The 57,419-nt window shown below is 65.6% G+C and carries 50 protein-coding genes, 1 tRNA gene and 3 rRNA genes (1 of these 54 only partly in view); 38 read left to right on the top strand and 16 right to left on the bottom strand.

Features of this window, described 5'->3' with window-relative positions; all coding sequences use genetic code 11:
* The first annotated feature begins 197 nt into the window (after window positions 1–197).
* From AC5Y47_RS00775 to AC5Y47_RS00730, 10 genes are read left to right on the top strand one after another with little or no spacing between them, the layout of a single operon-like run.
* Window positions 198–692: an ATP synthase subunit I gene (locus AC5Y47_RS00775; RefSeq protein WP_499941073.1), complete on the top strand. Its 495-nt coding sequence runs from the start codon at window positions 198–200 to the stop codon at window positions 690–692.
* The gene (atpB, locus tag AC5Y47_RS00770) at window positions 685–1,437 is read left to right on the top strand and encodes a F0F1 ATP synthase subunit A (RefSeq protein ID WP_499941071.1); all 753 of its coding nucleotides are present in this window, start codon (window positions 685–687) and stop codon (window positions 1,435–1,437) included. Before AC5Y47_RS00775 ends, atpB begins: the two co-directional genes overlap by 8 nt.
* A gap of 44 nt (window positions 1,438–1,481) precedes the next feature.
* Window positions 1,482–1,736 (top strand): F0F1 ATP synthase subunit C, encoded by a 255-nt coding sequence (locus AC5Y47_RS00765; RefSeq protein ID WP_463826618.1) that lies wholly within the window; start codon window positions 1,482–1,484, stop codon window positions 1,734–1,736.
* 8 nt (window positions 1,737–1,744) lie between these two features.
* Window positions 1,745–2,272 carry a F0F1 ATP synthase subunit B gene (locus AC5Y47_RS00760; RefSeq protein WP_499941069.1) on the top strand — a complete coding sequence of 176 codons (528 nt, stop codon included), beginning with the start codon at window positions 1,745–1,747 and terminating at the stop codon, window positions 2,270–2,272.
* Between the two features lie 7 nt (window positions 2,273–2,279).
* A complete protein-coding gene (locus tag AC5Y47_RS00755) occupies window positions 2,280–3,620 on the top strand; it encodes a F0F1 ATP synthase subunit B/delta (RefSeq protein ID WP_499941067.1) in 1,341 nt (446 codons plus the stop codon).
* 59 nt (window positions 3,621–3,679) lie between these two features.
* Window positions 3,680–5,398, top strand: coding sequence for a F0F1 ATP synthase subunit alpha (atpA, locus tag AC5Y47_RS00750; protein WP_499941065.1), 1,719 nt, complete (start codon window positions 3,680–3,682; stop codon window positions 5,396–5,398).
* 6 nt (window positions 5,399–5,404) lie between these two features.
* Window positions 5,405–6,343, top strand: a complete 939-nt coding sequence (locus AC5Y47_RS00745) for a F0F1 ATP synthase subunit gamma (RefSeq protein ID WP_499941064.1) — start codon at window positions 5,405–5,407, stop codon at window positions 6,341–6,343.
* A 24-nt stretch (window positions 6,344–6,367) separates the two neighbouring features.
* Window positions 6,368–7,831 (top strand): F0F1 ATP synthase subunit beta, encoded by a 1,464-nt coding sequence (gene atpD / locus AC5Y47_RS00740; RefSeq protein WP_499941062.1) that lies wholly within the window; start codon window positions 6,368–6,370, stop codon window positions 7,829–7,831.
* 43 nt (window positions 7,832–7,874) lie between these two features.
* A complete protein-coding gene (locus tag AC5Y47_RS00735; protein WP_499941060.1) occupies window positions 7,875–8,240 on the top strand; it encodes a F0F1 ATP synthase subunit epsilon in 366 nt (121 codons plus the stop codon).
* Between the two features lie 8 nt (window positions 8,241–8,248).
* Window positions 8,249–8,692, top strand: a complete 444-nt coding sequence (locus AC5Y47_RS00730; RefSeq protein WP_499941058.1) for a DUF2550 domain-containing protein — start codon at window positions 8,249–8,251, stop codon at window positions 8,690–8,692.
* Window positions 8,693–8,784: 92 nt separating this feature from the next.
* On the opposite strand, the gene AC5Y47_RS00725 is transcribed toward AC5Y47_RS00730, so the two are convergent.
* A complete protein-coding gene (locus AC5Y47_RS00725) occupies window positions 8,785–9,375 on the bottom strand; it encodes a cob(I)yrinic acid a,c-diamide adenosyltransferase (RefSeq protein ID WP_499941056.1) in 591 nt (196 codons plus the stop codon).
* Between the two features lie 58 nt (window positions 9,376–9,433).
* Between AC5Y47_RS00725 and murA the strand changes: the two genes are divergently transcribed.
* The 4 genes from murA to rrf all read left to right on the top strand — a co-directional run bounded on the left by murA (window position 9,434) and on the right by rrf (window position 16,116).
* Window positions 9,434–10,687, top strand: coding sequence for a UDP-N-acetylglucosamine 1-carboxyvinyltransferase (gene murA, locus AC5Y47_RS00720; RefSeq protein WP_499941054.1), 1,254 nt, complete (start codon window positions 9,434–9,436; stop codon window positions 10,685–10,687).
* A gap of 303 nt (window positions 10,688–10,990) precedes the next feature.
* Window positions 10,991–12,520: ribosomal RNA gene (locus AC5Y47_RS00715) — 16S ribosomal RNA — on the top strand.
* 278 nt (window positions 12,521–12,798) lie between these two features.
* Window positions 12,799–15,907: ribosomal RNA gene (locus AC5Y47_RS00710) — 23S ribosomal RNA — on the top strand.
* A gap of 95 nt (window positions 15,908–16,002) precedes the next feature.
* A 5S ribosomal RNA gene (gene rrf, locus AC5Y47_RS00705) occupies window positions 16,003–16,116 on the top strand.
* The 16S, 23S and 5S rRNA genes sit together here, the layout of an rRNA operon.
* A 134-nt stretch (window positions 16,117–16,250) precedes the next feature.
* Here rrf and AC5Y47_RS00700 read toward each other — a convergent pair.
* The 4 genes from AC5Y47_RS00700 to AC5Y47_RS00685 form a co-directional block, all read right to left on the bottom strand.
* Entirely contained in the window at window positions 16,251–16,739 is a 489-nt protein-coding gene (locus AC5Y47_RS00700; RefSeq protein WP_499941053.1) for a methylated-DNA--[protein]-cysteine S-methyltransferase, read from the bottom strand.
* Entirely contained in the window at window positions 16,736–18,232 is a 1,497-nt protein-coding gene (locus AC5Y47_RS00695; RefSeq protein WP_499941051.1) for an AlkA N-terminal domain-containing protein, read from the bottom strand. Before AC5Y47_RS00695 ends, AC5Y47_RS00700 begins: the two co-directional genes overlap by 4 nt.
* A 76-nt stretch (window positions 18,233–18,308) precedes the next feature.
* Window positions 18,309–18,563, bottom strand: coding sequence for a hypothetical protein (locus tag AC5Y47_RS00690; RefSeq protein ID WP_499941049.1), 255 nt, complete (start codon window positions 18,561–18,563; stop codon window positions 18,309–18,311).
* A gap of 23 nt (window positions 18,564–18,586) precedes the next feature.
* Window positions 18,587–20,221 (bottom strand): adenylate/guanylate cyclase domain-containing protein, encoded by a 1,635-nt coding sequence (locus tag AC5Y47_RS00685; RefSeq protein WP_499941047.1) that lies wholly within the window; start codon window positions 20,219–20,221, stop codon window positions 18,587–18,589.
* 43 nt (window positions 20,222–20,264) lie between these two features.
* Between AC5Y47_RS00685 and nucS the strand changes: the two genes are divergently transcribed.
* Together nucS and AC5Y47_RS00675 are read left to right on the top strand one after the other, a co-directional pair.
* Window positions 20,265–20,927 carry an endonuclease NucS gene (gene nucS / locus AC5Y47_RS00680; protein ID WP_499941045.1) on the top strand — a complete coding sequence of 221 codons (663 nt, stop codon included), beginning with the start codon at window positions 20,265–20,267 and terminating at the stop codon, window positions 20,925–20,927.
* Window positions 20,927–21,208, top strand: coding sequence for an Rv1322 family protein (locus AC5Y47_RS00675; RefSeq protein ID WP_499941044.1), 282 nt, complete (start codon window positions 20,927–20,929; stop codon window positions 21,206–21,208). The genes nucS and AC5Y47_RS00675 overlap by 1 nt, the downstream gene beginning before the upstream one ends.
* Window positions 21,209–21,212: 4 nt before the next feature.
* On the opposite strand, the gene mce is transcribed toward AC5Y47_RS00675, so the two are convergent.
* Entirely contained in the window at window positions 21,213–21,671 is a 459-nt protein-coding gene (gene mce / locus AC5Y47_RS00670; RefSeq protein ID WP_499941042.1) for a methylmalonyl-CoA epimerase, read from the bottom strand.
* An 82-nt stretch (window positions 21,672–21,753) separates the two neighbouring features.
* On the opposite strand from mce, the gene AC5Y47_RS00665 reads away from it, so the two are divergent.
* Both AC5Y47_RS00665 and AC5Y47_RS00660 read left to right on the top strand, forming a co-directional pair.
* Window positions 21,754–22,935, top strand: coding sequence for an acetyl-CoA C-acetyltransferase (locus AC5Y47_RS00665; RefSeq protein WP_499941040.1), 1,182 nt, complete (start codon window positions 21,754–21,756; stop codon window positions 22,933–22,935).
* 144 nt (window positions 22,936–23,079) lie between these two features.
* Window positions 23,080–24,006 carry a co-chaperone YbbN gene (locus tag AC5Y47_RS00660; protein ID WP_499941038.1) on the top strand — a complete coding sequence of 309 codons (927 nt, stop codon included), beginning with the start codon at window positions 23,080–23,082 and terminating at the stop codon, window positions 24,004–24,006.
* Between the two features lie 78 nt (window positions 24,007–24,084).
* On the opposite strand, the gene glgB is transcribed toward AC5Y47_RS00660, so the two are convergent.
* Complete coding sequence (gene glgB / locus AC5Y47_RS00655) at window positions 24,085–26,283, bottom strand: 1,4-alpha-glucan branching protein GlgB (protein WP_499941036.1); 2,199 nt, start codon at window positions 26,281–26,283, stop codon at window positions 24,085–24,087.
* Between the two features lie 6 nt (window positions 26,284–26,289).
* A complete protein-coding gene (locus AC5Y47_RS00650; protein ID WP_499941034.1) occupies window positions 26,290–28,380 on the bottom strand; it encodes an alpha-1,4-glucan--maltose-1-phosphate maltosyltransferase in 2,091 nt (696 codons plus the stop codon).
* Window positions 28,381–28,697: 317 nt separating this feature from the next.
* Here AC5Y47_RS00650 and glgP point away from each other — a divergent pair, with 317 nt between their 5' ends.
* Window positions 28,698–31,286 carry an alpha-glucan family phosphorylase gene (gene glgP / locus AC5Y47_RS00645; RefSeq protein ID WP_499941033.1) on the top strand — a complete coding sequence of 863 codons (2,589 nt, stop codon included), beginning with the start codon at window positions 28,698–28,700 and terminating at the stop codon, window positions 31,284–31,286.
* A 49-nt stretch (window positions 31,287–31,335) separates the two neighbouring features.
* Here glgP and AC5Y47_RS00640 read toward each other — a convergent pair whose 3' ends face one another.
* Both AC5Y47_RS00640 and AC5Y47_RS00635 read right to left on the bottom strand, forming a co-directional pair.
* The gene (locus AC5Y47_RS00640) at window positions 31,336–33,339 is read right to left on the bottom strand and encodes an ATP-dependent DNA helicase (RefSeq protein WP_499941032.1); all 2,004 of its coding nucleotides are present in this window, start codon (window positions 33,337–33,339) and stop codon (window positions 31,336–31,338) included.
* Between the two features lie 3 nt (window positions 33,340–33,342).
* A complete protein-coding gene (locus tag AC5Y47_RS00635; RefSeq protein WP_499941030.1) occupies window positions 33,343–34,641 on the bottom strand; it encodes a nicotinate phosphoribosyltransferase in 1,299 nt (432 codons plus the stop codon).
* 63 nt (window positions 34,642–34,704) lie between these two features.
* Here AC5Y47_RS00635 and clpS point away from each other — a divergent pair, with 63 nt between their 5' ends.
* The 8 genes from clpS to rdgB all read left to right on the top strand — a co-directional run bounded on the left by clpS (window position 34,705) and on the right by rdgB (window position 40,468).
* Window positions 34,705–35,010: an ATP-dependent Clp protease adapter ClpS gene (clpS, locus tag AC5Y47_RS00630; RefSeq protein ID WP_055579620.1), complete on the top strand. Its 306-nt coding sequence runs from the start codon at window positions 34,705–34,707 to the stop codon at window positions 35,008–35,010.
* A gap of 24 nt (window positions 35,011–35,034) precedes the next feature.
* The gene (gene aosR / locus AC5Y47_RS00625; RefSeq protein ID WP_499941029.1) at window positions 35,035–35,616 is read left to right on the top strand and encodes an oxidative stress transcriptional regulator AosR; all 582 of its coding nucleotides are present in this window, start codon (window positions 35,035–35,037) and stop codon (window positions 35,614–35,616) included.
* Window positions 35,617–35,632: 16 nt separating this feature from the next.
* Entirely contained in the window at window positions 35,633–36,655 is a 1,023-nt protein-coding gene (locus tag AC5Y47_RS00620; RefSeq protein WP_499941027.1) for a P1 family peptidase, read from the top strand.
* Between the two features lie 76 nt (window positions 36,656–36,731).
* The gene (locus AC5Y47_RS00615) at window positions 36,732–37,394 is read left to right on the top strand and encodes a rhomboid family intramembrane serine protease (protein WP_499941025.1); all 663 of its coding nucleotides are present in this window, start codon (window positions 36,732–36,734) and stop codon (window positions 37,392–37,394) included.
* On the top strand, window positions 37,391–38,206 hold the full coding sequence (murI, locus tag AC5Y47_RS00610; RefSeq protein ID WP_499941023.1) for a glutamate racemase: 816 nt from the start codon (window positions 37,391–37,393) through the stop codon (window positions 38,204–38,206). Before AC5Y47_RS00615 ends, murI begins: the two co-directional genes overlap by 4 nt.
* 70 nt (window positions 38,207–38,276) lie before the next feature.
* The gene (locus tag AC5Y47_RS00605) at window positions 38,277–39,056 is read left to right on the top strand and encodes a cyclic nucleotide-degrading phosphodiesterase (protein ID WP_499941021.1); all 780 of its coding nucleotides are present in this window, start codon (window positions 38,277–38,279) and stop codon (window positions 39,054–39,056) included.
* Between the two features lie 30 nt (window positions 39,057–39,086).
* Window positions 39,087–39,866, top strand: coding sequence for a ribonuclease PH (gene rph, locus AC5Y47_RS00600; RefSeq protein WP_499941020.1), 780 nt, complete (start codon window positions 39,087–39,089; stop codon window positions 39,864–39,866).
* Entirely contained in the window at window positions 39,863–40,468 is a 606-nt protein-coding gene (gene rdgB / locus AC5Y47_RS00595; protein ID WP_499941393.1) for an RdgB/HAM1 family non-canonical purine NTP pyrophosphatase, read from the top strand. The genes rph and rdgB overlap by 4 nt, the downstream gene beginning before the upstream one ends.
* 6 nt (window positions 40,469–40,474) lie before the next feature.
* Here rdgB and AC5Y47_RS00590 read toward each other — a convergent pair whose 3' ends face one another.
* Both AC5Y47_RS00590 and AC5Y47_RS00585 read right to left on the bottom strand, forming a co-directional pair.
* Window positions 40,475–40,822: a DUF3817 domain-containing protein gene (locus tag AC5Y47_RS00590; protein WP_499941018.1), complete on the bottom strand. Its 348-nt coding sequence runs from the start codon at window positions 40,820–40,822 to the stop codon at window positions 40,475–40,477.
* Window positions 40,819–41,205, bottom strand: a complete 387-nt coding sequence (locus tag AC5Y47_RS00585) for a hypothetical protein (RefSeq protein ID WP_499941016.1) — start codon at window positions 41,203–41,205, stop codon at window positions 40,819–40,821. The genes AC5Y47_RS00590 and AC5Y47_RS00585 overlap by 4 nt, the downstream gene beginning before the upstream one ends.
* Window positions 41,206–41,278: 73 nt before the next feature.
* Between AC5Y47_RS00585 and AC5Y47_RS00580 the strand changes: the two genes are divergently transcribed.
* From AC5Y47_RS00580 to AC5Y47_RS00560, 5 genes are all read left to right on the top strand, one after another.
* A tRNA-Leu gene (locus AC5Y47_RS00580) sits at window positions 41,279–41,362 on the top strand.
* 39 nt (window positions 41,363–41,401) lie between these two features.
* Window positions 41,402–42,022, top strand: coding sequence for a TIGR03085 family metal-binding protein (locus AC5Y47_RS00575; protein ID WP_499941014.1), 621 nt, complete (start codon window positions 41,402–41,404; stop codon window positions 42,020–42,022).
* A gap of 129 nt (window positions 42,023–42,151) precedes the next feature.
* The gene (locus tag AC5Y47_RS00570; protein ID WP_499941013.1) at window positions 42,152–44,716 is read left to right on the top strand and encodes an ABC transporter ATP-binding protein/permease; all 2,565 of its coding nucleotides are present in this window, start codon (window positions 42,152–42,154) and stop codon (window positions 44,714–44,716) included.
* Complete coding sequence (locus AC5Y47_RS00565; protein WP_499941011.1) at window positions 44,713–46,452, top strand: ABC transporter ATP-binding protein; 1,740 nt, start codon at window positions 44,713–44,715, stop codon at window positions 46,450–46,452. The genes AC5Y47_RS00570 and AC5Y47_RS00565 overlap by 4 nt, the downstream gene beginning before the upstream one ends.
* Window positions 46,453–46,507: 55 nt before the next feature.
* A complete protein-coding gene (locus tag AC5Y47_RS00560) occupies window positions 46,508–47,578 on the top strand; it encodes a phosphotransferase family protein (protein WP_499941391.1) in 1,071 nt (356 codons plus the stop codon).
* A 116-nt stretch (window positions 47,579–47,694) separates the two neighbouring features.
* Here AC5Y47_RS00560 and AC5Y47_RS00555 read toward each other — a convergent pair whose 3' ends face one another.
* Together AC5Y47_RS00555 and AC5Y47_RS00550 are read right to left on the bottom strand one after the other, a co-directional pair.
* Window positions 47,695–48,510, bottom strand: a complete 816-nt coding sequence (locus tag AC5Y47_RS00555; protein WP_499941009.1) for a mycofactocin-coupled SDR family oxidoreductase — start codon at window positions 48,508–48,510, stop codon at window positions 47,695–47,697.
* Window positions 48,507–49,664 (bottom strand): acyl-CoA dehydrogenase family protein, encoded by a 1,158-nt coding sequence (locus AC5Y47_RS00550; protein ID WP_499941007.1) that lies wholly within the window; start codon window positions 49,662–49,664, stop codon window positions 48,507–48,509. Before AC5Y47_RS00550 ends, AC5Y47_RS00555 begins: the two co-directional genes overlap by 4 nt.
* Before the next feature lie 186 nt (window positions 49,665–49,850).
* On the opposite strand from AC5Y47_RS00550, the gene fabG reads away from it, so the two are divergent.
* The 6 genes from fabG (at window position 49,851) to AC5Y47_RS00520 (ending at window position 55,416) form a co-directional block, all read left to right on the top strand.
* Window positions 49,851–50,600, top strand: a complete 750-nt coding sequence (gene fabG, locus AC5Y47_RS00545; RefSeq protein WP_499941389.1) for a 3-oxoacyl-ACP reductase FabG — start codon at window positions 49,851–49,853, stop codon at window positions 50,598–50,600.
* A gap of 86 nt (window positions 50,601–50,686) precedes the next feature.
* Entirely contained in the window at window positions 50,687–51,883 is a 1,197-nt protein-coding gene (locus AC5Y47_RS00540; protein ID WP_499941387.1) for an acetyl-CoA C-acetyltransferase, read from the top strand.
* Window positions 51,880–53,085 (top strand): CoA transferase, encoded by a 1,206-nt coding sequence (locus AC5Y47_RS00535; protein WP_499941005.1) that lies wholly within the window; start codon window positions 51,880–51,882, stop codon window positions 53,083–53,085. The genes AC5Y47_RS00540 and AC5Y47_RS00535 overlap by 4 nt, the downstream gene beginning before the upstream one ends.
* Window positions 53,082–54,275: an acyl-CoA dehydrogenase family protein gene (locus AC5Y47_RS00530; protein WP_499941003.1), complete on the top strand. Its 1,194-nt coding sequence runs from the start codon at window positions 53,082–53,084 to the stop codon at window positions 54,273–54,275. The genes AC5Y47_RS00535 and AC5Y47_RS00530 overlap by 4 nt, the downstream gene beginning before the upstream one ends.
* Window positions 54,276–54,279: 4 nt before the next feature.
* The gene (locus AC5Y47_RS00525) at window positions 54,280–54,969 is read left to right on the top strand and encodes a GntR family transcriptional regulator (protein ID WP_499941001.1); all 690 of its coding nucleotides are present in this window, start codon (window positions 54,280–54,282) and stop codon (window positions 54,967–54,969) included.
* 78 nt (window positions 54,970–55,047) lie between these two features.
* Window positions 55,048–55,416, top strand: coding sequence for an Rv1352/Rv1906c domain-containing protein (locus AC5Y47_RS00520; RefSeq protein WP_499940999.1), 369 nt, complete (start codon window positions 55,048–55,050; stop codon window positions 55,414–55,416).
* Here AC5Y47_RS00520 and AC5Y47_RS00515 read toward each other — a convergent pair.
* Both AC5Y47_RS00515 and AC5Y47_RS00510 read right to left on the bottom strand, forming a co-directional pair.
* The gene (locus AC5Y47_RS00515) at window positions 55,413–56,927 is read right to left on the bottom strand and encodes a class I adenylate-forming enzyme family protein (protein ID WP_499940998.1); all 1,515 of its coding nucleotides are present in this window, start codon (window positions 56,925–56,927) and stop codon (window positions 55,413–55,415) included. The genes AC5Y47_RS00520 and AC5Y47_RS00515 overlap by 4 nt on opposite strands.
* On the bottom strand, window positions 56,920–57,419 hold the 3' end of the coding sequence (locus AC5Y47_RS00510) for a class I adenylate-forming enzyme family protein (RefSeq protein WP_499940996.1). Its footprint extends 1,003 nt past the window's final position; 500 of the gene's 1,503 nt are visible here — the last part of the coding sequence; the start codon falls outside the window, past its right edge; it ends in the stop codon at window positions 56,920–56,922. Before AC5Y47_RS00510 ends, AC5Y47_RS00515 begins: the two co-directional genes overlap by 8 nt.

The following is a 57,419-nucleotide window of genomic DNA, read 5'->3' as shown; positions in this document are numbered from 1 at the left end:
GTAGAACCCCGAAATAACCATCGCGGGTTGCCGGCCCCCCGGCCTGTCGGATGTGTATCCGGCCGCGCCGCTCGACGACCGACACAGGGAGCTACCCCTTGGGAAAGTCCAGCGCGAGCCTTGCGATACGCTCGGCGGGCCACGAATCAGCAAGTGATGTGGTTCACGCTCCATCAACCCGGGATTGAGGTGCTGCAGTGACGACACCAGCGCAGGACGCGCCGTTGGTGTTTCCCGCTGTTGCTTTCCGCCCCGTGCGCCTCTTCGTCATCAGCCTGGTCCTGACTGCGGTCGCGACGGCGATAGCCGGCTACGTGGGCAACCCGATGGTCGGGGTGTACTTGGGTGTCGGGTTGCTGCTGGGTTTGCTCAACGCTCTTCTGGTGCGTCGTTCGGTGGAGTCGATCACCGCACGCGACCATCCGCTGAAGAGGTCGATGGCGATCAACTCGGCGTCCCGAGTCACGGTCATCACCATCCTGGCGCTGATCATCGCCTTCATCTTCCGCCCCGAAGGATTGGGCGTGGTGTTCGGCCTGGCGATCTTCCAGCTGCTGCTGGTGGCATCGACCGCGCTGCCGGTGTGGAAGAAGCTGCGGACCGCAAACCTGAATGAGCAGCATGAAACGCCGCCGAGCGGGGTATTGACCGGATCGGAACGGACTGAGGAAAGAGGCACCGGTGATGACTGAGTCGATCTTGGCCGCCGCCCAGATCGAGGTCGGCGAGCACCACACGGCCAAATGGCTGGGCTTGACCGTCAATACCGACACCATTTACTCGACGGCTATCGCCGCGGTAATCGTGCTTGCGTTGGCGTTCTGGCTGAAATCGAAGGTCACCTCCAGCGATGTTCCGGGCGGCGTGCAGCTGTTCTTCGAGGCCGTCACCATCCAGATGCGCAACCAGGTCGAGTCCGCTATTGGGATGCGGGTCGCCCCCTTCGTGCTGCCGCTCGCGGTGACAATCTTCGTCTTTATCTTGATTTCGAACTGGCTCTCGGTCCTTCCGCTGCAGTACAAAGACGGTGAAAAGCCGACCGAGTGGCTCTCGGCAGCGGCATCGGACATCAATTACGTGCTGGCGCTAGCCCTCTTCGTCTTCGTTTGCTATCACGCCGCAGGGATCTGGCGGCGCGGCATCATCGGCCACCCGGTCAAGGTGCTCAAGGGGCACGTGGCAATCCTGGCGCCGATCAACGTCGTCGAAGAATTGGCCAAGCCGATCTCGTTGTCGCTCCGACTCTTTGGCAACATCTTCGCCGGCGGCATCCTGGTCGCACTGATTGCGATGTTCCCGCCCTACATCTTGTGGCTGCCCAACGCGATTTGGAAATCCTTCGACTTGTTCGTCGGCGCGATTCAGGCGTTCATCTTCGCGCTGTTGACAGTCCTGTACTTCAGTCAATCCATGGAACTGGACGAAGACCACCACTAGAAAAATCCTGGTAGACCGCTACCAGTTATCAAGGAGGAGAAACAATGCCAGCAGCTCCCGAAATTCTTCAGGGCGCCCTTATCGGCGGTGGGCTCATCATGGCCGGCGGCGCCATCGGCGCGGGTATCGGCGATGGTATTGCCGGTAACGCACTGATCGCCGGTGTTGCGCGCCAGCCCGAGGCGCAGGGACGGCTGTTCACGCCGTTCTTCATCACCGTCGGTCTGGTCGAGGCCGCCTACTTCATCAACCTGGCCTTCATGGCGTTGTTCGTCTTTGCCACTCCAGGTGCCCAGTAATCGTTGTGATGGGTCCTGAAGGCGAAGTGCGCCTTCTTGCTTCGGCTGTCGACCTCGTAGCAGAAGGCCAGAAGAACTTCCTCATCCCGAACGGCACCTTCTTCTTCGTGCTGGCCATCTTCCTGGTGGTGTTGGGCGTGATCAGCACCTTTGTCGTGCCGCCGATACTGAGAGTGCTTCGGGAACGCGACGCGATGGTCTCGAAGACGCAGGCCGACAACAAGAAGTCGTCCGAGCAATTCGCTGCCGCCGACGCCGACTACGAGGAAGCGCTGAAGGAGGCCCGGGTCCAGGCGGGATCCTATCGGGACGACGCCAGGACCGAAGGTCGCAAGGTCATCGACGAGGCGCGCTCGGAAGCCGAGCGGCATGTGGCAGACACGTTGGCGCAGGCCAACGAGCAACTGAAGCGGGAGCGCGACGCCGTGGAAATGGATCTGCGCGCCAACGTCGGTTCCATGTCGGCAACGCTGGCCAGCCGGATCGTCGGCGTCGAGATCACTCCTACAGCTACGACTTCAGAAGCGACTAGGTAGCCAATACATGTCGACATTTATCGGACAGCTGATCGGATTCGTTGCCATCGTGCTGCTCGTCTGGCGTTACGTCGTGCCGCCGGTGCGCCGGATGATGAAAGACCGGCAAGAGATGGTGCGTCAGCAGCTGAAAGACTCGAAAGAGGCGGCCGAGCGCCTCGAGCGGTCCGAACGCGCGCACACCAGGGCGGTGGAATCGGCCAAAGACGAGTCCGAGCGGCTCATCGAAGAAGCCAAAGCCGACTCCGAACGCATCGCCGAACAGCTGCAGGCGCAGGCCGAGTCCGACGCCGAACGCGTCAAAGCGCAGGGCAGCCGCCAGATCGGTGTGCTTCGGGCACAGATGATCCGGCAGCTCCGTCTGGAACTCGGACACGAATCGGTGCGTCAGGCAAGGGAATTGGTGCAGAACTTCGTCGCCGACGAGCAGCAGCAGGCTTCCACCGTCGACCGCTTCCTCGACGAACTCGACGACATGGCGCCCGAGCCGAGCGACGTGCAGTCCCCGGTGGCGGCCAAGATGCGCTCCGCCAGCCGGCTGGCCCTGAAGAACTCCGTGGACAAGTTCGAGTCGCTCGCCAAGGACCTCGACAAGAAAGGCCTGACGACGCTGGCCGACGAGCTCGTCTCGGTGGCCAAGTTGCTCGGCCGCGAAGCGGTCGTACTCCGGTATCTGAGTGTGCCGTCGGAGGATTCGGCGCCGCGCGTCCAGCTCGTCGAGCGGCTGTTCGACGGCAAGGTCGGTGACCCCACTCTGGAGCTGCTCCGTGCGGCGGTGTCCGAACGCTGGTCGGCCAACGACGATCTGGTCGACGCGATCGAGCAGGTGTCCCGGCAGGCGTTGCTCGCGGTCGCCGAAAACGACGACAAGATCGACGAGGTCGAAGACCAGCTGTTCCGGTTCTCCCGGATCCTCGACACTCAGCCGCGACTGGCCATCCTGCTCGGCGATCAGCGAACCCCGGTCGAAGGTCGGGCCGAGTTGCTGCGCAAGGTGCTCGACAGCGCCAGCGGCCGCGTCAACGCCGTCACCTCCGCGCTGTTGTCGCACACCATCGAGCTGTTGAGAGGCAAGCCGGCCGACGAGGCCGTGCTGTTCTTGGCCGAGGTGGCGGTGGCGCGCCGCGGCGAACTCGTCGCGCAGGTCAGCGCAGCGGCCGAACTCAGCGATGCGCAGAACCAGCGGCTCGTCGAAGTGCTGAGCCGCATCTACGGGCACCCGGTTGCCGTGCAACTGCAGATCGACAAGGAGCTACTGGGCGGACTGTTGATCACCGTCGGTGACGAGGTCATCGACGGCACGCTCAAGTCTCGTCTTGCCGCCGCCGAGGCGCAGCTACCGGACTAACCGCCCAGCCCGACCGAAGACACGAACTAGTCAGAACCCAAGTAGGAAGACGAAACGTTATGGCCGACTTGACAATCTCCGCCGACGACATCCAGAGCGCGATCGAGGAGTACGTAAGTTCGTTCACTTCCGACACCTCTCGCGAGGAGGTCGGCACTGTCGTCGATGCCGGTGACGGTATCGCCCACGTCGAGGGATTGCCGTCGGCGATGACCCAGGAACTGCTCGAATTCGAGGGCGGTGTGCTGGGGGTGGCGCTCAACCTGGACGAGCACGACATCGGCGCGGTCATCCTGGGTGACTTCGAGCAGATCGAAGAGGGCCAGCAGGTCAAGCGGACCGGCGACGTGCTGTCGGTGCCGGTCGGGGACGGCTTCCTGGGCCGCGTGGTGAACCCGCTCGGGCAGCCGATCGACGGCGGCGGCGACATCGACACCGACGACCGGCGGGCTCTGGAGTTGCAGGCGCCCTCGGTGGTGCAGCGGCAGGGCGTGAAGGAGCCGTTGCAGACCGGGATCAAGGCCATCGACGCGATGACTCCCATCGGCCGCGGACAGCGTCAGTTGATCATCGGCGACCGCAAGACGGGCAAGACCGCGGTGTGTGTCGACACGATCCTCAACCAGCGCAAGAACTGGGAGACCGACGACGAGAAGCTCCAGGTTCGCTGCGTCTACGTGGCGATCGGGCAGAAGGGCACCACGATCGCCGCGGTCCGCCAAGCGCTGGAAGAGGGCGGCGCGATGGACTACACCACCATCGTCGCGGCTCCTGCCTCGGAGTCGGCCGGCTTCAAATGGCTTGCGCCGTACACGGGTTCGGCGATCGCGCAGCACTGGATGTACCAGGGCAAGCACGTACTGATCGTGTTCGACGACCTGACCAAGCACGCCGACGCCTACCGGGCCATCTCGCTGCTGCTACGCCGCCCGCCCGGCCGTGAGGCGTTCCCGGGTGACGTGTTCTACCTGCATTCGCGGCTGCTGGAACGTTGCGCGAAGCTGTCCGACGATCTCGGTGGTGGGTCGCTGACCGCTCTGCCGGTGATCGAGACCAAGGCCAACGACATCTCGGCGTACATCCCGACCAACGTCATCTCGATCACCGACGGCCAGTGCTTCCTGGAGTCCGACCTGTTCAACCAGGGTGTCCGTCCGGCCATCAACGTGGGTAGCTCGGTGTCCCGAGTCGGTGGTGCGGCTCAGATCAAGGCGATGAAAGAGGTGGCCGGCTCGCTGCGGCTGGACCTTTCGCAGTACCGCGAACTGGAGTCCTTCGCCGCCTTCGCCTCCGACCTCGACGACACGTCGAAGAAGCAGCTGGCCCGGGGTGAGCGCCTGGTGGAGCTGCTCAAGCAACCGCAGTACGAGCCGATGCCCGTTGAGCAGCAAGTGGTTTCGATCTTCCTGGGCACTGGCGGTCAGATCGACTCGGTGCCGGTACAGGACGTGAAGCGGTTCGAAGCCGAGTTGCTGGACCACATGCGCGCGTCGGAAGAGTCGTTCCTGGAAGGCATCCGCTCGAGCGGCAAGTTCGGTGACGACGAGGAAGAAAAGCTCACCGCGATCATCAAGAAGTTCAAGAAGGGCTTCGCGGCCAGCGATGGCGAATCGGTGGTGCCTGACGAACATGTCGAGGCGATGGACGAGGACGACGTAGAGAAGGAGTCGGTCAAGGTCCGGAAGGAAAAGCCGAAGGAAGAGAAGAAGGATTCCAAGGACTCGTCCGGCAAGGCGACCAAGAAGGAATCGGTGGACTCCAAGAAAAACAAGAAGTAACGGACCATGGCTGCCACACTTCGCGAACTCCGCGGCCGGATCCGCTCGGCGGGTTCGATCAAGAAGATCACCAAGGCCCAGGAACTGATTGCCACGTCGCGCATCGGCAAGGCGCAGTCCCGGCTGCAGGCCGCCCGGCCATACGCCTTCCAGATCACCTCCACGCTTCTCACGTTGTCCGCCGAAGCCGCCCTCGACCACCCGCTACTGGTGGAGCGGGAGAACCCGAAAAAGGCTGGCGTGCTGGTGTTGTCGTCCGACCGTGGCCTGTGCGGCGCCTACAACTCCAGCATCTTCCGTCGCTCGGAAGAACTGTTCTCGCTCCTGCGCGAGGAAGGTAAGCAGCCGGTTCTCTTCACTGTCGGCCGCAAAGCGCAGAACTACTACTCGTTCCGGAACTGGGACATTCAACAGTCCTGGTCGGGTTTCTCCGAGCAGCCCCAGTACGAGAACGCCGCTGAGATCGGCGACACGCTGGTCGACGCCTTCATGAAGGGCACCGGCGAGGAATACGACGATTCCGGCATCGAGGTCGACAGTGATGTGCAGGGCGTCGACGAATTGCACATCGTCTATTCGGAATTCAAGTCGATGATGTCGCAATCGGCTGCCGCGCACCGGATCGCGCCGCTGGTCGTCGAATACGTCGGAGACGATGACGACGACGAACCGCACACCCTGTATTCCTTCGAGCCGGACGCCACCACGCTGTTCGACGCACTGTTGCCGCGGTACCTGACCACTCGGGTGTATGCGGCGCTGCTGGAATCGGCGGCCTCCGAACTGGCTTCGCGCCAGCGTGCGATGAAGTCGGCCACCGACAACGCCGACGACCTCATCAAGGACCTGACGCTGCAGGCGAACCGTGAGCGGCAGGCCCAGATCACCCAAGAGATCAGCGAAATCGTCGGTGGCGCCAACGCGCTCGCCGACGCCGCCAAGTAAGCACCACGAGGAAGCGATAGACATATGGCAGCTACATCAGACACGACAGAGAAGTCCGGCAAGAAGTCGAACGGCTCCGACACCAACGGTCGCGTGGTCCGTATCACCGGACCCGTTGTCGACGTCGAGTTTCCGCGTGGTTCCGTACCGGAGCTGTTCAACGCGTTGCACGCCGACATCACCTACGAGTCGATGAAGAAGACCTTGACTCTCGAGGTGGCTCAGCACCTCGGTGACAACCTGGTCCGTGCCATCTCGATGCAGCCCACCGACGGACTGGTGCGCGGCGTCGACGTCACCGACACCGGCAAGTCGATCTCGGTCCCGGTAGGTGAGGAAGTCAAGGGCCACGTCTTCAACGCGCTGGGCACGTGCCTGGACGAGGAGGGGTACGGAGAAGACTTCGACCACTGGTCGATCCACCGCAAGCCGCCGAGTTTCGAAGACCTGGAGCCTCGCACCGAGATGCTCGAGACCGGTCTGAAAGTTGTGGACCTGCTCACGCCGTACGTGCGTGGTGGCAAGATCGCACTGTTCGGCGGTGCCGGCGTGGGCAAGACCGTGCTGATCCAGGAGATGATCAACCGTATCGCCCGAAACTTCGGTGGTACTTCGGTTTTCGCCGGTGTGGGCGAGCGCACCCGTGAGGGCAACGACCTCTGGGTCGAGCTCAAGGAAGCCGACGTGCTCAAGGACACCGCGCTGGTGTTCGGTCAGATGGACGAGCCGCCCGGCACCCGTATGCGGGTGGCGTTGTCGGCGCTGACCATGGCGGAGTGGTTCCGCGACGAAGCCGGCCAGGACGTGCTGCTGTTCATCGACAACATCTTCCGGTTCACCCAGGCCGGTTCGGAGGTCTCCACGCTGCTCGGCCGGATGCCGTCCGCGGTGGGTTACCAGCCGACGCTGGCGGACGAGATGGGTGAGCTGCAGGAGCGCATCACCTCCACGCGAGGCAAGTCGATTACGTCCATGCAGGCTGTCTACGTGCCCGCCGACGACTACACCGACCCCGCGCCGGCCACCACCTTCGCGCACCTGGACGCCACCACCGAGCTGTCGCGGTCGGTGTTCTCCAAGGGCATCTTCCCCGCGGTGGACCCGCTGGCCTCGAGTTCGACCATTCTGGACCCCAGCGTCGTCGGCGACGAGCACTACCGCGTGGCGCAGGAGGTCATCCGAATCCTGCAGCGCTACAAGGACCTTCAGGACATCATCGCCATCCTCGGTGTCGACGAACTGTCCGAGGAGGACAAGCAGCTGGTCAACCGCGCGCGGCGCATCGAGCGGTTCCTGTCGCAGAACATGATGGCCGCCGAGCAATTCACCGGCCAGCCCGGTTCGACGGTGCCGGTCAAGGAGACCATCGAGGCCTTCGACAAGCTGACCAAGGGCGATTTCGACCACGTGCCCGAGCAGGCCTTCTTCCTGATCGGTGGACTCGACGACCTGGCCAAGAAGGCCGAGACCTTCGACGTCAAGCTGTGAGGCGTGCAAGTCCTGACTCGAAAGATATGGAAGGTGGTGTGGCATGGCTGAATTGAACGTGCAGATCGTCGCGGTCGACCGTGAGATCTGGTCGGGGGAAGCGACGTTTCTGTTCACCCGCACCACCGTCGGGGAGATCGGCATCCTGCCGCACCACATCCCGCTGGTCGCGCAGCTGGTCGACGACGCCATGGTCCGGGTGGAACGGGAAGGCGAAGACGACCTGCGGATCGCAGTGGACGGCGGCTTCTTGACGGTGACCGAGGACGGCGTCAGTGTCCTCGCGGAATCGGCCGAGTTCGAGAAGGACATCGACGAGAGTTCGGCCAGGCAGGATTCCGAATCAGACGATCCCGCAACCGCCGCCCGGGGCCGCGCCAGATTGCGCGCCATCGGCGCGATCGACTGATCCGTAGGATGAGCGCGCCCATGGTCGGCATGGTCGTGCTCGTTGTCCTGCTGGGTGCGGCCGTTCTGGCCCTGAGTTTCCGGCTGTGGAAACTGCGCCAGGGAGGAATGGCGGCCATCATGCGCGACATCCCCGCGGTGGGTGGTCATGGCTGGCGGCACGGGGTGATCCGTTATCGCGGTGGCGAAGCCGCGTTCTATCGACTGTCCAGTCTGCGGTTGTGGCCGGATCGCCGGCTGAGCAGGCGCGGAGTGGAGGTCGTGGGCAGGCGTGCGCCCCGCGGCGACGAATTCGACATCATGAGCGACGAGATCGTGGTGCTGGAACTGCGCGACACCACCCAGGAGCGTCGGCTGGGATATGAAATCGCCTTGGACAGAGGCGCTTTGACGGCTTTTCAGTCATGGTTGGAGTCTCGGCCGTCACCCCGCGCCCGTCGCCGCAGCGTCTAGCCCCCGAGCAGGGGGTCACCTTACCCTCGCGAGCAGACGCAAAAGCCCCCGAAAATGCCCATTTTCAGGGGCTTTTGCGTCTGCTCGCGGCACTACCGCCGTCTGCTCGCGGCACTACCGCCGCCCGGCTGCCAGAGCACGTCACCGTCGGGATTGGCCACCCGCGACAGAATGAACAGCAAGTCCGAGAGCCGGTTCAGGTACTTCGCCGGCAGCACGCTCACCCCGTCCGGATGCGCCTCGACCGCGGCCCACGCCGAACGCTCGGCGCGACGGGCGACCGTCCGCGCGACGTGCAGCAGTGCCGACAGCGGCGAACCACCCGGCAGGACAAACGAATTCAGCGCCGGCAGATCCTCGTTGTAGGCGTCGCACCAACCTTCCAGCCGGTCGATATAGGGCTGGGTGATACGCAGCGGCGGATACTTCGGGTTGTCCACCACCGGAGTCGACAGGTCCGCGCCCGCGTCGAACAGGTCGTTCTGAATCTGCTTGAGCACACCTGCGAGTTGCTCATCGGGTGCGCCCAACGCCACCGCGACGCCGATCGCAGCGTTGGCCTCGTCGCAGTCCGCGTAGGCGACCAGGCGTGCGTCGGTCTTGTGGACCCGTGAGAAATCGCTCAATCCCGTCGTGCCGTCGTCGCCGGTGCGGGTATAAATGCGGGTCAGATGGACTGCCATAGGCAAAACCGTACCGGGCCGACTGACATGGACGGTGTCGCTCACTAGACTTACCCGGGTGGCGGAGCGATTCGTGGTGACTGGTGGCAGCCGGTTGTCCGGCGAAGTCGCCGTCGGAGGCGCCAAGAACAGTGTGCTCAAGCTGATGGCCGCGACCCTGCTGGCCGAGGGCACCAGCACCATCACCAACTGCCCTGACATCCTCGACGTGCCGTTGATGGCCGAGGTACTGCGTGGTCTCGGCGCCACCGTCGAGCTCGACGGGGACGTCGCCCGGATCACCTCACCCGACGAGCCCAAGTACGACGCCGACTTCGCCGCCGTACGCCAGTTCCGCGCTTCGGTCTGTGTGCTCGGGCCCCTGGTCGGACGCTGCAAACAGGCCAGAGTCGCGCTGCCCGGCGGTGACGCGATCGGATCGCGGCCGCTGGACATGCACCAGGCGGGTCTGCGGCAGCTCGGCGCCACCTGCAACATCGAGCACGGGTGTGTGGTTGCTCACGCAGATACGTTGCGCGGGGCGGAGATTCAGCTGGAATTCCCGTCGGTGGGCGCCACCGAGAACATCCTGATGGCAGCGGTCATGGCCGAGGGCGTCACCACCATCCACAACGCCGCACGCGAACCCGACGTCGTCGACCTGTGCACCATGCTCAACCAGATGGGTGCCCAGATCGAGGGAGCCGGCTCACCGACCATGACCATCACCGGCGTCCCGCGGCTGCATCCCACCGAGCATCGGGTCATCGGTGACCGCATCGTGGCGGCTACGTGGGGGATCGCCGCCGCCATGACCCGCGGCGACATCACCGTGACGGGAATAGATCCGGCGCATCTGCAGTTGGTGCTGCATAAGTTGCACGATGCGGGCGCCACGGTCACCCAGACCGATACCAGCTTCCGGATTGCGCAATACGAACGGCCCAAAGCGGTCAACGTCGCGACGTTGCCGTTTCCGGGGTTCCCAACTGACTTGCAGCCCATGGCGATTGCGCTTGCCTCGATCGCCGACGGCACCTCGATGATCACCGAGAACGTGTTCGAGGCACGGTTTCGATTCGTCGAGGAGATGATCCGGCTCGGGGCCGACGCGCGCACCGACGGGCACCACGCCGTGGTGCGCGGACTGCCGCAGTTGTCCAGTGCTCCGGTGTGGTGTTCGGACATCCGCGCAGGTGCCGGCCTGGTACTGGCAGGCCTTGTGGCAGACGGAGATACCGAGGTCCACGACGTGTTTCACATCGATCGCGGCTACCCGTTGTTCGTCGAGAACCTGGCGATTTTGGGAGCCGAGATCGAGCGGGTACAGTAGCCATCGTTCACGCCCCACAGGCGCGATCACCTCCCAGAAGATGATCGAAACCAGGGCTTGACTCTCTAGCCGGATCTGTATTAAGCTGGCAGGGTTGCCCCGAAGCGGGCGAAACAAGCAGTAAAAAGTGTTGTTTGAGAACTCAATAGTGTGTTTGGTGTTTTTGTTTGTTGTTGTTTTTTGACTACATTCGGCGCCCCCCGTGTGTCGGTGTAGTCGTTTTTTCAGATGCCAGTTCATGGCGTCTTTTTGTTAGGTCAGATTTTCTCTGATTGTGAATTCACCTCGGTATCGAGGGGTTTTTGTTTGGAGAGTTTGATCCTGGCTCAGGACGAACGCTGGCGGCGTGCTTAACACATGCAAGTCGAACGGAAAGGCCCTTCGGGGTACTCGAGTGGCGAACGGGTGAGTAACACGTGGGTGATCTGCCCTGCACATCGGGATAAGCCTGGGAAACTGGGTCTAATACCGGATAGGACCACGGGATGCATGTCCTGTGGTGGAAAGCTTTTGCGGTGTGGGATGGGCCCGCGGCCTATCAGCTTGTTGGTGGGGTGACGGCCTACCAAGGCGACGACGGGTAGCCGGCCTGAGAGGGTGTCCGGCCACACTGGGACTGAGATACGGCCCAGACTCCTACGGGAGGCAGCAGTGGGGAATATTGCACAATGGGCGCAAGCCTGATGCAGCGACGCCGCGTGGGGGATGACGGCCTTCGGGTTGTAAACCTCTTTCACCATCGACGAAGGTCCGGGTTTTCTCGGATTGACGGTAGGTGGAGAAGAAGCACCGGCCAACTACGTGCCAGCAGCCGCGGTAATACGTAGGGTGCGAGCGTTGTCCGGAATTACTGGGCGTAAAGAGCTCGTAGGTGGTTTGTCGCGTTGTTCGTGAAATCTCACGGCTTAACTGTGAGCGTGCGAGCGATACGGGCAGACTTGAGTACTGCAGGGGAGACTGGAATTCCTGGTGTAGCGGTGGAATGCGCAGATATCAGGAGGAACACCGGTGGCGAAGGCGGGTCTCTGGGCAGTAACTGACGCTGAGGAGCGAAAGCGTGGGGAGCGAACAGGATTAGATACCCTGGTAGTCCACGCCGTAAACGGTGGGTACTAGGTGTGGGTTTCCTTCCTTGGGATCCGTGCCGTAGCTAACGCATTAAGTACCCCGCCTGGGGAGTACGGCCGCAAGGCTAAAACTCAAAGGAATTGACGGGGGCCCGCACAAGCGGCGGAGCATGTGGATTAATTCGATGCAACGCGAAGAACCTTACCTGGGTTTGACATGCACAGGACGCCGGCAGAGATGTCGGTTCCCTTGTGGCCTGTGTGCAGGTGGTGCATGGCTGTCGTCAGCTCGTGTCGTGAGATGTTGGGTTAAGTCCCGCAACGAGCGCAACCCTTGTCTCATGTTGCCAGCGGGTAATGCCGGGGACTCGTGAGAGACTGCCGGGGTCAACTCGGAGGAAGGTGGGGATGACGTCAAGTCATCATGCCCCTTATGTCCAGGGCTTCACACATGCTACAATGGCCGGTACAAAGGGCTGCGATGCCGCGAGGTTAAGCGAATCCTTTTAAAGCCGGTCTCAGTTCGGATCGGGGTCTGCAACTCGACCCCGTGAAGTCGGAGTCGCTAGTAATCGCAGATCAGCAACGCTGCGGTGAATACGTTCCCGGGCCTTGTACACACCGCCCGTCACGTCATGAAAGTCGGTAACACCCGAAGCCAGTGGCCTAACCCCTTGGGAGGGAGCTGTCGAAGGTGGGATCGGCGATTGGGACGAAGTCGTAACAAGGTAGCCGTACCGGAAGGTGCGGCTGGATCACCTCCTTTCTAAGGAGCACCACGAAAAGCACTCCAATTGGTGGGGTGCGAGCCGTGAGGGGTTCTCGTCTGTAGTGGACGAGGGCCGGGTGCACGACAACAAGCAAGCCAGACACACTATTGGGTCCTGAGGCAACACTTGAGTGTTTCAGGTGTTGTCCCACCATCTTGGTGGTGGGGTGTGGTGTTTGAGAACTGGATAGTGGTTGCGAGCATCAAATGATCGCGTCGCCGTTCGCGGTGGCGTGTTTCTTTTGTGCAATTTTATTCTTTGGTTTTTGTAGTGTTTGTAAGTGTCTAAGGGCGCATGGTGGATGCCTTGGCATCGAGAGCCGATGAAGGACGTGGGAGGCTGCGATATGCCTCGGGGAGCTGTCAACCGAGCGTTGATCCGAGGATTTCCGAATGGGGAAACCCAGCACGAGTGATGTCGTGTTACCCGTATCTGAATATATAGGGTGCGGGAGGGAACGCGGGGAAGTGAAACATCTCAGTACCCGTAGGAACAGAAAACAATTGTGATTCCGCTAGTAGTGGCGAGCGAACGCGGAACATGGCTAAACCGCATGCATGTGATACCGGGTAGGGGTTGTGTGTGCGGGGTTGTGGGAATGATCTTCTCAGCTCTACCTGGCTGAGAGGCAGTCAGAAAGTGTCGTGATTAGCGGAAGTGGCCTGGGATGGTCCGCCGCAGACGGTGAGAGCCCGGTACGCGAAAATCCGACACCTGCCTTGATCAATCTCCCGAGTAGCAGCGAGCCCGTGGAATTTGCTGTGAATCTGCCGGGACCACCCGGTAAGCCTAAATACTTCTCGATGACCGATAGCGGATTAGTACCGTGAGGGAATGGTGAAAAGTACCCCGGGAGGGGAGTGAAAGAGTACCTGAAACCGTGCGCCTACAATCCGTCAGAGCCTCCTTGTGGGGTGATGGCGTGCCTTTTGAAGAATGAGCCTGCGAGTCAGGGACATGTCGCGAGGTTAACCCGTGTGGGGTAGCCGCAGCGAAAGCGAGTCTGAATAGGGCGCATCCCCTTTGGGGTGTAGTGGCATGTTCTGGACCCGAAGCGGAGTGATCTACCCATGGCCAGGGTGAAGCGCGGGTAAGACCGCGTGGAGGCCCGAACCCACTTAGGTTGAAGACTGAGGGGATGAGCTGTGGGTAGGGGTGAAAGGCCAATCAAACTCCGTGATAGCTGGTTCTCCCCGAAATGCATTTAGGTGCAGCGTTGCGTGGTTCACCACGGAGGTAGAGCTACTGGATGGCCGATGGGCCCTACTAGGTTACTGACGTCAGCCAAACTCCGAATGCCGTGGTGTCAAGCGTGGCAGTGAGACGGCGGGGGATAAGCTCCGTACGTCGAAAGGGAAACAGCCCAGATCGCCGGCTAAGGCCCCAAAGCGTGTGCTAAGTGGAAAAGGATGTGCAGTCGCAGAGACAACCAGGAGGTTGGCTTAGAAGCAGCCACCCTTGAAAGAGTGCGTAATAGCTCACTGGTCAAGTGATTGTGCGCCGATAATGTAGCGGGGCTCAAGCACACCGCCGAAGCCGCGGCACATCTACTTTTGTAGGTGTGGGTAGGGGAGCGTCCCTCATTCAGCGAAGCCGTCGGGTAACCGCCGGTGGAGGGTGGGGGAGTGAGAATGCAGGCATGAGTAGCGAATAGGCAAGTGAGAACCTTGCCCGCCGAAAGACCAAGGGTTCCTGGGCCAGGCCAGTCCGCCCAGGGTGAGTCGGGACCTAAGGCGAGGCCGACAGGCGTAGTCGATGGACAACGGGTTGATATTCCCGTACCCGTGTGTGCGCGCCCGTGATGAATCAATTGTGCTAACCACCCAAATGGTCGCTGATCAATCCCTTCGGGGTGCGACGGTGACCGGCTGCGTGGGACCCCGGTTGGTAGTAGTCAAGCGAAGGGGTGACGCAGGAAGGTAGCCGTACCAGTCAGTGGTAATACTGGGGCAAGCCCGTAGGGAGAGCGATAGGCAAATCCGTCGCTCACTAATCCTGAGAGGTGACGCATAGCCGATTGAGGCGAATTCGGTGATCCTCAGCTGCCAAGAAAAGCCTCTAGCGAGTTCACACACGGCCCGTACCCCAAACCAACACAGGTGGTCAGGTAGAGAATACCAAGGCGTACGAGATAACTATGGTTAAGGAACTCGGCAAAATGCCCCCGTAACTTCGGGAGAAGGGGGACCGGCATGCCGTGAACACCTTTTCGGTGGGAGCGGAAACCGGTCGCAGAAACCAGTGAGAAGCGACTGTTTACTAAAAACACAGGTCCGTGCGAAGTCGCAAGACGATGTATACGGACTGACGCCTGCCCGGTGCTGGAAGGTTAAGAGGACCCGTTAACTCGCAAGGGTGAAGCGGAGAATTTAAGCCCCAGTAAACGGCGGTGGTAACTATAACCATCCTAAGGTAGCGAAATTCCTTGTCGGGTAAGTTCCGACCTGCACGAATGGCGTAACGACTTCTCAACTGTCTCAACCATAGACTCGGCGAAATTGCACTACGAGTAAAGATGCTCGTTACGCGCGGCAGGACGAAAAGACCCCGGGACCTTCACTATAGCTTGGTATTGTTGTTCGGTACGGTTTGTGTAGGATAGGTGGGAGACTGTGAAACTCGGACGCTAGTTCGAGTGGAGTCGTTGTTGAAATACCACTCTGATCGTATTGGACACCTAACGTCGAACCGTATATCCGGTTCACGGACAGTGCCTGGTGGGTAGTTTAACTGGGGCGGTTGCCTCCTAAAATGTAACGGAGGCGCCCAAAGGTTCCCTCAACCTGGACGGCAATCAGGTGTTGAGTGTAAATGCACAAGGGAGCTTGACTGCGAGACCTACAAGTCAAGCAGGGACGAAAGTCGGGATTAGTGATCCGGCACCTCTGAGTGGAAGGGGTGTCGCTCAACGGATAAAAGGTACCCCGGGGATAACAGGCTGATCTTCCCCAAGAGTCCATATCGACGGGATGGTTTGGCACCTCGATGTCGGCTCGTCGCATCCTGGGGCTGGAGCAGGTCCCAAGGGTTGGGCTGTTCGCCCATTAAAGCGGCACGCGAGCTGGGTTTAGAACGTCGTGAGACAGTTCGGTCTCTATCCGCCGCGCGCGTCAGAAACTTGAGGAAACCTGTCCCTAGTACGAGAGGACCGGGACGGACGAACCTCTAGTGCACCAGTTGTCCCACCAGGGGCACCGCTGGATAGCTACGTTCGGACAGGATAACCGCTGAAAGCATCTAAGCGGGAAACCTTCTCCAAGATCAGGTTTCTCACCCTCTAGGAGGGATAAGGCCCCCCGCAGACCACGGGATTGATAGGCCAGACCTGGAAGCTCAGTAATGGGTGCAGGGAACTGGCACTAACCGGCCGAAAACTTACCAACACAACCAATCGCAACCACTATCCGTCTCTCGGCATTCGTGTCGAGGACACCACACCCCCCATCAACACAACTTGATTGCACAAAATAAATAGAGTTACGGCGGCCACAGCGACAGGGAAACGCCCGGTCCCATCCCGAACCCGGAAGCTAAGCCTGTCAGCGCCGATGGTACTGCCCTTTTCGGGTGGAAGAGTAGGACACCGCCGAACACACAAAAACACCCCCATTTATTTGGGGGTGTTTTTGTTATTGCGCGACCAGCCGCAAAAGCCCCTCATTTCGCTAAGAAATGGGGGCCTTTTGCTGGGGGCACCCCCCGCTTGCGGGGGTGCGTCGCGCCATGTCAGAAGAGGGTTGCGTGGGCGCGGCGCCGTTCCAAGGCGAGCAGCGTCTGCTTGCGGTCCAACCCACCGCCATACCCGGTCAACTTGCCGCCGGCACCGATCACCCGATGACACGGGACGATGATGGCAATCGGGTTGTGGCCGTTGGCCAGTCCTACCGCGCGCGCGGCGCCGGGGGCCCCGATCTGTTGGGCTATCTCTCCGTAGGAGCGGGTCTGGCCGTAGGGGATGGTCAGCAGGGCCTGCCACACCCGCTGCTGAAATGCCGTGCCGCCCATGTCCAATTCGACGTCGAAGTCGAGCAGTTCGCCGCCGAAATAAGCATCGAGTTGGGCTGCCACTTCGGCGAACGCGGTGTCGTCCGGAATCCAATCGGCCCGACTCGGTTCGTAGGTCTGGTCCACCATGCGCAGATTCGTCAGAGTCCCGTCCCGCCCGGCCAGCGTCAACGGTCCGATCGGGCTGTCGATGGTGCGGTAGACAGTCATGCGATCCCCTTCTGAGTTGTAGGCGGCCACTGGTTGACCGGATGTTCCAGGGTGGTCCAAAGATGTTGAGTCGCATAGGAACGCCACGGCCGCCAGCGTGCGCTGCGCTCGGTCAGCGTTCGTGTGGGTGCCGGCAGACCGAGTTTCTCGGCGGCCAGTCTGACGCCGAGGTCGCTGGCCGGGAAGGCGTCGGGGTCTCCCAGCCCACGCATCGCGATCACCTCCGCGGTCCAGGGCCCGATGCCCGGCAGGTCCAGCAACTGGCGCCGCGCCCGGGTCCAATCGCACCCGGGATCGAGGTTCACCTTCCCCTCGGCGATGCCGTCGACCAGAGCGCTCACCGTTCGGCGACGGGCCGCGGGGACGGCCAGATGGACCGGATCGATCTCCGCGAGCTGTTCGACGGACGGGAAGGTGTGGGTCAACGCGCCCGCGCTGTCGTGCACGGGCTGACCGTACGCGGCGACCAGCCGGGCCGCGTGCGTCCGTGCGGCCTTGGTCGAAACCTGTTGTCCGAGAACGGTACGCACGGCCAGTTCGGCCTCATCGACGGTGCGGGGAATGCGCTGCCCGGGCGCCTTGGCCACCACCGGCGCCAGGTCCGGGTCCGCGCTGAGCGCCTCCACGACCGCTTCGGGATCGGCGTCCAGATCCAGCAGACGACGGCACCGCGCCGTGGCCGTGGCCAGGTCGCGGAAGTCGTCGAGCACCAGCACGCAGTGCACGTGATCGGGTGCGGGCGTCAGCGTCACCACGCCGTTGCCCGCGGAGAGCCGTAACGTGCGCCGGTAGGCGCCGTCCCGTACCTCTTCGCATCCCGGAACCGCGGTGGCGGCCAGGTGTCCGAACACCCCTTCGTAGGCGAATGGCGTGCGTACCGGCAGGCGCAACGACACCGCGTTCAAAGACCTGCCGGCACAACCGAATCGCGCGTTGGCGCGCTTGCGCAACACCGTCGGTGTGCTGTCGGCGACGAGGCGCACGGTGTCGTTGAACTGGCGGATGCTGGAAAAACCGGCGCCGAACGCGACGTCGCCGAACGGCAGATCTGTCGTCTCGATGAGCACCCGAGCGGTCTGCATCCGCTGCGCTCGGGCCAGTGCGAGCGGACCGGCGCCGACCTCGCTCTGCAACAACCGTTCGACCTGCCGGGTGGTGTACCCGAGGCGCGCCGCCAACCCGGTGACACCCTCGCGGTCGACCGTGCCGTCGGCGATGAGCCGCATCGCTCGGGCGACGACGTCACCGCGCACGTTCCACTCTGGAGAACCCGGCGACGCGTCCGGACGGCAGCGCTTACAGGCGCGGAATCCCTCGCGTTGGGCCGCGGCGGCCGTCGGCAGGAAACGCACATTCCGTTCATACGGTGGCCGAACCGGACAGCTGGGCCGGCAATAGATCCGGGTGGTCAGCACAGCCGTCACGAACCAGCCGTCGAACCGCGCGTCCTTGGCCTGGACAGCTCGGTAGCAGCGTTCGAAATCCTCGTGCACTCTTCGACAATTACACTAAGTCGCCGGCGAGACTAGCGGAAAAGCGACATCACTGTGGAGTGATCTGCAGACGCCATCATCCACCGCCGCAACCGCCGCCACAGCCACCGCCGCCGCAGCCGCCACCGCCGCCGCAGCCACCGCTGCATCCGCCTCCGCAACCGCTATCGCCGTCAGAGCGCATGCCCTTCCGGTGCGGGTCTTGGTCCTTACCGGCCGTCCAGATGTCGCCGTACTTGGCGGCGGCAGCCCGCACGGCGAGCACGTGAAAAACGACGAACGGGAGCGCCAGGATCGCGAGATTGCCCAGCGCGTTCCCCGTGGGACTCATGCGGCGAAGGCTACCCGGTCGAGCTACTTCTTGATTTCGGCCGGATCGACGGGCGAGGCCAGCCGGGTGCGTTCGTCGTGGCCCCGCAGTTTCACGTGCCTGCCCAACGACCAGCGAGCCTGCTCCTCTTCGCTGGCGCCTTCGACCGTCTGCGCCGAAGCGAGCAACCGGCCGGGTTTGGATTTCGCCAGTTCGCACAATCGCGCGGCCTCGTTGACCGGTTCACCGATCACGGTGTATTCGAAGCGCTCCTTGGCGCCCACGTTGCCGGCGACCACCTGGCCGGCCGCCACCGCGATGCCGGCCTTGCACTCCGGCATTTCACCGGCCAACCGGTCGGCGATGCATCGGGCCGCGGCCAGCGCTTCGTCCTCGGGCGAGTCGAGATGGTTCGGGGCTCCGAAAATCGCCAGCGACGCATCGCCCTCGAATTTGTTGACCAGGCCGTGATGAGCATCGACCTCTTCGACGACGATCGTGAAGAAGCGGTTGAGCAGCTGCACGACCTCCGAAGGCGGGCGTTTCGTCACCAACTGCGTCGAGGCGACGATGTCGATGAAGACAACGGCGACGTGGCGTTCCTCGCCGCCCAGCTTGGGCCGATCCCGTTCGGCGGCCAGGGCGACCTCGCGACCGACGTGACGGCCGAAGAGGTCGCGCACGCGCTCCCGCTCGCGTAATCCGTCGACCATCGCGTTGAATCCGCGCTGCAGCTCGCCGAGTTCGGTGCCGTCGAAGACCACCAGATCGCCCCGAAGGTTGCCTTGTTCGACGCGCTTGAGGGCCGCGCGTACCACGCGCACCGGGGTCGCAGTCAGCCAGGCCAGAATCCACATCAACGCAAAACCGAAGATGAGCGTGGCGCTGGAGACGATCAGGACCGCGACGGCGAATTGGGTCTCGGTCATATTCCGCAACGCAATCTGGAAGATCGCGATCAGGGCGATGCCGATCACCGGGACGCCCGACCCGAGCATCCACACCATCATCGTGCGACCCATGATGCCCGGCGCCAGTCGGCGGGGCGGTGGCCCCGCTTCCAGCGCCTGCGCGGCCACCGGGCGCAGCGCGAACTCGGCGAGGAGATAGCTGCCCGTAGCGACAAGCACCCCGCAGAACGTCACGGCGAAGAGGAAGCGCGGAATGAAGTTGGTGTTGGCCATGCCGTAGACGGTGGTGAGTAACGCCGCACCGACGCCCCACAAGATCAGGTCGACGACGGCTACGTGCCAGGGCGCCTGGAACGTATTGCGTTCGTCCTCTCGGGTCGGCGTGCGTTCTTCGATCGCCCAGCGCAGCGAGATGACGGTGCGACGAGTAATCCAATACATTCCCGCTGCCAGAGCCAGGACGATATACGCGGGGGCAACTCCGGCCGTAATCCACAACACGTGCTCGCTGAACACGCTGGGATTGGGGATGGCCACGGTCACCAGCAGCACGGCGACGCCGATCCCGATCAGGTTGGCGCCCCCGACCATCACGGTCATGATCACCTGGATGCGTACCCGCCGACTGTGCGGGTTCTCCGAAACGCGTCCGAGCAGCCAGGAACCGAACGCAGGAGTATCCGGCCGACCACTTTGACGGGTCACCTTTTCCAGGACCCGGCCCAAGCGGCGCGCGATTCTCTCGGCAAGTGACTTCTTGGGCGACATCGTGGCGTCAGCCTAGTTCGTCGCACGCTCTAAGGTGTGTCGGGTGCGTCTCGTCATCGCTCAATGCACCGTCGACTACGTCGGCCGCCTCACCGCCCATCTGCCTTCCGCGCGTCGCCTGCTGCTGTTCAAGGCGGACGGCTCGGTGAGCGTGCACGCCGACGACCGCGCCTACAAGCCGCTGAACTGGATGAGCCCGCCGTGCTGGCTGAGCGAAGAGCCGGGGCAGGTGTGGGTGGTGCAGAACAAGACCGGAGAACAGCTGCGCATCACCATCGAGGAGATCGAGCACGACTCCAGCCACGAGCTGGGCGTCGACCCGGGATTGGTCAAGGACGGAGTGGAAGCTCACCTGCAGGCCTTGCTGGCCGAGCACGTTCAGCTGCTCGGTGAGGGGTACACGTTGGTGCGCCGCGAATACATGACCGCGATCGGGCCGGTCGACCTGTTGTGTCGGGACGAAAAGGGACGTTCAGTGGCGGTGGAGATCAAGCGGCGCGGCGAAATCGACGGGGTCGAGCAGCTGACGCGCTATCTCGAATTGCTCAACCGCGACACCGTACTGGCGCCGGTACAGGGCGTCTTCGCGGCGCAGCAGATCAAGCCCCAGGCCCGTACCCTGGCCATCGATCGTGGGATCCGTTGTCTGACACTGGATTACGACAAGATGCGGGGGATGGACAGCGACGAGTACCGGCTGTTCTGATGCCGCGGCGCCGCAAACCCCGGCCCATGTCGCCGCTGCCGTTGCCGCGCCGGCTCGAAACCGGACCCGACGGCCACGAGTACGAAGTGCGGTCCGTCGCCGCCGCCCGCGCGGTCAAGACCTATCGCTGCCCGGGGTGTGATCACGAAATCCGTTCCGGGACAGCGCATGTGGTGGTGTGGCCGACCGGGTCACCGATCGCGGTGGAGGACCGCAGACACTGGCACACGCCGTGCTGGGCCAATCGGGCCAACCGCGGGCCGACCCGCAAATGGTATTAAGCGGTCAGCGCGAAGCCGGCTCGACCAACTCGATGAGCACGCCGCCCGCGTCCTTGGGGTGGATGAAGTTGATCCGGGAGTTTGCCGTGCCGCGTCGGGGCGCTTCGTAGACCAGCCGCACGCCCTGGGACCGCAGCTGCTCGCACATGGCGTCGAGATCCCTGATCCGGCAGGCCAGCTGCTGGATGCCGGGGCCGCGCTTGTCGATGAACTTGGCGATCACCGAGGTCTCGTCCAGCGGTGCCATCAACTGGATCTGCGCGCTGGTGCCGGGCACGGCCAGCATGGCCTCCCGAATGCCCTGGTCGTCGTTGATTTCTTCGTGCACCAGGATCATGCCGAGGTGGTCGTTGTACCACTCGATCGCGGCGTCGAGGTCGGCGACTGCAATGCCGACGTGATCAAGTCCGGTTACCAGCGAGGTGGCCAGACTGCGACGGGCGTCAACTTGATCGGTGGTCATTACATAACGGTAACCTCGTGGGGAAGAATCCGCTTCTCCGGGTTGGCACGATCGGCCGTTCGGTATGCGTTTAGGAGGTTTGATGACCACGTCGGTGATCGTTGCTGGAGCACGCACCCCGATCGGCAAGTTGATGGGTTCGTTGAAGGATTTCAGCGCCAGCGATCTGGGGGCCATCGCGATCAAAGCGGCCCTGGAAAAGGCCGGGGTTTCGCCGTCGGCGGTTGAGTACGTGATCATGGGCCAGGTGCTGACAGCCGGGGCCGGACAGATGCCCGCACGCCAGGCCGCTGTCGCCGCCGGCATCGGGTGGGACGTGCCTTCGCTGACCATCAACAAGATGTGTCTGTCCGGGATCGATGCCATCGCGCTGGCTGACCAGCTGATCCGGGCGGGGGAGTTCGACGTCGTGGTCGCTGGAGGTCAGGAATCCATGACCAAGGCGCCCCACCTGTTGGTCGACAGCCGGTCCGGCTACAAGTACGGCAATGTCACCGTGCTGGACCACATGGCTTACGACGGACTGCACGACGTGTTCACCGATCAACCGATGGGCGCGCTGACCGAGCAGCGCAACGACGTCGACCAGTTCACCCGCCAGGAGCAGGACGAATACGCCGCCCGGTCACACCAGCGGGCGGCCGCGGCCTGGAAGGACGGGATATTCGCCGACGAGGTCGTCCCGGTCCAGATCCCGCAGCGCAAGGGAGATCCGCTGCAGTTCAGCGAGGACGAGGGCATCCGCGCCAACACCACCGCCGACTCGTTGGCCGGCCTCAAGCCGGCGTTCCGCAAGGACGGCACCATCACCGCCGGATCCGCCTCGCAGATCTCCGACGGCGCCGCCGCGGTGGTGGTGATGAACAAGGAGAAGGCCCAGGAGTTGGGTCTGACCTGGCTGGCCGAGATCGGCGCCCACGGCGTGGTGGCCGGACCGGACTCCACGCTGCAATCCCAGCCCGCCAATGCCATCAAGAAAGCGCTTGACCGCGAAGGGATTTCGGTCGACCAGCTGGACGTGGTGGAGATCAACGAGGCGTTCGCGGCCGTGTCGCTGGCCTCGACCAAGGAACTCGGCGTGGACCCTGAGATCGTCAACGTCAACGGCGGGGCGATCGCCGTCGGGCACCCGATCGGCATGTCCGGCGCTCGCATCACGCTGCACGTGGCGCTGGAATTGGCGCGGCGCGGATCGGGCTATGGCGTAGCGGCGTTGTGCGGCGCCGGCGGACAGGGCGACGCGCTCATCCTGCGTGCTCCGTGAGTTTGCTGGCGACGGCTCATTCAGCGACGGCCGCAGGCTTTGTGAGATTGGTCATATCGCTAAGTTACCGGTCGGTACGTGCGGTTTTCGGTGCCGCCGTGACCGGCTCACGACTGCGGCGGGCGGCGTGACAGACTTAACGGCGTGACACGTCCTCGACCCCCGATCGGGCCTGCGCTGGCCGGCGCGGTCGACCTGTCCGGTCTCAAACAGCGCGCTCAACAGAACGCGGCGAGCGCTTCGACAGGCCCGGCGGGAGGCGAGCCGGATGGGCCCGGCGCCGCGCAGATCATTCAGGTCACCGAGGCCAACTTCGAAGACGAAGTTATCAACCGTTCCGACGAGGTGCCCGTCGTCGTGCTGCTGTGGTCGCCGCGCAGCGAGGTCTGCGTCGAGTTGCTCGAGACGCTGGCCGGCCTGGCCGCGGAGGACAACGGCAAGTGGGCGCTGGCGGCCGCCAACGTGGACGCCTCGCCGGGGATGGCCCGGGTGTTCGGCGTCCAGGCCGTCCCGACGGTGGTGGCACTGGCCGCGGCGCAACCGATCTCCAGCTTTCAGGGTCCGCAGGAAGGCGATCAGCTACGGCGCTGGATCGACAAGCTGCTCGAAGCGACTGCCGGCAAGCTCCGGGGTGCGCCGGCGTCGGGAGAGTCGGCACCGGTCGACCCGGTGCTGGCCAAGGCGCGCGCGGATCTGGACGCGGGCGACTTCGCCGCGGCCAAGGAGTCCTACCAGGCGGTGCTGGAGGCGAATCCGGGCAGCGTCGAAGCCAAGGGCGCCATCCGCCAGATCGAGTTCCTCACCCGCGCCACCGCGCAGCGTCCGGACGCCGTCCTGGCCGCCGATGCCGCGTCGCAAGACATCGAAGCCGCTTTCGCCGCCGCTGACGTGCAGCTCCTCAACCAGGACGTCAGTGGAGCGTTCGCCCGGCTGATTGCGTTGGTGCGCAACACATCCGGAGACGAGCGCACCAAAGTTCGCACCCGGCTGATCGAACTGTTCGAGTTGTTCGACCCGGCTGACCCGGAGGTGATCGCCGGACGGCGCAACCTGGCCAACGCACTGTACTGAGGTCTTTTCCCAGCGCGAGCAGACGCAGAATCGCGTTATAGCGCTCGCCTGAGTGCGATTCTGCGTCTGCTCGCGGGGTCAGCGTTGCTCGGGTTCCAGCCAGAGCGCTGACATGGGCGGCAGCACCATCACCGCTGACGCGGGCCGCCCGTGCCAGGGATCGTCGGTGGCGTCGACCCCGCCGAGGTTGCCGATCCCCGAGCCGTTGTAGACCGTTGCGTCGGTGTTGAGCACCTCCCGCCAGCGTCCCGCCAGGGGCAGGCCGAGACGGTAGTTGCTGTGCTCGGCGCCGGCGAAGTTGAACACGCACGCCATGACCGAGCCGTCGCTGCCGTAGCGCAGGAAGCTCAACACGTTGTTGGCCGAGTCATTGGCGTCGATCCAGGAGTAGCCCTCGGGTGTGGTGTCCTGGCTCCACAGCGCCGGATGGCTGATGTAGATCGCGTTGATGTCGCGGACCAGCCGTAACGCTCCGTTGGAGAAGCCCTGCTCGTCGAGCTGCCACCAGTCCAGGCCGCGTTCCTCCGACCACTCGGCGCGCTGCCCGAACTCCTGGCCCATGAACAGCAACTGCTTGCCGGGGTGGGCCCACTGGTAGGCGAGCAGGCTGCGCAGGCCGGCCGCTTTGGCGTGATTGTCGCCGGGCATCCGGCCCCACAGCGTCCCCTTGCCGTGCACCACCTCGTCGTGACTCAGGGGTAGCACGTAGTTCTCGCTGAACGCATACAGCAACGAGAACGTCATCTCGTGGTGGTGGTAGTTGCGGTAGATCGGGTCACGGCTCAGGTAGTCGAGCGTGTCGTGCATCCAGCCCATGTTCCACTTCATCGAAAACCCAAGGCCACCAAGGTTGGTCGGCCGGGTCACGCCCGGCCACGACGTTGACTCCTCGGCGATGGTGACAATCCCCGGGGCCGCCTTGTGGGCGGTGGCGTTCATCTCCTGCAGGAATTGCACCGCCTCCAGATTTTCCCGCCCGCCGTAGATATTCGGCGTCCAACCACCTTCCGGGCGTGAGTAGTCCAGGTAGAGCATCGATGCCACCGCGTCCACCCGCAGCCCGTCGATATGGAACTCGTGCAGCCAATACAACGCGTTGGCGACCAGGAAGTTTCGCACCTCGGGCCTCCCGAAGTCGAAAACGTAAGTCCCCCAGTCCAACTGCTCGCCGCGCTTGGGATCGGAATGTTCGTAGAGTGGGGTCCCGTCGAAGCGGCCCAGCGCCCATGCGTCCTTGGGGAAATGGGCAGGAACCCAGTCCACGATGACGCCGATACCGGCCTGGTGCAAGGCGTCGACGACCGCGCGGAACTCGTCGGGCGTGCCGAAGCGCGAGGAGGGCGCGTAGTACGACGTGACCTGGTAGCCCCACGAGCCGCCGAACGGATGCTCGGCGACGGGCAACAGTTCGACATGGGTGAAGCCCTGCTCCGCAACATATTCGGTCAACTCGTGAGCAAGCTGACGATAACTGAGTCCGGGCCGCCAGGAGCCCAGATGGACTTCCAGGGTGCTCATCGGCTCGAATACCGGGTTGCGCTGCGCGCGCCGCGCAAGCCAGTCCTCGTCACTCCAGCTGTACTGACTGACCGTGACGCGGGATGCGGTCTGCGGCGGCACCTCGGTACCGAAGGCGAACGGGTCGGCGCGATCGACGACGGCGTCGTCGGCGCCGTGCACCCGGAACTTGTAGAGACCGTCGACGGGGAAGTCCGGCCAGAACAGCTCCCAGACACCGGAGGAGCCCAGCACCCGCATCGGGGCGTCGTAACCGGTCCACCCGTTGAACTCGCCGATCAGGTTGACGCCCTTGGCATTCGGGGCCCATACCGCGAACGATACGCCCGTCACGACGCCGTCGGGTGTGGTGAACGAACGGGGATGGGCGCCGAGCACCTCCCACAACCGTTCGTGGCGGCCTTCGGCGAACAGGTGCAGATCGACTTCGCCCAGCGTCGGAAGGAATCGGTAGGCGTCGGCCACGACGTGCGTACCGGAGCCGTCGTAGGCGACCTCGAGCCGGTAGTCGACCAGGTCGACGAAGGGCAGTGCGACAGCGAACAGTCCGGAGTCGATGTGCTGCAACGGGAATCGCTGCTCGCCGACGAGCGCGACGACGCTGGTCGCGTGCGGGCGAAGGGTCCGGATCACCGTGTGGTCACCGTATTCGTGGGCGCCGAGAATGCTGTGCGGGTTGTGGTGCACGCCGGCGACCAGGCGTCCCAACTCGTCGGGGTCGGGTGCCAGATGTGTCGTGGCGAGATCAGTCCGATTCATTACCTCTCACTTCCTGCGCAGCAGCGTGATTCGGGATTCTTCGGGAATGGCGGGCATGTTGACGATGTGCGCCACTGCCCGGCCCGGATCGAGGCGAACGTAATTGGCTTGGCCCCATTGGTATTCCTCGCCGGTGATCTCGTCGCGGACCCAGAATCGGTCATAGGGCTCCATACCCAGTGCCTCCATGTCCAACCACAGCGTCGATTCCTCGGCCACGAAAGCATTCAGGGTGACGACCACCAGGACGCAGTCGCCGGTGGCCGGGTCGAACTTGCTGTAGGCCAGCAGGGCGTCGTTGTCCAGATGATGGAAGTGGATGGTGCGCATCTGCTGCAGTGCGGGATGCAGGCGCCGAATCTCGTTGAGCCGGGCGATGAACGGCTCCAACGAATTCCCGGCCGCCAGCGCGCCGGCGAAGTCGCGGGGACGTAGTTCGTACTTCTCCGAATCCAGATATTCCTCGCTGCCCTCGCGCACCGCGCGGTGCTCGAACAGCTCGTATCCCGAGTACACCCCCCAGGCCGGACTCATGGTCGCTGCCAGCGCCGCCCGGATGGCGAACATTCCCGGGCCGTTGTGCTGCAGGATCGCATGCAGGATGTCGGGGGTGTTGACGAAGAGGTTCGGGGTGCGGAAGTCGGCGAGTCGGGCGATGTCGTTGCCGAACTCGGTGAGCTCCCATTTGGCGGTGCGCCACGTGAAATAGCTGTAGGACTGGGTGAATCCGAGTTTGGCCAGACCGTACTGACGGGCCGGGGGAGTGAAGGCCTCGGACAGGAACAACACGTCGGGGTCGACGGATTTGACCTGGCCGATCAGCCACGCCCAGAAGTTCGGTGGCTTGGTGTGCGGGTTGTCGACGCGAAAGAACTTGACACCGTGGTCGATCCAGTGCCGCACGACGCGCAGGACTTCGTCGTAGAGACCGGCCGGGTCGTTGTCGAAGTTGATCGGATAGATGTCCTGGTACTTCTTGGGCGGGTTCTCCGCGTAGGCGATGGTGCCGTCTGGCAATTCGGTGAACCAGTTGCGGTGATCGCGCGCCCACGGGTGATCCGGGGCGCATTGCAGCGCCAGATCCAGGGCCACTTCCAAGCCCAGATCGCGTGCGGTGGCGACGAAGTCGTCGAAATCATCGATGGTGCCCAGCTGCGGGTGCACCGCGTCGTGGCCGCCTTCGTCACTGCCGATCGCCCAGGGTGAGCCGACATCGCCGGGGGCGGCGGTGGGATTGTTGTTGCGCCCCTTGCGGTGCACCTTGCCGATCGGATGGATCGGCGGCAGGTAGACGACGTCGAATCCCATCTCGGCGATCCGGGGCAACGCGGCCGCCGCAGTGGCGAAGGTGCCGTGTACCGGTTTGCCGTCGGCGTCCCACCCACCGGTCGAACGCGGAAACATCTCGTACCACGAGCCAAAGTGAGCAAGCGGCCGATCCACCCAGACGTCGAACTGCTCACCGCGGGTGACCAACTCCCGCAACGGGAACTCGTCCAGCAGATCGGCGATCTCCGGTGTCAGCGCCAACGCGGTTCGGGTCACCGGATCGCCCGGCGTCCGCAGCGCCGTAACGGCTTCCAACAGCGGTCCGCGCTGCTGGCGCGGCACACCCGTCGCGGCGCGTTCCAACAGCGCGGCCCCGACCAACAGGTCGTTGGACAGTTCCTTTTCGCCTTGGCCCGCATCGAGTTTCGCGACCAACCCGTGACGCCAGGTATGAATCGGATCACCCCAGCCGTCCACGCGAAACGTCCACAGACCTACCCGGTCCGGAGCGAATTGACCATGGAACACATACGGTTCCAAGCCCAGTGACATCGGCAGGTGTAGCGGTTTGACACGATCTTCCGGCGGCGCTCCCGCCGGCTTCACATCGGTGTCCGGGGCCTGCACCGCCTTGATCCGGCGGACCTCGGTCACCTGCGGATAGCGAGTTCCGAGGTAGCGCACCACCAGGGTGGCCGCCACCGCCTCGTGACCTTCCCGCCATACCGCGGCGCGGACCGGGATTACCTCCCCGACGACCGCTTTGGCGGGATACGTACCGCATGAGACGACGGGCTGGACGTCATCGATCTCGACACGACCGGGCACCAATCACTCCGTTCCGATTCGCCCGGTTCCTCCCCGGTCCGTGTGAGCGGACCGCATCGTCACCGGACGGTTCCGATTTGTCCGGCTCCTCCGCGGCCCGGCCCTGGGCCGCATCATCGCCGGAGTGTTCTGCGAGTACTCACCCCGGGCGAACGCACAGGTCGTTGTCGGGGTGTCATCTGTGGGTCGGTCCGTTCGCCTCTTTGCGCCCCATACCCACCCTAGTGGCCGACTACACCGAAGGTGTCCAAGCCGACTGCCCGACAGATCCCGAAGGAATCCTGCACGCTGCGAAAACCTCAGTAAGGTTGAAATGCGTGAAAGCACTCCGCCGCTTTACCGTCCGTGCCCACCTTCCCGACCGCCTCGCGGCGCTCGACCAGCTGTCGACCAACCTGCGCTGGTCCTGGGAGAAGCCCACGCAGGACCTGTTCGCCACCATCGACCCCGAGTTGTGGTCCCGATGTGGCCAGGACCCGGTCGCGGTGCTCGGCGCGGTCAAGCCGTCGCGCCTGGACGAACTGGCGCTCGACGAAAACTTTCTGCGCCGGCTCGACGAGCTCGCAGCCGATTTGGACGACTACCTGACCCGACCGCAGTGGTACCAGCAGCAGGATGCGGCTCAACTGCCCACCGGCATCGCGTACTTCTCGATGGAGTTCGGGGTGGCCGAGGTCTTGCCCAATTACTCCGGCGGCCTGGGGATACTCGCCGGCGACCATCTGAAGTCGGCTTCTGACTTGGGGCTGCCTCTGATCGCGGTGGGCCTCTACTACCGCTCCGGATATTTCCGCCAGTCCCTGACCGCAGACGGCTGGCAGCAGGAGACCTATCCCTCGCTGGACCCGCAGGGGCTGCCGCTGCGGCTGCTGACCGACGCAGCCGGGGATCCGGTGCTGGTCGAGCTGGCGCTGCCGGACTCCGCGCAGCTGCGGGCCCGGATCTGGGTGGCGCAGGTCGGTCGGGTGCCGCTGCTGCTGCTGGACTCCGACGTCCCGGAGAACGAGCACGAATTGCGCGGTGTCACCGACCGTTTGTACGGCGGCGACCAGGAACACCGCATGGTGCAGGAACTGCTGGCCGGCATCGGCGGCGTACGGGCCATTCGCGCATTCACCGCTATCGAGGGGCTGCCGGCGCCCGAGGTGTTCCACATGAACGAGGGCCACGCGGGATTCCTCGGCGTCGAACGGATCCGCGAGTTCATCACGGACTCGGGTTTGGACTACGACACCGCGCTGACGGTGGTGCGGGCCAGCACCGTCTTCACCACCCACACCCCCGTGCCGGCGGGTATCGACCGGTTCCCGGTCGAGTTGGTGCGACGCTATTTCGACGACGAGCGTGACGGCGTCCCAACGCTGTTGCCCGGCGTGCCGACCGCGCGTGTGCTGGCGCTGGGCGCCGAAGACGACCCCACCAAGTTCAACATGGCGCACATGGGATTGCGGCTCGCACAGCGCGCCAACGGTGTCTCGCTGCTGCACGGCCAGGTGAGTCGGGCGATGTTCAACGAGCTGTGGCCAGGATTCGACCCAGGCGAAGTGCCGATCGGCTCGATCACCAACGGTGTGCACGCGCGCACCTGGGCGGCGCCGCAGTGGCTGCAGCTGGGTCGCGAACTGGCAGGCTCGGATTCGTTCCGCGAACCGGCGGTATGGCTGCGGTTGCAGCAGGTCGACGCCGGACATCTGTGGTCGATCCGTTCCCAGTTGCGGGCCCTGCTGGTCGAGGACGTCCGGGCCCGGCTGCGTGAATCATGGCGGGAACGCGGCGCGTCAGAAGCCGAATTGAGTTGGATCGCAACGGCATTCGATCCCAGCGTGCTCACCATGGGGTTCGCCAGGCGGGTCCCGACCTACAAGCGGCTGACCCTGATGCTGCGCGACCCGGATCGGCTGGAGCGGTTGTTGCTCGATCCGGAACGGCCGATCCAGTTGATCGTCGCCGGTAAGTCGCATCCCGCCGACGACGGCGGCAAGGCACTGATCCAGCAGGTGGTGCGGTTCGCCGATCGGCCGGAGGTGCGGCACCGCATCGCCTTCCTGCCCAACTACGACATGTCGATGGCCCGGTTGCTGTACTGGGGCTGTGACGTCTGGCTGAACAATCCGCTGCGACCGTTGGAGGCCTGTGGCACGTCCGGAATGAAGAGTGCGCTGAACGGTGGGCTGAATCTGTCGATCCGCGACGGATGGTGGGACGAGTGGTACGACGGCGAAAACGGTTGGGAGATACCGTCGGCCGACGGAGTGGCCGACGAGCACCGCCGCGACGACCTGGAGGCCACGGCGCTGTACAACCTGCTCGAGCAGGCGGTGACGCCGAAGTTCTACGAACGCGACGAGCACGGGACGCCGCCGCGTTGGATCGAGATGGTGCGGCACACGTTGCAGACGCTCGGACCGAAAGTGCTGGCTTCGCGGATGGTCACCGATTACGTCGAGCAGTACTACACGCCGGCGGCGCAGTCGCTGCGCAAGACCGTGGCCGCTCCGGAAGGTGGCGAGGTGTTCGATGTGGCACGCGAACTGGCCGCGTACCGTCGTCGCGCCGAAGCCGCCTGGCCCGAGATCGACATCACCGACGTCGACAGCACCGGGCTGCCGGACACCCCCCTGCTCGGGTCGAAGCTGACCCTGACCGCCACCGTGCAACTGGCCGGCCTCTCACCCGACGAAGTGGCCGTGCAAGCGGTGGTGGGCAGGGTCGACGCGGCCGACGAGCTACAGGATCCGCTCGTGCTGGGGATGACCTACGCCGGCAGCGCCGAAGGCGGCAACCAGGTGTTCTCGACGACGACGCCGCTACCGCTGGCCGGGGCGCTGGGGTACACCGTGCGGGTGCTGCCGCGGCACCCGATGCTGGCCGACAGCAGCGAACTCGGTCTCGTCACGCTCGCCTAATGCCGGCGAGCAGTCCCCCGCAAGCGGGAGGTGCCCCCAGCAAAAGCCCCTATTTCGTGCCGAAATCGGGTGCTTTTGCGTCTGCTCGCGCGGGGGAGTTACCCACCAACCGGGTGAGGGCCGCGCGGACCTGGGCGGCGTTCGTCGTCGGCCAGAACGGGGGCAGCGAGGCGCGCAGGTATTCGCCGTAGCGGGCGGTGGCCATCCGCGAGTCCAGTACCGCGACCACGCCGCGGTCTTCGACGCGACGCAGCAGCCGTCCCGACCCCTGCGCCAGCAACAGCGCCGCGTGGCTGGCGGCGACGGCCATGAAACCGTTTCCACCGCGGGCGGCCACGGCGCGCTGGCGGGCGCTGAGCAGCGGGTCGTCCGGCCGCGGGAACGGGATCCGGTCGATCAGCACCAATGACAGCGACGGTCCTGGCACGTCGACGCCCTGCCAAAGCGACAGGGTGCCGAACAACGAGGTCGCCGGGTCGTCGCTGAATTGCTCGACCAGGGCCGACGTGCTGTCGTCGCCCTGGCACAGCACCGGGGTGGTCAGCCGCTCGCGCATCGCCTCGGCGGTCGCGCGGGCCGCACGCATCGATGAGAACAGTCCCAGGGTGCGTCCGCCGGCGGCGGTGATGAGTTCGGCGATCTCGGTGAGTTGCTCGGCCGAGCCGGTGGAATCGCGACCCGGCGGCGGGAGATGCGCGGCGATGTAGAGAATCCCGGCCTTGGCGTGCTGGAACGGCGATCCGACGTCCAAACCGCGCCAGGACTCGTCCCCGCTCAGACCCCACGCGGTCGCCATCGCGTCGAACGCCCCGCCTACCGTCAGCGTCGCCGACGTCAACACCGTCGTCGAGCGGCTGAACACGTGCTCGGCCAGCAGCCCGGCCACCGACAGCGGGGCCACCCGCAACACCGCGCGCGGTGTGCCGCGGTTTTCCTCGTGGTCGAGCCAGACGATGTCGGTGCGATCGGGGATGGCGGGTCCGAACGAAGACAGCATCCGCGCGGCGGTGTCGGAGATCTCGATCAGCGCGGCGGCCGCTTCCGCGCGCGCGGCGGCCGCCCGGGCGTCGCTGGTGCCGTCGATCGCCGAACGGGCCGCGGCGGCTGCGTCGCGCAGCGCGGTCAGGTAGGTGGCAAGTTCGTCGTCGAGATAGTCGATGCGGCCGGGCTGAGCGTCGTGGATCGCCGAGGAGAAGGTCGCCGACGCGGCTTCCAGACGCTGCACCAATTCGGGGTCCACCAACCGGGCGATGCGCCGCGCGGCCACGCCCAGCGTCGCCGACGTCAACTCCGCGGTGGCCACCGACGTGACCCGGTCGACCAACTCGTGCGCCTCGTCCACGACCAGCAAGTCGTGCTCGGGCAGCACGGCCGAGTCCGCCACGGCGTCGATGGCCAGTAGCGCGTGATTGGTGACGACGACATCGGCTTTGCCTGCCCGGCCCCGGGCGCGTTCGGAGAAGCACTCGGTGCCGAACGGGCAGCGGGCCACCCCGATGCACTCTCGCGCCGAGACGCTGACCTGCGACCAGGACCGGTCCGGCACACCGGGTTTCAGGTCGTCGCGGTCGCCGGATTCGGTGGTCGTCGCCCATTCGGTGAGGCGTTGCACGTCACGGCCCAGCGCGCTGATCGTCATCGGGTTGAACAGTTCCTCTTGCGGGACGTCCGACTCGTCGCCTTGACCGCCGTGAATCTTGTTCAGACACAAGTAATTTCGACGGCCCTTCAGTAGCGCGAAGGTCGGCCGTCGCGGCAGCGCGTCGTCCAGAGAGTCGGCCAGCCGGGGTAGGTCGCGCTCGACGAGTTGGCGCTGCAACGCAATCGTCGCCGTCGACACCACCACGGGCACGTCGTCGCTGACCGCACGCAGGATCGAGGGAACCAGGTACGCCAACGACTTACCGGTGCCGGTGCCGGCCTGCACCACCAGGTGCTCGCCGGTCTCAAAAGCCTGCGCGATCGCGGCGGCCATCTGCTGCTGACCGCGACGTTCGCTGCCGCCGAGCGCGGCCACCGCGGTGGCCAGCAGCGCAGTGACCGACTCCGACACTGCTCAGGCCGAGACGATCTGCGTCGGGATCGCGGGTTCGCCGGCCGACAGGCTCAGGCCCTCCCACGGCAGGCTCCGCAATCCCGCCGCCACCCGCTGGCGCGCCGCCGACAGATCGCCGTCGTAGACCACCTCACCGCCGCGCACCAGCGGCGTCGTCAGTACCCGGTGCGGCTCCTCGACTCGGGGCGGGCGCCCGGCCGGATGCACGATCTCTTCGGTGATGGTGCCGGTCGGCCGGGACACCCGCAGCGCCGCTTTGCGGCCACCGTGTGATTGCTTCTGGCTGCTGCGTTTCTGCACCGGAATGCCGTCCACCTCGACGAGTTTGTAAACCATGCCGGCGGTCGGGGCGCCCGAACCGGTCACCAACGAGGTACCGACGCCGTAGCGGTCCACCGGCGCGGCCGCCAGAGCGGCGATGGAGAATTCGTCGAGATCGCCGGTCAGGACGATGCGGGTCTGCGTTGCACCCAGTTGGTCGAGTTGGGCGCGGACCTGATGCGACAGCGCGGCAAGATCACCGGAATCGATGCGCACCGCCCCGAGGCCCGGGCCGGCGGCAGCCACGGCGTTGGCCACTCCCGTCGTCACGTCATAGGTGTCGACCAGCAACGTGGTGTCCACGCCCAGGGCATCGACCTGTGCGCGGAACGCGGCGAGCTCGTCGGGACCACTGTCCCAGGTGTGCACCATGGTGAACGCGTGCGCGGCGGTACCCACCGCGGGCACGCCGTAGAGCCGCTGGGCCTCGAGGTTGGAAGTGCCGGCGCAACCGGCGAGGTAGGCGGCGCGCGCTGCCGCCACGGCGGCGCGTTCGTGGGTACGGCGGGTGCCCATCTCGATCACCGGGCGATCGCCGGCGGCACTGACCATCCGGGCCGCGGCCGACGCAATCGCCGTGTCGTGATTGAAGATCGACAGCGCCAGGGTTTCCAGCAGCACGCACTCGGCGAAGCTGCCGTGCACCGACAACACCGGGGAGTTCGGAAAGTACAGTTCGCCCTCGGCGTAGCCGTCGATGTCACCGCCGAACCGGAAATCCCGCAGATAGGCGATCGTGTCGGAATCCAAGAACTGGGCCAGCAGCTCGCACGCGGCATCGTCGAACCTGAACTGCGACAAGGCTTCCAGCAGCCGGCCGGTTCCGGCGACCACCCCGTAGCGGCGCCCCGGCGGGAGACGCCGGGCGAACAGGTCCCAACTGGTCCGTCGCCGGGCGGTGCCGTCGCGCAGAGACGCGGCCAACATGGTCAGTTCGTACTTGTCGGTCAGCAGCCCAGCCGATGCCGCTTCAGTCACGGGCGTTCACCTCGCTAACGGTATCGGCTGACCACTCGACGCGCGCTCGGTATTCTTGGCCCCATGGTTGTAGCGATAGCGCCGGCCAAGCCGGGCAGCACGGGGCAACGCGAATCCGCTCCGGTCGAGGCTACGACGAGCCCCTGGGTGACCATCGTCTGGGACGACCCCGTCAATTTGATGACGTACGTGACGTATGTATTCCAGAAGTTGTTCGGCTACAGCGAGCCGCACGCCACCAAGCTGATGCTGCAGGTGCACAACGAAGGCAAGGCGGTGGTGTCCTCGGGCAGCCGCGAGTCCATGGAAGTCGACGTGTCCAAGCTGCATGCCGCCGGTTTGTGGGCGACCATGCAGCAGGACCGCTGAGATCCGAGCTCTCCGGTATTCATCGTGCGCAAATGGAAGCGCGTGGAGACGCGCAACGGTCCCCGTTTCAGGTCGTCCCTCGCCCCGCATGACGCGGCCCTGCTGCAGAATCTGGTCGGCGCGATGATCGGCTTGCTCGACGAGCGCCAGTCGACCTCGCCGTCCGACGAACTCGAGGAGATCACCGGGATCAAGACGGGGCATTCCCAGCGTCCCGGGGACCCCACGCTGGGGCGGCTGCTCCCCGATTTCTATCGAAGCGACGACGCGGATCCGCTGACCCTGGAAGGGTCCGAGGCGCTCAACTCGGCGCTGAGGAGTCTGCACGAGCCCGACATCATCGACGCCAAACGTAGTGCCGCCCAACAGTTGTTGGATACGGTGCCGGCCAACGGCGGTCGCCTGGAGCTCACCGAAGAGAGCGCCAACGCATGGGTCTCGGCTGTCAACGACCTGCGGTTGACCCTCGGGGTCATGCTCGAGATCGGTCCGCAGGGCCCCGAACGGCTGCCGGCCGACCATCCGCTGGCGGCGCATTTCGATGTCTACCAATGGCTGACGGTCTTGCAGGAGTACCTGGTCCTGGTGCTGATGGGGTCCAGATGACCTTGTTGGCCGCGCAATGAACTCCATCACCGATGTCGGTGGCATCCGCGTCGGACACCACCACCGGCTGGACCCCGATGCCTCGCTGGGTGCCGGGTGGGCGTGCGGCACGACGGTGGTGTTGCCGCCGCCGGGCACCGTCGGAGCCGTCGATTGCCGGGGCGGTGCGCCGGGGACGCGGGAGACCGATCTGCTCGACCCGATCAACAGCGTGCGCTACGTGGACGCGGTGCTGTTGACCGGTGGCAGCGCCTACGGGCTGGCCGCCGCCGACGGCGTGATGCGCTGGCTGGAGGAACAGCAGCGTGGCGTCGCCATGGAGGGCGGCGTCGTGCCGATCGTGCCGGGCGCGGTGATCTTCGACCTGCCGGTGGGCGGTTGGGGGTGCCGACCGACAGCCGAATTCGGTTATGCCGCATGCGAAGCCGCCTCGGACGAGGTGCCGGTCGGGACGGTCGGTGCCGGGGTGGGCGCACGGGCGGGCGTGCTCAAAGGCGGCGTGGGAACCGCGTCGCTCACCTTGCCGTCCGGTGTGACGGTCGGTGCGCTGGTGGTGGTCAACGCCGCCGGCGACGCCGTCGACCCGAGCACCGGTCTGCCCTGGATGGCCGAGCTGATCGGCGAGTTCGGTCTGACGCCCCCGCCGCCCGCAGAGATCGACGCGCTGGCGCAGCTGCCGTCGCCGTTGAGCGACCTGAACACGACGATCGCCGTCGTCGCAACCGACGCGGCACTGAGCCCGGCCGCGTGCCGGCGGATGGCGATCGCGGCGCACGACGGCCTGGCACGCGCCCTGCGTCCGGCGCATACCCCACTGGACGGCGACACGGTCTTCGCGCTGGCCACCGGCGCCATCGAGGTGCCGCCGTCGGCCAATACCCCCGCCGCGATGTCTCCGGAGACCGGGCTACTCACCGCGGTGGGTGCCGCGGCGGCCGACTGCCTGGCGCGTGCGGTGCTCAGCGGGGTGCTCGCCGCCCGGTCGGTGGCCGGAATACCGGCTTACCGTGACGTGGTGCCCGGGGCGTTCGGGAAGTGATCGGTGTCGGCAGAATCCCGATCGGCGACCGCCCCGGTAGCCTGGTTGATGCCGAAAACGCTCCGGAAGGGCAGCCATGGGCTTGAGGTCACGCACACCTGCGACGCAGGAGAAAAAGCCCCGATGGGTGGTCGGGGGAGCCACAATCCTCACCTTCGTCGCGTTGCTCTGGCTCATCGAGCTCTGGGACAGCCTGAGCAATCATCGCCTCGACTCCAACGGCATCCGGCCGCTCGAGGCTGACGGGTTGCGAGGCATCCTCGTCGCGCCCCTACTCCATTCGAACTGGGATCACCTGATCGCCAACACCATTCCGGCGCTGGTGCTCGGTTTCCTGATGACGCTGGCGGGCCTGTCGCGGTTCATCTTCGCCACGGCCATCATCTGGATCCTCGGTGGCTTCGGCACGTGGCTGATCGGCAATGTGGGCGCGCACTGCCCGTATGTCGGTGTGCGGTGCGAGACCAACCACATCGGCGCGTCGGGCCTCATCTTCGGCTGGCTGGCGTTCCTGATCCTGTTCGGGTTCTTCACGCGCAAGGTGTGGGAGATCGTCGTCGGCATCATCGTGATGTTCATCTACGGCGGCGTCCTGCTCGGCGTGCTGCCCGGCACCCCCGGCGTCTCGTGGCAGGGACACCTGTGCGGCGCCATCGCCGGGGTGGTCGCGGCGTACCTGTTGTCGTCTCCGGAGCGCAGAGCCCGCGAGCGCAAGCGAACGCCGCACGTCAAGCCATGAGTTCACCGCTGTCACCCGTCGGGATCTTCGACTCCGGCGTGGGCGGACTGACCGTCGCCCGCGCGATCATCGACCAATTGCCCGACGAGGACATCGTCTACGTCGGTGACACCGGCAACGGTCCCTACGGGCCGCTGGCCATCCCCGAGATCCGCGCGCACGCGCTGGCCATCGGGGACGACTTGGTCAGCCGCGGCGTCAAGGTTCTGGTCATCGCCTGCAACTCCGCGTCGGCGGCATGCCTGCGCGACGCGCGGGAACGCTACGACGTGCCCGTCGTCGAAGTGATCCTTCCCGCGGTGCGGCGCGCGGTCGCCGCAACCCGCAACGGCCGCATCGGGGTGATCGGCACCCGGGCAACCATCGCGTCGCACGCCTATCAGGATGCGTTCGCCGCGGCCCGCGACACCGAGATCACCGCGGTGGCCTGCCCGCGGTTCGTCGACTTCGTCGAGCGCGGGGTCACCAGCGGACGTCAGGTACTCGGCCTTGCCGAGGGTTATCTGGAACCGCTGCAGCGCGCCGGGGTCGACACGCTAGTACTCGGGTGCACGCACTACCCGTTGCTGTCGGGACTGATCCAATTGGTGATGGGGGAGGACGTCACGCTGGTCTCCAGCGCCGAGGAGACCGCCAAACAGGTGCTTCGCGTGCTCACCGAAACCGACCTGCTGCACCCGCACGACGGGTCGTCCGCAACCCGGGTGTTCGAAGCCACCGGTGACCCGGAGTCCTTCACCAGACTGGCGGCGCGGTTTCTGGGTCCGGCTGTCACAGGTGTCGAGCCCGTCCGTCACACCCACGTCCATTAGCTGTGCAGGCGACTCCGACCTTTGAATGCGGCGATGTTTTCCCCATCGTGGTAGTGGGCATGGCACAGTGGTGTCCGTGCGATTAACCGTGCTCGGATGCTCCGGTAGCGTCGTGGGTCCGGATTCGCCCGCGTCGGGCTATCTACTTCGGGCTCCGGATACCCCACCGCTGGTCATCGACTTCGGCGGAGGTGTACTCGGCGCCCTGCAGCGCCACGCCGATCCCAGCTCAGTGCACGTGTTGTTGTCGCATCTGCATGCCGACCACTGCCTGGATCTGCCGGGCTTGTTCGTGTGGCGTCGCTACCATCCGACGTCACGTCCCGCCGGCAAAGCGCTGCTCTACGGGCCGAGCGACACCTGGTCGCGGCTGGGCGCGGCGTCCTCGCCGTACGGCGGCGAGATCGACGACTGCTCGGACATTTTCGATGTCCGCCACTGGGTCGACCGCGAATCGGTGACCATCGGCGCGCTCACGATCACACCTCGGCTGGTGGCGCACCCCACCGAGTCGTTCGGTCTGCGCTTCACCGATCCTTCCGGAGCATCGCTGGTGTACAGCGGTGACACCGGTGAATGCGACCAGCTCGTCGAACTGGCGCGCGGCGCCGACGTCTTCCTCTGCGAGGCGTCCTGGACGCACTCGCCCAAACACCCACCGGATCTGCATCTGTCCGGGACCGAGGCGGGCCGGGCGGCGGCGCGGGCCGGTGTCCGCGAGTTGCTGTTGACGGATATCCCGCCGTGGACGTCGCGCGAGGACGTGATCAGCGAAGCCAAGGCCGAGTTCGACGGGCCGGTGCATGCCGTGGTGCCCGGCGAGACGTTCGAAATCCGCCGGACCGGCTAGCGCGTCGACGCGACGGCTAGGGTGGGCGTCGTGTCCAAACGAGAAGACGGCCGCCTCGACGACGAGCTCCGCCCGGTTGTCATCACCAGGGGTTTCACCGAGAATCCTGCGGGCTCGGTGTTGATCGAATTCGGCCAGACCAAGGTCTTGTGCACGGCCAGCGTCACCGAGGGCGTGCCGCGGTGGCGCCGAGGATCCGGTCTGGGTTGGCTTACCGCCGAATACGCGATGCTGCCCTCGGCGACTCACACCCGCTCCGACCGCGAATCGGTCAAGGGACGGATCGGCGGCAGGACCCAGGAGATCAGTCGGCTGGTCGGTAGGTCACTGCGCGCGTGCATCGACCTGGCGGCGCTGGGCGAGAACACCATCGCCGTCGACTGCGACGTGTTGCAGGCCGACGGCGGCACCCGCACGGCGGCGATCACCGGCGCCTACGTGGCGTTGGCCGACGCGGTCACCTACCTGTCCGCGCACGGGAAGTTGTCCGACCCGAGGCCGCTGTCATGCGCGATCGCGGCGGTGAGCGTCGGGGTGGTCGACGGTCGGGTGCGCGTCGACCTGCCTTACGAAGAGGACTCACGGGCCGAAGTCGACATGAACGTGGTCGCCACCGACACTGGGACGTTGGTCGAGGTGCAAGGCACCGGCGAGGGTGCGACGTTCCCGCGCTCGACCCTGGACAAGCTGCTGGACATGGCGCTGGGCGCCTGCGACTCGCTGTTCGCCGCGCAGCGTGAGGCCCTGGCGCAGCCGTATCCCGGTGTGCTCCCCGAAGGGTCGTCGCAGCCGAAGGCGTTCGGAAGCTGAGCGGGTTGCTGGTCGCCAGCCGCAACCGCAAGAAGCTGGCCGAACTGCAACGGGTGCTGGACGGAGCCGGGCTGTCCGGGGTGACGCTGATGTCGCTGGACGACGTGCCGCCGTTCGACGAAGCACCCGAGACCGGTGCCACCTTCGAGGACAACGCGCTGGCCAAGGCCCGCGATGCGTTCGCCGCGACCGGCCTGCCCAGCGTCGCCGACGACTCCGGGTTGGAAGTCGCCGCGCTGAACGGGATGCCGGGGGTGCTGTCGGCGCGCTGGTCGGGCAAGCACGGCGACGACTCCGCCAACACCGCGTTGCTGCTGGCCCAGCTTCGTGACGTGCCCGACGGGCGGCGCGCAGCGGCCTTCGTCTCAGCCTGCGCGCTGGTCTCGGACGCCGACGAGGTGGTGGTGCGCGGGGAGTGGTCCGGGTCCATCGCCCGGGAGCCGCACGGCGACGGCGGGTTCGGCTACGACCCGGTGTTCGTCCCCGACGGTTCGGGCGGGCGCACCGCCGCGCAACTCAGTCCGGCTGAAAAGGACGCGGTATCGCACCGCGGCCGCGCGCTGGCTTTGCTGTTGCCCGCGTTGCGTAGGCTGCCGGGCTGAGCGCGCTCAGAGCGCGAACTGCGCTTTGATGTCGCGGGTCTGGCGTTGCTCGACGACGATCCCCAGGATCGGGATGGTGCCGGCGAGCAGCACGCCGACCGTCTTTCCGATCGGCCAACGGACCTTGATGGCGAGATTGAACGCCGCCAGCATGTAGACGAAGTACATCCAGCCGTGCACGACCTCGATCCAGCGGATCTCGCGATCGAACACCAGATGCGAGACGATCTCGCCGCACAGTGCGATCAGCCAGATGCCGGTGATCCACGCCATGATCCGGTACGCGGTCAGCGCGGTGCGGATCTTCTCGACGGGGAACACCGAGGTGCCGCGTTCTGTGTCGGGGTTGCTCATGCGGTTGTCCTGTTCTGTTTTTCGGCGTCGTTCTTGGCGAGTTCGGCCAGGTAGGCGTTGTATTCGCGCAACGCGGGATCGTCAGACGGTGGCGGTGGCGGCTTCGGGCGTTCGGGCAGCAGCCCGGGAGGTATCTCGTTAGCCGTGTGGCGCGGCTCCGGCGGCGTGTCCTCGTACCGGACGAAGTTGCGGTACGCATAGACCCAGAACCAGGCGAACAGCGGCCATTGCAGCGCGTAGCCGAGGTTCTGGTAGCCGCCCGACACCGACTGGAACCTGGTCCACTGCCACCAGCCCAGCGCCAGGCAGGCACAGGCCGCGAGGATCACCAGAGCGATCAGCGCGGGCCGGTGGCGGCGTCGTCGAGGAGCCTGGGTGGACACAACATGACGGTACCGCGCGGCGCCCCGCCGACGGCTCCGTCGGGTAGCCGGAGCGGTACCATCGGCAAGGCGCGCGGGCGTGATGAAATTGGCAGACATGCCGGCTTTAGGTGCCGGTGCTCGAGAGAGCGTGTGGGTTCGAGTCCCTCCGCCCGCACAGATCTTTGCTCCTGCATCGACTTCGAGGGAGGGCGATTTGTCCGTCGCACGACGTGAGCGTGCCGCTCTGGTGGAAACCATTCTCGCAGCCGGACCCGAAGCGCCCACCTTATGCGAAGGCTGGACCACCCGGGATCTGGCCGCGCACCTGGTGATTAGGGAGTACCGTCCGGACGCCGGACCCGGAATCCTGATTCCGTTCTTCGCCGGTCACACCGAACGACTGCAGAACAAGGTCGCTGCGGAGACCGACTGGGAAGACCTGGTGGACAAGGTCGCTTCCGGTCCGCCGCCCTACTCGCCGTTCAAGTTGCTCGATCCGGTGGCCAACGTCGGTGAGATGTTCATCCACCACGAGGACGTGCGCCGCGCCCGGCCGGGCTGGGAGCCCCGCGAACTCGATCCCGAGCTGGCGGCCAGGTTGCGGCGCAACCTGTCGCTGATGGGCCGGTTGACGTTGGCGAAGGTTCCCGGACGGGTCGCGCTGCGCACCACGGACGGCAAGACGGTGCTGATCGCCGGACGCGGGCCAGCGGTGACGGTGACCGGGCCGCCCGAGGAGTTGCTGCTGTTCGCGGTCGGCCGGGAAGCGCGGGTGGACTTCGACGGTGACGAGGCGGCGATCCGCGCCGTTCGCGAGGCGCCCAAGAGCCTGTAGCCGCCACCAGTTTGACCGGCGGTAAGGTAACCCTTAGTTTGTGGGGGTAACTTACTAGCTCGGAGCGTGGCATCAGATGAAAACCGTGTCCCGGGTGGTGAGTGAAACCGCCGCGGGAGAGGACCGTTGATGGCACGCGGATTTTCCGGCGTGATGATGAAGGGCTTCGGCGCGCGCGACCACATCGCGACCGTGCTCGAAACCTTCGAGATCGCACCGCATTTCGTGCGGATCCGGATGGAGTCACCGACGTTGTTCGGTGAGGTCGAGCCGGAGCCGGCCGCGTGGCTGCGGTTCTGGTTCCCCGACCCGAAGGGCTCCAAGACCGAATTCCAGCGCGGCTACACCCTTTCCGAAGCCGACGCGTCCACCGGCAGGTTCGCCGTCGACGTGGTGTTGCACGAGCCTGCCGGACCCGCCTCCACGTGGGCCCGAAGCGTGCAACCCGGGACGACGATCGCGGTCATGGCACTGATGGGCTCCTCGCGCTACGACAGCCCCGACGAACAACCGGCCGGCTATCTGCTGATCGGCGACTCGGCGTCGATCCCGGGCATGAACGGGATCATCGGAACCGTCCCGGACGACGTGCCGATCGAGATGTACCTCGAGCAACACGACGAGAACGACCCCTTGATCCCCATCACGCGGCATCCCCGGCTGCAGGTGCATTGGGTCGCGCGCCACGACGACAGATCACTGGCGAACGCGATCGAAAGCCGGGACTGGTCGAACTGGTACTGCTGGGCCACGCCAGAAGCCAACGCGCTCAAGAACGTTCGCAAACGGCTGCGCGACGAGTTCGGCTTCCCCAAGTCCGAGGTCCATGCGCAGGCATATTGGAGTGCCGGCAAGGAGATGGGCACCCGCCGCGGCGACGAGCCGGACACCGCCGCCGCGGACGATTCGGCTGAAGTGGTTGTGGCGCAACCGGAATCGGTGGCCCGGGGGAGTTGGCGAGCCCAGGCCGCCGGTCAGCTGCTGGCACCGCTGCGTCCGGCGCTGATCGCCTCGGGGGCGTTGCAGGCCATCGTCACGCTGGTGCAGCTGGCGCCGTTCGTCCTGCTCGTCGAATTGGCGCGGCTCCTGGTCGCCGGCGCCGACGAGTCCCGGCTGTGGAACCTCGGCCTGTGGGCGGTTTCGCTATTGGGGTTGGGCACCGTGCTGGGGGCAGGGCTGACCCTGTGGCTCCACGTCGTCGACGCGCGGTTCGCCAGCGACCTGCGATCGCGGTTGTTGGGCAAGCTGTCCCGACTGCCGCTGGGCTGGTTCACCGCACGCGGGTCGGGGTCGATCAAGCAACTGGTGCAGGACGACACACTGTCGCTGCACTACCTGGTCACCCATGCCATTCCGGACGCGGTGAACGCGGTGGTGGCACCGGTGGCGGTGCTGCTCTACCTGTTCGTCGTCGACTGGCGGGTGGCGTTGGTGCTGTTCGGTCCGGTCCTGGTCTACCTGGTGACATCTTCGATGCTGATGATTCAATCCGGGCCGCGGATCGCGCAGTCGCAGCGGTGGGCGGAGAAGATGAGTACCGAAGCCGGCGCCTATCTGGAAGGACAGCCGGTGATCCGCGTTTTCGGCGGTGCCGCCGCGTCGAGCTTCCGACGGAGCCTGGACGAGTACATCGAGTTCCTGGTCGCCTGGCAACGTCCGCTGGCCGGCAAGAAGACCATGATGGACCTGGCCACCCGTCCGTCGACGTTCCTGTGGCTGATCGTGACCGTCGGCACCCTGCTCGTCGTCACCCACCGGATGGATGCGGTCGACTTGTTGCCGTTCCTGTTGTTGGGCACCACATTCGGAGCCCGGCTGCTGGGCATCGCCTATGGCGTCGGTGGCATCCGTGCCGGGACGTTGGCCGCCCGCCGCCTGCAGACCGCCCTTGCCGAGCCAGAACTGACCGTCACCGCGGCCGCACCCCACCCGGCCGAGGCTTCGGTGGTGTTCGACCATGTCAGCTTCGGCTACCGACCCGGCGTCCCGGTGATCCGTGACGTGTCACTGGAATTGCGGCCCGGTACCGTCACCGCACTGGTCGGCCCGTCGGGATCCGGAAAGTCCACGCTCGCAGCGTTGTTGGCGAGGTTTCACGATGTCGAGGAAGGCGCGATCCGGGTGGGTGGCAGCGACATCCGGTCGCTGAGTGCCGACGAGCTCTACGCCCGGGTCGGATTCGTGCTCCAGGAAACACAACTCGTGCACGGCACCGTCGCCGAGAACATCGCGCTGGCCGTCCCGGAAGCCGACCTCGAGCAGATCCAGACCGCGGCGCGCGACGCGCAGATCCACGACCGGATCCTGCGGCTGCCCAACGGCTACGACACCGTGCTGGGCGCAAGCACCGCGTTGTCGGGTGGCGAGCGGCAACGGCTGACCATCGCCCGCGCGATCCTCGCCGACACGCCGGTGCTCATCCTGGACGAGGCCACCGCCTACGCCGACCCCGAGTCGGAATACCTTGTGCAGCAAGCCCTCAACCGACTGACCCGAGACCGCACCGTGCTGGTGATCGCACACCGGCTGCACACCATCACCGGGGCGGATCAGATCGTCGTGCTCGACCACGGCCGCATCACCGAACGCGGTACCCACGACGAACTGCTGGCCGCCGACGGCCGCTACCGCCGGCTCTGGGAAATGGGTCGGCCCCGGGCGACGGTGGGCGCGGGGCAGGAGGTCACCGGATGATCCGCACCTGGCTTCGTCTCGTCCCGGCCGATCGTCGCGGCAAGGTGGCTGCTTATGCGGCAATGACTTTCGTCTCCGTCGTGCTACGTGCGGTGGGTGCGGTGCTGCTCGTCCCGTTGGTGGCGGCCTTGTTCGGCGACACACCCCAACGCGCGCTGGTGTGGCTGGGCTGGTTGACCGCCGCGACCGTGATCGGCTGGGTCATCGACACCACCACCGCGCGGATCGGATTCGACCTGGGGTTCGCCGTTCTCGACCACACCCAGCACGACGTGGCCGACCGGTTACCGGACATCCGGCTGAACTGGTTCTCCGCCGAAAACACCGCGACGGCAAGGCAAGCCATCGCTTCGACCGGACCCGAACTCGTCGGTCTGGTGGTCAACCTGCTGACGCCGCTGATCAGCGCCATCCTGCTGCCCGCGGCCATCGCGTTGGTGTTGCTGCCGATCTCCTGGCAGCTCGGTGTCGCCGCGCTGGCCGGGGTGCCGCTGTTGCTGGGGGCGCTGTGGGCTTCGGTGCGCCTGTCGCGCAAAGCCGATGCGGCCGCCGGTGCGGCCAACAGCAGGCTGACCGAGCGCATCATCGAATTCGCCCGCACCCAGCAGGCGCTGCGTGCTGCGCGACGCGTCGAACCGGCCCGCAGCCTGGTCGGCAATGCCCTCAGCGCCCAGCACAGCGCGACGATGCGGCTGCTGGGCATGCAGATCCCCGGCCAGTTGCTGTTCAGCATCGCCAGCCAGTTGGCGTTGATCCTGCTCGCCGGCGTCACCACGGCCCTGACCGTGGGCGGCACGTTGGGTGTGCCCGAAGCCATCGCGCTGATCGTGGTGATAGCCCGCTACCTCGAGCCGTTCACCACCGTCAGCGAACTGGCGCCGGCGTTGGAGAGCACCCGAGCCACTCTCGACAACATCCGCTCGGTGCTGACCGCGCCCGCTGTGGACGTCGGGACGGCCCGGTTGCGCCCGACAGGCTCGGCGCCGCGCATCGTCTTCGACGACGTCACCTTCAGCTACGACGGCGGAACTCATCCGGCACTGGACGGGGTGAGTTTCTCGCTGGAGCCGGGAACCGCGACGGCGATCGTCGGGCCGTCGGGCTCCGGCAAGAGCACCGTCCTGGCGCTGATCGCCGGCCTGCATCAACCCACCCGAGGGCGGGTCCTGATCGACGACCTGGACGCGGCCACCCTGGACGCCGACGCCCGGCGCAACGCCAGCAGCGTCGTCTTCCAGCATCCCTACCTTTTCCACGGAACGATCCGCGAGAACGTGCTGGCCGGCGCCCCGGATGCGGACGAGGACCGGTTCACCCGCGCCGTCGGTCTGGCCCGGGTCGACGAGCTCACCGGCCGGCTGCCAGACGGCGCCCAGACGGTGGTGGGCGAAGCCGGCTCGGCACTCTCGGGCGGCGAACGTCAGCGGGTCAGCATCGCGCGTGCGCTGCTCAAGGGTGCCCCCATCCTGCTGGTCGACGAGGCGACCAGCGCACTGGACAACGAGAACGAGGTCGCGATCGTCGACGCGCTCACCGCCGACCCGCAGGCGCACACCCGGGTGATCGTGGCCCACCGGCTGGCCAGCATCCGGCACGCCGACCGGGTCCTGTTCGTCGAGAACGGTCGGGTGATCGAAGACGGCGCGGTCGACGACCTGCTGGCCGCCGGCGGCCGGTTCAGCGAGTTCTGGCGCCAGCAGCACGAAGCCGCGGAATGGCGGATCCTGGCCGAGTAGGACAGGCACACCGAAAGTCCTGCGGTATGGCTTACAGTCGAGTGCTGTGAGCGTCTTGATGTCGATCCCGAGGTACCCCGCCGACGTGACCGCCGAATGGCTCTCGGCGGTGCTCAGCCAAAGTGGCGCGCCCGTCGAGGTGACCGCAACCGACGTGACTCCGATCGGCACCGGGCAGACCGGCGCCACCTACCGCGTGACGGCCACCTACGGCGGCGATCCGGGCGGTTTGCCGCCCACGTTCGTGATCAAGCTGCCGGCCCAGGACGACGCCGTGCGGGATCGCGTCGTCATCGGGTATCGCAGCGAATGCGCGTTTTATGCTTCGGCCGCCCACCGCGTGCAGGTACCGACGCCGCGCTGCTTCTACTCCCAAATCAGCGACGACGCAATGAATTACGCGCTGCTGCTGGCCGACCAGGCGCCGGCGGTGCAGGGTGATCAGCTGCTGGGCTGCGGGGAGCAGGAGGCGCGACTGGCGGTGGTCGCACTGGCCGGACTGCACGGACCCAGCTGGTGCGATCGGTTCTGGTTGGACTTTCCCGGTGTCGCGTTCGGCCGTCCCGACGAAGCCGGCGCCCAGGGCATGGGCGAGGTGGCCAAGATGAGCGCCGACATCACCCTGGAGAAGCTCGGCGATCGGCTGAGCGCCGAAGACCGCGACACTTTCGCTGCCACAATGGGTTTGGTCGCACCGTGGCTGATGGCCGAGCACGACCGGTTCGCGCTGCTGCACGGCGACTACCGGCTGGACAACATGTTGTTCGATCCCGACCACACCCGCATCAGCGTCGTTGACTGGCAAACGCTGGGGGTGGGTTTGCCGGCGCGCGATCTCGCCTATTTCACTGCGACCAGCCTGAACTCGCAACTGCGGGGGACCGTCGAGGAAGACCTGGTGACCGAGTACCACCGGGCGCTGCTGAGTTACGGTGTCCGCGACTACGACCGCGAAACATGTTGGCGCGACTACCGGCTCGGCGTGTTGCAGGCGCCGCTGATCTCGGCGCTGGGGTTCGCCTTCGCCACCTCCACCGAACGGGGTGACGACATGGTGCTGACCATGCTGTCGCGAGGCTGTCAGGCGATTCGCGACCTGGGCACCCTGGAACTGATCTCGGGCTAGGGCGTCTCCTGCGCTGAGGGCGCTTTGCTCCCGTTCGCTGCTTAGTGCGTTGATTCTGCGCTCAGGGCGCAACCTACTCGCACTTTGTCGCCCTAGGCGCAGAGTCAACGCGCTAATCAGTACTTCGTCGACCCCTGATCCACCGGGATCTCCGCTGCTGTGACGTAACGGGATTCGTCACTGGCCAGCCAGCAGACCGTGTCGGCGATGTCTTCCGGTTCGGCCGCCCAGGTCGGCAGGAACGGCGTGATCATGTTCGCCAGTTGAGGATTGGTCTCGATGGCCTTGCCCATGGCCTCGATCATCTGCCCGCTGCCCATCGGAGAATTGACCGGTCCGGGATGCACGCTGTTGACCCGGATCGAGTGCTTGCCCAGTTCGGCCGCGAACGCGCGGGCCATGCCGGTGACGGCGTGCTTGCTGGCGGTGTAGTGCACCATGAACGGCTGCAGTTTCGCTCCGGCGGCCGAACTGATCAGGATGATCGAGCCGCCACGGCCGCCGTCGATGATGTGGTGCGCTCCGGCCATCACGGTGTTCCAGGTGCCGGTCACGTTGATGTCCAACACGTCCCGGAATGACTCGGGGGAGATGTCGTTCCAGGCCTGCGGAGCCGAGATCCCGGCATTGGCCACGATGATGTCCAGGCGCCCCAATTCCGCGACGCCGGCCTCGACGATCCGGCGCAAACCGTCATGGTCGCGGGTGTCGGCCACCGTGGCGATGATGCGACGGCCCGTCTCTTCGACCAGGCGAACCGTTTCGGCCAAGTCGTCCGGGGTCGCCGAATCGTAAGGGACACAATCGGGAAGCTGCCCCGCGATATCGACGGCGATGATGTCGGCGCCTTCCCGGGCCATTCGCACCGCGTGCGCGCGGCCCTGGCCACGCGCAGCTCCGGTGATGAACGCGACCCTGTTCTGCAGCCTCATCGTTGCGCCGCCTTCACCAGGTTGGAGCCGATGATCAGTTGCTGGATCTCGCTGGTGCCCTCGTACAGTCGCAGCAGCCGGACATCGCGGTAGATGCGCTCGACCGGGACCCCGCGCATATAGCCGCTGCCGCCGTGCACCTGGACCGCGAGATCGGCGACCTTGCCGGCCATTTCGGTACAGAACAGCTTCGCCGCCGACGGCGCGATCCGGCGGTCTTGGTCGTCGACCCAGGCCCGCGCGGTGTCGCGGACCAGCGCGCGCCCGGCCAGCACCCCGGTCTGCATGTCGGCCAGCATCGCCTGCACCAGCTGGAAGTTGCCGATCGGGGTGCCGCCCTGGGTCGCGGTGGCGGCGTAGGCCACCGACTCGTCCAGGGCGCGCTGCGCCGCGCCGACTGCGAGCGCGGCGATGTGCACCCGGCCGCGCGCCAGCGAGGTCATCGCCGCGCGGTAGCCGATGTCTTCGCTGCCGCCGACCAGGGCGCTGTCGTCGACGCGCACCTCGGTGAAGCTGACGTCTGCGGTCCAAGCACCCTCCTGACCCATCTTGGCGTCCTTGGCGCCCACCTCGACGCCGGGCGCATCGGCCGGCACCAGGAACACCGCAATCCCGGGACCTTTCTCGTCGGCCGGGCGGGTGCGTGCGAAGACCACGAACAGATCGGCGACCGGTGCGTTGGTGATGAAGCGCTTCTGCCCGTCGATCACCCAATCTTGGCCGTCGCGAACGGCTTTGGTCTTCAATCCGGCCGGATTGGATCCCGCGCCGGGTTCGGTCAGGGCGAAGGAGGCGACGACGTCGCCGGAGGCGATCGACTCGAGCCAACGCGACTTCTGCTCGTCGGTGCCGAACCCGACGAGAACCTGTCCGGCGATGCCGTTGTTGGTGCCGAACATCGACCGCAGCGCCAACGAGGTGTAGCCCAACTCCATTGCCAGCTCGACGTCTTGGCTCAGGTTCAGGCCGAGGCCGCCCCATTCCTGGGGGATCGCGTAGCCGAACAGGCCCATCTTCTTGGCGTCGTCGCGCAGTTCGTCGGGCACCCGGTCCTCATCGAGGATCTCCTGCTCACGCGGGACGACCGCGGTGCGGATGAAGTGGCGGGTCTGCGCCAGCATCTCCCGGAAGTCCTCGTCAGAGACCTCGCTCATCGCTACTGCTCCTTCGGCTCAGTTGTTGGGCGCGAACAGACGTAAAAGCCCCTCATTTCCCCCGGAAATGGGGGCTTTTACGTCTGTTCGCGGGTGGGGTGGCGGGTTGATAGGGTAGGCCAAGATCATATATGAAATACGATATTTGAGTTGACGGTGCTCGCTCGGGCGCCCCGAACAGAAGGCGTGATACAGGTGTCGTTGTTGGACGGTCAGACCGCGGTGGTCACGGGTGCTGCGCAAGGTCTTGGTTACGCGATTGCGGAGCGATTCATTGCCGAAGGTGCGCGGGTGGTGCTCGGCGACGTGAACCTCGAGGCGACCGAGGTCGCGGCGAAACAACTGGGCGGTGAGGACGTCGCCGTCGCGGTGCGCTGCGACGTCACCCGATCCGAAGAGGTCTCCAACCTCATCCAGACCGCCATCGAGCGGTTCGGTGGTTTCGACATCATGGTCAACAACGCCGGAATCACCCGCGACGCGACCATGCGCAAGATGACCGAGGAGCAGTTCGACCAGGTCATCAACGTGCACCTGAAGGGGACGTGGAACGGTACCCGGCTGGCCGCGGCCGTCATGCGGGAGAACAAGCGGGGCGCCATCATCAACATGTCGTCGGTCTCCGGCAAGGTCGGAATGGTCGGCCAGACGAATTACTCGGCAGCCAAGGCGGGGATCGTCGGCATGACCAAGGCGGCCGCCAAAGAGCTTGCGTACCTGGGTGTCCGGGTGAACGCCATCGCTCCGGGGCTGATCCGGTCGGCCATGACCGAGGCCATGCCGCAACGGATCTGGGATTCGAAAGTGGCTGAAGTTCCGATGGGGCGCGCCGGCGAACCCAGCGAGGTGGCCAGCGTCGCCCTGTTCCTGGCATCCGACCTGTCCTCCTACATGACCGGCACGGTCATGGAGATCACGGGCGGCCGGCACCTGTGACGGAGAGCGCCGCGAGCAGACGCAAAAGCCCCCAATTCGGGACGAATTGGGGTGCTTTTGCGTCTGCTCGGCAGCACGAGGCGGTCATCTGCGAACCGGTACGGACGCCGATCGGCCGGTACGGCGGCATGTTCAAGTCGCTCAGCGCCGTCGACCTCGGCGTCGCAGCGCTGCGCGGCCTGCTGGACCGCACGGGGATCGCCCCGGACGCGGTGCAGGACGTCATCCTCGGGCACTGTTATCCCAGCAGCGAGGCGCCCGCGATCGGGCGGGTGGTGGCGCTGGACTCCGGTCTGCCGGTGACCGTTCCGGGTATGCAGGTCGACCGCCGCTGCGGGTCGGGTCTGCAGGCCGTGATCCAGGCGTGCCTGCAGGTGAGCTCCGGCGACAACGATCTCGTCGTCGCGGGCGGCTGCGAGAGCATGAGCAACGTCACCTTCTACTCCACCGACATGCGTTGGGGCGGAGGCCGTTCCGGTGTCCGGGTGCACGACGCGCTGGCCCGTGGTCGCAGCACCGCAGGCGGCCGTCACTACCCGGTGCCGGGCGGGATGCTGGAGACCGCTGAGAACCTGCGCCGGCAGTACGGGATCTCCCGGCAGGAGCAGGACGAGCTCGCGGTGCGGTCGCACCAGCGGGCGGTGGCCGCGCAGCAGGACGGCGTGCTCAAAGACGAAATCGTTCCGGTCACCGTGGCGACGCGGCAGGGCGAGCAGGTGATCGACACCGACGAGCATCCCCGCGCCGATACCACGGTGGAGTCCCTGAGCAAACTCAAACCTGTTCTGCTGAAGGATGATCCGGAGTCGACGGTGACGGCGGGCAACGCCAGTGGGCAGAATGACGCCGCGTCGATGTGCGTGGTGACCACCGCGGAGAAGGCGAACGAACTCGGGTTGAGGCCGTTGGTGCGGCTGGTGTCGTGGGGCCAAGCGGGGGTGGCGCCCAACATCATGGGAATCGGCCCGGTGCCGGCGACGGAGGTGGCGCTGGCCAAAGCAGGCCTGCGGCTGAGCGACATCGACCTGATCGAACTCAACGAGGCCTTCGCCGCCCAAGCGCTTGCGGTGATGCGAGAGTGGAATTTCGGTGCCGCCGACCACGATCGGACCAATGTGCTCGGTTCGGGGATCTCCCTGGGACACCCGGTGGGAGCGACGGGTGGCCGGATGCTGGCCAGCCTGGCCCGCGAGTTGGACCGGCGCCAGGCGCGTTACGGCTTGGAGACGATGTGCATCGGTGGCGGGCAGGGGCTGGCCGCGGTCTTCGAGCGGGTCACGTGACCACGCTGCCGCTGGCCGGCGTCCGCGTCGTCGAGGTGTCCAGCTTCGTCGCCGCACCGCTGTGCGGATTGACGTTGAGCCAGCTTGGCGCACAGGTTATCCGTGTCGATCCGATCGGTGGCGCCTCCGATGTGCAGCGTTGGCCGCTGACCGAGGGTGGCACGTCGATCTACTGGACGGGACTGAACAAGGGAAAGCGTTCGGCCACAGTGGATTTCCGGGCGCCCGAGGGGCAGGAGTTGGTTCAGCGCCTGATCGTGGAGGGCGACGGCATCGTCGTCACCAACTCGGCTGGCCTGTCCTGGCTGAGCCATGAGGCGTTGGCGGCCAAGCGTTCCGACGTCATCCATGTCCAGTTGCTCGGGCGCGGTGACGGATCCACCGGCGTGGACTACACGGTCAACGCGGCCATCGGATTTCCGCTGGTCACCGGTCCGGCCGACCACGCCGCGCCGATCAACCATGTGCTGCCGGCCTGGGACGTCAGCTGTGGCCTGTACGCCGCGCTGGCCGTCGTCTCCGCCGTGCATCGTCGCGACCAATCCGGGGCAGGTGCCCGGGTCAGTCTGGCCCTGGAGGATGTCGCGTTGGCCACCGCCGGAAACCTCGGGTTACTGACCGAACCCCAGGTGCTCGGGACGCAGCGACCACGGGTCGGCAATGCCGTCTATGGCCAGTACGGGCAGGATTTCGTCAGCCGGGACGGCGCCCGGTTCATGGTCGTGTTGTTGACGCGCAGGCACTTTCGTGACCTGGTCGACGTGACCGGTACCGGTGCGGCGGTCACGGCGCTGGCCGAAGCGCTGGGTGTGGACTTCGGTACCGAGGGCGACCGCTACCGCTACCGCGACGTGTTGTCCGGTCTGTTCGGCACCTGGTTCGCCGATCACACCGCCGACGAGATCGGTGCGGCGTTGTCGGGCACCACGGTGCTGTTCGAACGGTACCGCACCTTCGCCGAGGTGGCCCGCGACCCGAAAGTGACTGCGAATCCGCTGTTTTCCCGACTGCACCAACCGGGCGTCGGAGACTATCTGGCCCCGGCCATGCCGACCGCGTTCGACGGGGTGCATCCGACCAGCGCGGCGGCGCCGGTGCTGGGGGCCGATACCGCCGACGTGCTCGCCGAGTACCTGGGACTGACGGACGACGACATCGCGCGTCTGGCGACCGCGAAGACGATAGGGACGAACAGCGCATGACCAGACTCGCCCAGACTCTCGGCCTCACCGAGATCCAGACCGAAATCGTCGCCACGGTACGGCAATTCGTCGACAAGGAGATCATTCCGACCGCGCCCGAACTGGAACGCAGCGACACCTACCCGCAGGCCATCGTCGACGGCCTGCGCGAGATGGGGTTGTTCGGCCTGATGATCCCGGAGGAGTACGGCGGGCTGGGGGAGTCGCTGCTCACCTACGCGCTGTGCGTCGAGGAACTCGCGCGCGGCTGGATGAGCGTGTCCGGGGTGCTCAACACCCACTTCATCGTCGCGTACATGCTGCGTCAGCACGGAACCGAGGAGCAGAAGCAACGGTTCCTGCCGCGGATGGCCACCGGCGAGACCCGCGGCGCGTTCTCCATGTCCGAACCCGAGTTGGGCTCCGACGTGGCCGCGATCCGCACCCGCGCGACCCGCAACGACGACGGCACCTACACCATCGACGGACAGAAGATGTGGCTGACCAACGGGGGCAGCTCCACGCTGGTCGCGGTGCTGGTGCGCACCGACGAGGGAGCGGACAAACCACATCGCAACCTGACCGCTTTCCTGGTCGAAAAGCCCACCGGCTTCGGCGAAGTGGTGCCCGGCCTGATCATTCCCGGCAAGATCGACAAGCTCGGCTACAAAGGCATCGACACCACCGAACTCATCTTCGACGGCTACGGGGCGAGCGCCGGCGACATCCTCGGCGGCAAGCCGGGCCAGGGCTTCTTGCAGATGATGGACGGCATCGAAGTCGGCCGGGTCAACGTGTCCGCGCGCGCCTGCGGTGTCGGCATCCGGGCCTTCGAACTGGCGGTGCGCTACGCCCAGCAGCGGCAGACCTTCGGCAAGCCGATCGCCGAGCACCAGGCGATCGCGTTCCAGCTCGCCGAGATGGCCACCAAAGTCGAAGCCGCGCACCTGATGATGGTCAACGCAGCGCGACTGAAGGACTCCGGCGAACGCAACGACGTCGCGGCCGGAATGGCGAAATACCTTGCCAGCGAGTTCTGTTCGGAGGTCACCCAACAGAGCTTCCGGATCCACGGCGGCTACGGCTACTCCAAGGAGTACGAGATCGAGCGGCTGATGCGCGACTCACCGTTCCTGCTGATCGGCGAGGGCACCAGCGAGATCCAGAAGCAGATCATCAGCAAGCGCCTACTCGACGAGTATCGGATGTGAGGCGATGACGGTTCCGGATTTCGGTTCGCGGCCACAGCTTTCCGAGGACGTCGCGGCCTTTGTCCGAAAGAGGATATTCGAGGGCACTTACGCGGCCGGCCAGTATGTGCGGCTGGATCAACTGGCCGCGGAGTTGGGGGTCAGCGTCACGCCGGTGCGGGAGGCGTTGTTCGCGCTGCGCGCCGAAGGTCTGGTCGCTCAACAGCCCCGGCGCGGCTTCGTGGTGCTGCCGCTGACACGGCGGGACCTGGCCGACGTCGCCAATGTGCAGGCCCATGTGGGCGGTCAATTGGCAGCGCGGGCCGCGCTGCATATCAGCGATCAGCAGCTCAGTGATCTCAAGGACATTCAGGCTCACCTGGAGAAGGCGTACGCCGCCGCCGATGACGAACAGACCATCCGGCTCAACCACGAATTCCATCGGGCGATCAACATCGCCGCGGATTCACCGAAGTTGGCGCAGATGATGTCGCAGATCACCCGCTATGCGCCCGAGTCGGTGTTCCCGATGATCGAGCACTGGCCCGAGCGGGCCGTCAAGGACCACCGCCGGGTGCTGGCGGCGCTCGACGCGCACGACGAGGAGTCTGCGCGCGTAGCGATGTCCGATCACCTTGCGGCGAGCGCGGTTCCGCTGATCGAGCACCTGATCGAGCGTGGTGTGGTCGTGCAGGCATCGCACGCATCGGATTGAGGCGCCGCTTCCCGGCGGATACGAACAACGGCGAGATTCCGAAAGTGCCATTCCTGGTCGCGGGTCTAGACTGCCGCTATGCGTATCACGCGAGCGTCCCGCGCCGTCGCCTTGATAGTGACCGGCGTGTCGGCGATTGCGCTGTCCCCACCGGCCGCGGCCGATCCGATGGACCCGATCCCGGGCAACGGAGTCTTCGTCGTCGGACCTGACATTGCGCCGGGCCTCTACCGCACGGCGGGGTCGGCCTCGGTCATCGGCGTGTGGATCAACAATGTGCCGACCCAGGATTCGATGTGCGCATGGTTCACCTACAGCACACCCGACGCCAACAAAGAGCATGTCCTGCAGACGAATATCTCCGTCGGTCCGATGTTCGCGAACATCAACACGTCGGTGAAGGCATTCGAGTCGCAGAACTGCCAACCCTGGGAGCGCGTCCCCTAGGAAGCCTCCTGCGCCAACATCTTTCGTAAGGCCCGGACGTCCACTTTGCCGGTACCGCCGCGGGGCAGCCCATCGTCGGACTCCAGCAGCATCCACACCGTCGGCACTTTGAAGGCGCTCAGCAGTCCGCGGACGGCGCCGCGCAGCTGGTCCACGGTCAGTGTGCGGCAGACCACCGCCGCGCCCACCTGTTCGCCGGTCACCCCGGGAACGTTGGTGACGTAAGCACTTTCGACACCCTCGATCATGCGCAGCGCCCGCTCCACCTCGCTGGGATAGACCGTGGCCCCGCTGACCTTGAACATGTCGTCACCGCGGCCGTGGTAGAACAGGAACCCTTCGGGGTCGAGGCGCCCGAGGTCACCGGTGGGGTAGAAGCCGTCGGCGGTGAACACCTCTTCCCTGCTGCGGCGACAGATGCCGCGCAACGTGTGCGGTCCGCGGATCTGGATCATGCCGACTGTGTCCGCCGGCAGCGCTGCGCCGGTGTCCGGATCGGCGATGCGAACCTCCATGCCGGGAAACGGTTTTCCGCAACTGCCCCATGCCGTCTTGGGCATATCGGTGTCAGCCGGGAAGCCGCAGTACGGCCCGAACGCTTCGGTCATGCCAAACAGGGACGCGCGTGCGCCCGGTTGCGCGCGTTGCTCGGGCGGCAGCAGCGCATCCAGGCTGCCCGGTCGCAGCGCGGACAGGTCGACGTCGGCGCGGCTGGAGTGACGGGCCAGTGCCTGCGCCTGGTCGGGCCAGCCGCGAAACAGCGTGACCCGTTCACGTTCCAGTAACCGCAGGGTGGTTTCGGGCTGCGGCGCGGCTTCGGTCACCAGCGTCGCGTCCGCCACTAGCGCCGACAGAATCCCACTGCCGAACCCACCCACCCAGAAGAACGGCATCGGCAGGTACAACCGGGTCTCGGCGCTGATACAGCGGGCCGCGAGCCCCGACCGCACCGCACCGAGCGCGCTGCCATGCGAGTGAATGACTCCCTTGGGTGCCCCGCTGCTTCCCGAGGTGAAGATGATCACCAGCGGGTCGGCCGGGGTGACCGTGGCGCCCATCGCCTCGATGCGTCCGTCATGCGTGGCCGCCCCGGATAGCTGGTCTGCTGACCAGATACGTTGCAGCGCAGGCAACTCGAACTGTGAGACGGCTGCGACATCGTCGATATAGCGATGCCCGCGAAACTCGGTCACGCTCACCAGCACCTGCACCGCGGCCATGCGCAGCTGCGCGATCAGTTCAGCGCGCTGTAGCAGGGTGCTCAACGGAACCAACACCGCGCCGATGCGGGTGACGGCAACCGCGATCTGTACCCAACGCACGCTGTTGGGCATGATCAGGCCCACCCGGGTGCCCTTGCCGACCCCGGCTTCGATCAGGGTGTTCGCCAATTCACTTGTGGTCGAGTCGAGTTCGCTGTAACTGACCCTCTCTGAGGGGTCGATCACCGCAGGCTTGGCGCCCCGGCGGACGGCGTGCAGGCGGACCAGCCCGTCGATGGTGTCAGCCATCGAACAACTTCTTCAGCTGCTGCATGTCGACCTTGCCGCTGGACAGCAGCGGCACCTGGTCAGCTGACACGGCTACGAACCGTTTGGGAATCTTGTACGACGACAGTTCGGACTCCAGTCGCGTGCGCAGCGCCGCTTCGTCGAAATCGTCGGCACCGTCGGGCATCACGACCGCGGCCGCCACCACCTGACCGCGGCGGACGTCCGGCAAACCCACGACATGGGCCGCCAGGCCGATCCTGCGGAAGGCTCTTTCCACTTCCGCGGCAGACACATTCGCGCCGGCGGTCTTGATCATCCCGGTTAGCCGCCCCACGAAGTACAGGTAACCGTCGTCGTCGGCGCGCACCAGATCTCCGGTGTGGAACCAGCCGTCGCGGTCGAAGCATTCCTCGCGACTGCGCTTGTGATATCCCTGCATCACGTACGGTCCGCGGATGCACAGTTCCCCGACACCGTCGACCGGGCCGGCGATCCTGGTTTCGAAGCCGG

The organism is Mycobacterium sp. NGS22, from assembly GCF_059813095.1.
The sequence above is the reverse complement of the archived record's forward strand: the minus strand, read 5'-3'. Positions and strand labels throughout refer to the sequence as shown.

Excerpts from the sequence above, each read along its gene's own strand:
- atpB (WP_499941071.1), top strand. The coding sequence starts at position 685 with ATGACTGAGTCGATCTTGGCCGCCGCCCAGATCGAGGTCGGCGAGCAC.
- AC5Y47_RS00765 (WP_463826618.1), top strand. The coding sequence starts at position 1,482 with ATGCCAGCAGCTCCCGAAATTCTTCAGGGCGCCCTTATCGGCGGTGGG.
- AC5Y47_RS00760 (WP_499941069.1), top strand. The coding sequence starts at position 1,745 with ATGGGTCCTGAAGGCGAAGTGCGCCTTCTTGCTTCGGCTGTCGACCTC.
- AC5Y47_RS00755 (WP_499941067.1), top strand. The coding sequence starts at position 2,280 with ATGTCGACATTTATCGGACAGCTGATCGGATTCGTTGCCATCGTGCTG.
- atpA (WP_499941065.1), top strand. The coding sequence starts at position 3,680 with ATGGCCGACTTGACAATCTCCGCCGACGACATCCAGAGCGCGATCGAG.
- AC5Y47_RS00745 (WP_499941064.1), top strand. The coding sequence starts at position 5,405 with ATGGCTGCCACACTTCGCGAACTCCGCGGCCGGATCCGCTCGGCGGGT.
- atpD (WP_499941062.1), top strand. The coding sequence starts at position 6,368 with ATGGCAGCTACATCAGACACGACAGAGAAGTCCGGCAAGAAGTCGAAC.
- AC5Y47_RS00735 (WP_499941060.1), top strand. The coding sequence starts at position 7,875 with ATGGCTGAATTGAACGTGCAGATCGTCGCGGTCGACCGTGAGATCTGG.
- AC5Y47_RS00730 (WP_499941058.1), top strand. The coding sequence starts at position 8,249 with ATGAGCGCGCCCATGGTCGGCATGGTCGTGCTCGTTGTCCTGCTGGGT.
- AC5Y47_RS00725 (WP_499941056.1), bottom strand. The coding sequence starts at position 9,375 with ATGGCAGTCCATCTGACCCGCATTTATACCCGCACCGGCGACGACGGC.
- AC5Y47_RS00700 (WP_499941053.1), bottom strand. The coding sequence starts at position 16,739 with ATGACTGTCTACCGCACCATCGACAGCCCGATCGGACCGTTGACGCTG.
- AC5Y47_RS00690 (WP_499941049.1), bottom strand. The coding sequence starts at position 18,563 with ATGAGTCCCACGGGGAACGCGCTGGGCAATCTCGCGATCCTGGCGCTC.
- AC5Y47_RS00685 (WP_499941047.1), bottom strand. The coding sequence starts at position 20,221 with ATGTCGCCCAAGAAGTCACTTGCCGAGAGAATCGCGCGCCGCTTGGGC.
- AC5Y47_RS00675 (WP_499941044.1), top strand. The coding sequence starts at position 20,927 with ATGCCGCGGCGCCGCAAACCCCGGCCCATGTCGCCGCTGCCGTTGCCG.
- mce (WP_499941042.1), bottom strand. The coding sequence starts at position 21,671 with ATGACCACCGATCAAGTTGACGCCCGTCGCAGTCTGGCCACCTCGCTG.
- AC5Y47_RS00665 (WP_499941040.1), top strand. The coding sequence starts at position 21,754 with ATGACCACGTCGGTGATCGTTGCTGGAGCACGCACCCCGATCGGCAAG.
- glgB (WP_499941036.1), bottom strand. The coding sequence starts at position 26,283 with ATGAATCGGACTGATCTCGCCACGACACATCTGGCACCCGACCCCGAC.
- clpS (WP_055579620.1), top strand. The coding sequence starts at position 34,705 with ATGGTTGTAGCGATAGCGCCGGCCAAGCCGGGCAGCACGGGGCAACGC.
- AC5Y47_RS00620 (WP_499941027.1), top strand. The coding sequence starts at position 35,633 with ATGAACTCCATCACCGATGTCGGTGGCATCCGCGTCGGACACCACCAC.
- AC5Y47_RS00615 (WP_499941025.1), top strand. The coding sequence starts at position 36,732 with ATGGGCTTGAGGTCACGCACACCTGCGACGCAGGAGAAAAAGCCCCGA.
- murI (WP_499941023.1), top strand. The coding sequence starts at position 37,391 with ATGAGTTCACCGCTGTCACCCGTCGGGATCTTCGACTCCGGCGTGGGC.
- AC5Y47_RS00590 (WP_499941018.1), bottom strand. The coding sequence starts at position 40,822 with ATGAGCAACCCCGACACAGAACGCGGCACCTCGGTGTTCCCCGTCGAG.
- AC5Y47_RS00570 (WP_499941013.1), top strand. The coding sequence starts at position 42,152 with ATGGCACGCGGATTTTCCGGCGTGATGATGAAGGGCTTCGGCGCGCGC.
- AC5Y47_RS00565 (WP_499941011.1), top strand. The coding sequence starts at position 44,713 with ATGATCCGCACCTGGCTTCGTCTCGTCCCGGCCGATCGTCGCGGCAAG.
- AC5Y47_RS00555 (WP_499941009.1), bottom strand. The coding sequence starts at position 48,510 with ATGAGGCTGCAGAACAGGGTCGCGTTCATCACCGGAGCTGCGCGTGGC.
- AC5Y47_RS00550 (WP_499941007.1), bottom strand. The coding sequence starts at position 49,664 with ATGAGCGAGGTCTCTGACGAGGACTTCCGGGAGATGCTGGCGCAGACC.
- AC5Y47_RS00530 (WP_499941003.1), top strand. The coding sequence starts at position 53,082 with ATGACCAGACTCGCCCAGACTCTCGGCCTCACCGAGATCCAGACCGAA.
- AC5Y47_RS00525 (WP_499941001.1), top strand. The coding sequence starts at position 54,280 with ATGACGGTTCCGGATTTCGGTTCGCGGCCACAGCTTTCCGAGGACGTC.
- AC5Y47_RS00520 (WP_499940999.1), top strand. The coding sequence starts at position 55,048 with ATGCGTATCACGCGAGCGTCCCGCGCCGTCGCCTTGATAGTGACCGGC.
- AC5Y47_RS00515 (WP_499940998.1), bottom strand. The coding sequence starts at position 56,927 with ATGGCTGACACCATCGACGGGCTGGTCCGCCTGCACGCCGTCCGCCGG.